This is a genomic window from Microbacterium sp. SY138, from assembly GCF_039729145.1.
Classification (GTDB): Bacteria; Actinomycetota; Actinomycetes; order Actinomycetales; family Microbacteriaceae; genus Microbacterium; species Microbacterium maritypicum_A.
This window is the reverse complement of sequence record NZ_CP155793.1, coordinates 455,562-510,426: the sequence shown is the minus strand read 5'-3', so window position 1 is coordinate 510,426 and position 54,865 is coordinate 455,562. Positions and strand designations below refer to the sequence as shown.

General features: G+C 68.7%; 54 protein-coding genes (2 of these 54 only partly in view). 21 read left to right on the top strand and 33 right to left on the bottom strand.

Going from position 1 to position 54,865, the window contains the following annotated elements; all coding sequences use genetic code 11:
• The 4 genes from ABDC25_RS02385 to ABDC25_RS02370 form a co-directional block, all read left to right on the top strand.
• Window positions 1–596, top strand: partial view of a CoA pyrophosphatase gene (locus tag ABDC25_RS02385; RefSeq protein ID WP_081859751.1) — the 3' portion only. 79 nt of this gene lie to the left of the window's left edge; the window shows 596 of its 675 coding nt (coding positions 80–675); its start codon lies beyond the left edge, outside the window; the stop codon is at window positions 594–596.
• Window positions 597–639: 43 nt separating this feature from the next.
• Window positions 640–1,917: a phosphoribosylamine--glycine ligase gene (gene purD, locus ABDC25_RS02380; protein ID WP_347124657.1), complete on the top strand. Its 1,278-nt coding sequence runs from the start codon at window positions 640–642 to the stop codon at window positions 1,915–1,917.
• Between the two features lie 262 nt (window positions 1,918–2,179).
• Window positions 2,180–2,659: a helix-turn-helix domain-containing protein gene (locus tag ABDC25_RS02375; RefSeq protein ID WP_347124655.1), complete on the top strand. Its 480-nt coding sequence runs from the start codon at window positions 2,180–2,182 to the stop codon at window positions 2,657–2,659.
• Window positions 2,656–3,984, top strand: coding sequence for an MFS transporter (locus tag ABDC25_RS02370; RefSeq protein ID WP_292764873.1), 1,329 nt, complete (start codon window positions 2,656–2,658; stop codon window positions 3,982–3,984). The genes ABDC25_RS02375 and ABDC25_RS02370 overlap by 4 nt, the downstream gene beginning before the upstream one ends.
• 155 nt (window positions 3,985–4,139) lie before the next feature.
• Here ABDC25_RS02370 and ABDC25_RS02365 read toward each other — a convergent pair whose 3' ends face one another.
• The 6 genes from ABDC25_RS02365 to ABDC25_RS02340 all read right to left on the bottom strand — a co-directional run bounded on the left by ABDC25_RS02365 (window position 4,140) and on the right by ABDC25_RS02340 (window position 9,844).
• Window positions 4,140–4,868: an amino acid ABC transporter ATP-binding protein gene (locus ABDC25_RS02365; protein WP_029258788.1), complete on the bottom strand. Its 729-nt coding sequence runs from the start codon at window positions 4,866–4,868 to the stop codon at window positions 4,140–4,142.
• Entirely contained in the window at window positions 4,865–6,343 is a 1,479-nt protein-coding gene (locus tag ABDC25_RS02360; protein WP_021199216.1) for an amino acid ABC transporter substrate-binding protein/permease, read from the bottom strand. Before ABDC25_RS02360 ends, ABDC25_RS02365 begins: the two co-directional genes overlap by 4 nt.
• Before the next feature lie 54 nt (window positions 6,344–6,397).
• On the bottom strand, window positions 6,398–6,952 hold the full coding sequence (locus ABDC25_RS02355) for a GNAT family N-acetyltransferase (protein ID WP_029266885.1): 555 nt from the start codon (window positions 6,950–6,952) through the stop codon (window positions 6,398–6,400).
• 66 nt (window positions 6,953–7,018) lie between these two features.
• Window positions 7,019–8,590: an MFS transporter gene (locus tag ABDC25_RS02350; protein WP_046398902.1), complete on the bottom strand. Its 1,572-nt coding sequence runs from the start codon at window positions 8,588–8,590 to the stop codon at window positions 7,019–7,021.
• Window positions 8,587–9,213 (bottom strand): PadR family transcriptional regulator, encoded by a 627-nt coding sequence (locus ABDC25_RS02345; RefSeq protein WP_347124651.1) that lies wholly within the window; start codon window positions 9,211–9,213, stop codon window positions 8,587–8,589. Before ABDC25_RS02345 ends, ABDC25_RS02350 begins: the two co-directional genes overlap by 4 nt.
• Before the next feature lie 82 nt (window positions 9,214–9,295).
• Window positions 9,296–9,844 carry a GNAT family N-acetyltransferase gene (locus tag ABDC25_RS02340; protein ID WP_167253683.1) on the bottom strand — a complete coding sequence of 183 codons (549 nt, stop codon included), beginning with the start codon at window positions 9,842–9,844 and terminating at the stop codon, window positions 9,296–9,298.
• Between the two features lie 90 nt (window positions 9,845–9,934).
• On the opposite strand from ABDC25_RS02340, the gene ABDC25_RS02335 reads away from it, so the two are divergent.
• Both ABDC25_RS02335 and ABDC25_RS02330 read left to right on the top strand, forming a co-directional pair.
• Complete coding sequence (locus tag ABDC25_RS02335; protein ID WP_021199221.1) at window positions 9,935–10,813, top strand: phosphoribosylaminoimidazolesuccinocarboxamide synthase; 879 nt, start codon at window positions 9,935–9,937, stop codon at window positions 10,811–10,813.
• Between the two features lie 222 nt (window positions 10,814–11,035).
• The gene (locus tag ABDC25_RS02330) at window positions 11,036–12,364 is read left to right on the top strand and encodes a solute carrier family 23 protein (protein WP_021199222.1); all 1,329 of its coding nucleotides are present in this window, start codon (window positions 11,036–11,038) and stop codon (window positions 12,362–12,364) included.
• Window positions 12,365–12,448: 84 nt separating this feature from the next.
• Here the strand turns inward: ABDC25_RS02330 and ABDC25_RS02325 are convergent, their stop codons facing one another.
• Genes ABDC25_RS02325 through ABDC25_RS02305 form a run of 5 tightly spaced genes read right to left on the bottom strand, consistent with a single transcriptional unit; the run spans window position 12,449 to window position 18,637 of the window.
• A complete protein-coding gene (locus ABDC25_RS02325; protein ID WP_347124648.1) occupies window positions 12,449–14,188 on the bottom strand; it encodes a biotin carboxylase N-terminal domain-containing protein in 1,740 nt (579 codons plus the stop codon).
• Window positions 14,185–15,789, bottom strand: a complete 1,605-nt coding sequence (locus ABDC25_RS02320) for an urea amidolyase family protein (RefSeq protein WP_021199224.1) — start codon at window positions 15,787–15,789, stop codon at window positions 14,185–14,187. The genes ABDC25_RS02325 and ABDC25_RS02320 overlap by 4 nt, the downstream gene beginning before the upstream one ends.
• Window positions 15,789–16,589 (bottom strand): putative hydro-lyase, encoded by an 801-nt coding sequence (locus ABDC25_RS02315; protein ID WP_347124646.1) that lies wholly within the window; start codon window positions 16,587–16,589, stop codon window positions 15,789–15,791. Before ABDC25_RS02315 ends, ABDC25_RS02320 begins: the two co-directional genes overlap by 1 nt.
• A 1-nt stretch (window position 16,590) precedes the next feature.
• Entirely contained in the window at window positions 16,591–17,355 is a 765-nt protein-coding gene (locus ABDC25_RS02310) for a 5-oxoprolinase subunit PxpA (RefSeq protein WP_021199226.1), read from the bottom strand.
• Window positions 17,356–17,359: 4 nt separating this feature from the next.
• The gene (locus ABDC25_RS02305; protein ID WP_021199227.1) at window positions 17,360–18,637 is read right to left on the bottom strand and encodes an NRAMP family divalent metal transporter; all 1,278 of its coding nucleotides are present in this window, start codon (window positions 18,635–18,637) and stop codon (window positions 17,360–17,362) included.
• A gap of 172 nt (window positions 18,638–18,809) precedes the next feature.
• Here ABDC25_RS02305 and ABDC25_RS02300 point away from each other — a divergent pair, with 172 nt between their 5' ends.
• Window positions 18,810–19,448, top strand: a complete 639-nt coding sequence (locus tag ABDC25_RS02300; RefSeq protein ID WP_021199228.1) for a GntR family transcriptional regulator — start codon at window positions 18,810–18,812, stop codon at window positions 19,446–19,448.
• 235 nt (window positions 19,449–19,683) lie between these two features.
• Entirely contained in the window at window positions 19,684–20,502 is an 819-nt protein-coding gene (locus ABDC25_RS02295) for a M57 family metalloprotease (protein WP_347124643.1), read from the top strand.
• Window positions 20,503–20,570: 68 nt separating this feature from the next.
• On the opposite strand, the gene ABDC25_RS02290 is transcribed toward ABDC25_RS02295, so the two are convergent.
• Window positions 20,571–21,257: a TetR family transcriptional regulator gene (locus ABDC25_RS02290; RefSeq protein WP_021199230.1), complete on the bottom strand. Its 687-nt coding sequence runs from the start codon at window positions 21,255–21,257 to the stop codon at window positions 20,571–20,573.
• 125 nt (window positions 21,258–21,382) lie between these two features.
• Between ABDC25_RS02290 and ABDC25_RS02285 the strand changes: the two genes are divergently transcribed.
• Window positions 21,383–22,255, top strand: a complete 873-nt coding sequence (locus ABDC25_RS02285) for a DUF1266 domain-containing protein (protein ID WP_029258798.1) — start codon at window positions 21,383–21,385, stop codon at window positions 22,253–22,255.
• The gene (locus ABDC25_RS02280; protein WP_347124640.1) at window positions 22,252–23,289 is read left to right on the top strand and encodes a hypothetical protein; all 1,038 of its coding nucleotides are present in this window, start codon (window positions 22,252–22,254) and stop codon (window positions 23,287–23,289) included. The genes ABDC25_RS02285 and ABDC25_RS02280 overlap by 4 nt, the downstream gene beginning before the upstream one ends.
• Window positions 23,290–23,409: 120 nt before the next feature.
• Here ABDC25_RS02280 and ABDC25_RS02275 read toward each other — a convergent pair whose 3' ends face one another.
• From ABDC25_RS02275 to ABDC25_RS02255, 5 genes are all read right to left on the bottom strand, one after another.
• On the bottom strand, window positions 23,410–24,405 hold the full coding sequence (locus ABDC25_RS02275; protein WP_347124638.1) for a LacI family DNA-binding transcriptional regulator: 996 nt from the start codon (window positions 24,403–24,405) through the stop codon (window positions 23,410–23,412).
• A 139-nt stretch (window positions 24,406–24,544) separates the two neighbouring features.
• Window positions 24,545–25,975: a GH1 family beta-glucosidase gene (locus ABDC25_RS02270; protein WP_347124636.1), complete on the bottom strand. Its 1,431-nt coding sequence runs from the start codon at window positions 25,973–25,975 to the stop codon at window positions 24,545–24,547.
• A gap of 5 nt (window positions 25,976–25,980) precedes the next feature.
• The gene (locus ABDC25_RS02265) at window positions 25,981–26,871 is read right to left on the bottom strand and encodes a carbohydrate ABC transporter permease (protein ID WP_136023649.1); all 891 of its coding nucleotides are present in this window, start codon (window positions 26,869–26,871) and stop codon (window positions 25,981–25,983) included.
• Window positions 26,868–27,956, bottom strand: coding sequence for a sugar ABC transporter permease (locus tag ABDC25_RS02260; protein ID WP_347124633.1), 1,089 nt, complete (start codon window positions 27,954–27,956; stop codon window positions 26,868–26,870). Before ABDC25_RS02260 ends, ABDC25_RS02265 begins: the two co-directional genes overlap by 4 nt.
• 98 nt (window positions 27,957–28,054) lie before the next feature.
• Window positions 28,055–29,365, bottom strand: a complete 1,311-nt coding sequence (locus tag ABDC25_RS02255; RefSeq protein WP_021199237.1) for an ABC transporter substrate-binding protein — start codon at window positions 29,363–29,365, stop codon at window positions 28,055–28,057.
• Between the two features lie 135 nt (window positions 29,366–29,500).
• Between ABDC25_RS02255 and ABDC25_RS02250 the strand changes: the two genes are divergently transcribed.
• From ABDC25_RS02250 to purQ, 3 genes are all read left to right on the top strand, one after another.
• Complete coding sequence (locus tag ABDC25_RS02250; RefSeq protein WP_347124631.1) at window positions 29,501–30,034, top strand: adenine phosphoribosyltransferase; 534 nt, start codon at window positions 29,501–29,503, stop codon at window positions 30,032–30,034.
• A gap of 216 nt (window positions 30,035–30,250) precedes the next feature.
• On the top strand, window positions 30,251–30,499 hold the full coding sequence (purS, locus tag ABDC25_RS02245) for a phosphoribosylformylglycinamidine synthase subunit PurS (protein WP_017204254.1): 249 nt from the start codon (window positions 30,251–30,253) through the stop codon (window positions 30,497–30,499).
• Window positions 30,496–31,203, top strand: coding sequence for a phosphoribosylformylglycinamidine synthase subunit PurQ (purQ, locus tag ABDC25_RS02240; RefSeq protein ID WP_029266853.1), 708 nt, complete (start codon window positions 30,496–30,498; stop codon window positions 31,201–31,203). Before purS ends, purQ begins: the two co-directional genes overlap by 4 nt.
• 39 nt (window positions 31,204–31,242) lie before the next feature.
• On the opposite strand, the gene ABDC25_RS02235 is transcribed toward purQ, so the two are convergent.
• Both ABDC25_RS02235 and ABDC25_RS02230 read right to left on the bottom strand, forming a co-directional pair.
• A complete protein-coding gene (locus ABDC25_RS02235) occupies window positions 31,243–32,508 on the bottom strand; it encodes a hypothetical protein (protein WP_347124628.1) in 1,266 nt (421 codons plus the stop codon).
• 190 nt (window positions 32,509–32,698) lie between these two features.
• Window positions 32,699–33,127: a DUF1761 domain-containing protein gene (locus tag ABDC25_RS02230; protein ID WP_021199241.1), complete on the bottom strand. Its 429-nt coding sequence runs from the start codon at window positions 33,125–33,127 to the stop codon at window positions 32,699–32,701.
• A gap of 227 nt (window positions 33,128–33,354) precedes the next feature.
• Here ABDC25_RS02230 and ABDC25_RS02225 point away from each other — a divergent pair, with 227 nt between their 5' ends.
• Both ABDC25_RS02225 and ABDC25_RS02220 read left to right on the top strand, forming a co-directional pair.
• A complete protein-coding gene (locus ABDC25_RS02225; protein WP_021199242.1) occupies window positions 33,355–35,025 on the top strand; it encodes a glycoside hydrolase family 13 protein in 1,671 nt (556 codons plus the stop codon).
• Window positions 35,026–35,111: 86 nt separating this feature from the next.
• On the top strand, window positions 35,112–36,119 hold the full coding sequence (locus ABDC25_RS02220; RefSeq protein WP_021199243.1) for a LacI family DNA-binding transcriptional regulator: 1,008 nt from the start codon (window positions 35,112–35,114) through the stop codon (window positions 36,117–36,119).
• Here ABDC25_RS02220 and ABDC25_RS02215 read toward each other — a convergent pair.
• Window positions 36,116–37,762, bottom strand: coding sequence for an FAD-dependent oxidoreductase (locus ABDC25_RS02215; RefSeq protein ID WP_347124625.1), 1,647 nt, complete (start codon window positions 37,760–37,762; stop codon window positions 36,116–36,118). The genes ABDC25_RS02220 and ABDC25_RS02215 overlap by 4 nt on opposite strands.
• Before the next feature lie 257 nt (window positions 37,763–38,019).
• Between ABDC25_RS02215 and ABDC25_RS02210 the strand changes: the two genes are divergently transcribed.
• Entirely contained in the window at window positions 38,020–38,307 is a 288-nt protein-coding gene (locus tag ABDC25_RS02210; protein ID WP_021199245.1) for a metal-sensitive transcriptional regulator, read from the top strand.
• 13 nt (window positions 38,308–38,320) lie between these two features.
• Here ABDC25_RS02210 and ABDC25_RS02205 read toward each other — a convergent pair whose 3' ends face one another.
• Genes ABDC25_RS02205 through fdxA form a run of 4 tightly spaced genes read right to left on the bottom strand, consistent with a single transcriptional unit; the run spans window position 38,321 to window position 41,150 of the window.
• Entirely contained in the window at window positions 38,321–38,950 is a 630-nt protein-coding gene (locus ABDC25_RS02205) for a superoxide dismutase (protein WP_021199246.1), read from the bottom strand.
• 12 nt (window positions 38,951–38,962) lie between these two features.
• Window positions 38,963–39,472: a flavin reductase family protein gene (locus tag ABDC25_RS02200; RefSeq protein WP_021199247.1), complete on the bottom strand. Its 510-nt coding sequence runs from the start codon at window positions 39,470–39,472 to the stop codon at window positions 38,963–38,965.
• A complete protein-coding gene (locus ABDC25_RS02195) occupies window positions 39,469–40,827 on the bottom strand; it encodes an FAD-dependent oxidoreductase (protein ID WP_347124622.1) in 1,359 nt (452 codons plus the stop codon). Before ABDC25_RS02195 ends, ABDC25_RS02200 begins: the two co-directional genes overlap by 4 nt.
• Window positions 40,824–41,150, bottom strand: a complete 327-nt coding sequence (gene fdxA, locus ABDC25_RS02190; protein WP_021199249.1) for a ferredoxin — start codon at window positions 41,148–41,150, stop codon at window positions 40,824–40,826. The genes ABDC25_RS02195 and fdxA overlap by 4 nt, the downstream gene beginning before the upstream one ends.
• Before the next feature lie 134 nt (window positions 41,151–41,284).
• Here fdxA and soxR point away from each other — a divergent pair, with 134 nt between their 5' ends.
• Together soxR and ABDC25_RS02180 are read left to right on the top strand one after the other, a co-directional pair.
• The gene (soxR, locus tag ABDC25_RS02185) at window positions 41,285–41,734 is read left to right on the top strand and encodes a redox-sensitive transcriptional activator SoxR (RefSeq protein WP_021199250.1); all 450 of its coding nucleotides are present in this window, start codon (window positions 41,285–41,287) and stop codon (window positions 41,732–41,734) included.
• Between the two features lie 64 nt (window positions 41,735–41,798).
• Window positions 41,799–43,148 (top strand): DUF1254 domain-containing protein, encoded by a 1,350-nt coding sequence (locus tag ABDC25_RS02180; RefSeq protein WP_029260040.1) that lies wholly within the window; start codon window positions 41,799–41,801, stop codon window positions 43,146–43,148.
• A 49-nt stretch (window positions 43,149–43,197) separates the two neighbouring features.
• Here ABDC25_RS02180 and ABDC25_RS02175 read toward each other — a convergent pair whose 3' ends face one another.
• The 6 genes from ABDC25_RS02175 to ABDC25_RS02150 form a co-directional block, all read right to left on the bottom strand.
• Window positions 43,198–45,444, bottom strand: a complete 2,247-nt coding sequence (locus tag ABDC25_RS02175; RefSeq protein WP_347124619.1) for a glycoside hydrolase family 3 N-terminal domain-containing protein — start codon at window positions 45,442–45,444, stop codon at window positions 43,198–43,200.
• Window positions 45,444–46,583: an ABC transporter permease gene (locus tag ABDC25_RS02170; RefSeq protein ID WP_347124617.1), complete on the bottom strand. Its 1,140-nt coding sequence runs from the start codon at window positions 46,581–46,583 to the stop codon at window positions 45,444–45,446. The genes ABDC25_RS02175 and ABDC25_RS02170 overlap by 1 nt, the downstream gene beginning before the upstream one ends.
• 1 nt (window position 46,584) lies before the next feature.
• Complete coding sequence (locus tag ABDC25_RS02165; RefSeq protein WP_347124615.1) at window positions 46,585–47,673, bottom strand: ABC transporter permease; 1,089 nt, start codon at window positions 47,671–47,673, stop codon at window positions 46,585–46,587.
• Window positions 47,670–48,476 carry an ATP-binding cassette domain-containing protein gene (locus ABDC25_RS02160; protein WP_029260044.1) on the bottom strand — a complete coding sequence of 269 codons (807 nt, stop codon included), beginning with the start codon at window positions 48,474–48,476 and terminating at the stop codon, window positions 47,670–47,672. The genes ABDC25_RS02165 and ABDC25_RS02160 overlap by 4 nt, the downstream gene beginning before the upstream one ends.
• Complete coding sequence (locus ABDC25_RS02155) at window positions 48,473–49,297, bottom strand: ABC transporter ATP-binding protein (protein WP_021199256.1); 825 nt, start codon at window positions 49,295–49,297, stop codon at window positions 48,473–48,475. Before ABDC25_RS02155 ends, ABDC25_RS02160 begins: the two co-directional genes overlap by 4 nt.
• A 73-nt stretch (window positions 49,298–49,370) precedes the next feature.
• Window positions 49,371–51,029: an ABC transporter substrate-binding protein gene (locus tag ABDC25_RS02150; RefSeq protein WP_029265087.1), complete on the bottom strand. Its 1,659-nt coding sequence runs from the start codon at window positions 51,027–51,029 to the stop codon at window positions 49,371–49,373.
• 158 nt (window positions 51,030–51,187) lie between these two features.
• Between ABDC25_RS02150 and ABDC25_RS02145 the strand changes: the two genes are divergently transcribed.
• Both ABDC25_RS02145 and ABDC25_RS02140 read left to right on the top strand, forming a co-directional pair.
• Window positions 51,188–51,835, top strand: a complete 648-nt coding sequence (locus ABDC25_RS02145) for a TetR/AcrR family transcriptional regulator (RefSeq protein WP_021199258.1) — start codon at window positions 51,188–51,190, stop codon at window positions 51,833–51,835.
• 53 nt (window positions 51,836–51,888) lie between these two features.
• A complete protein-coding gene (locus ABDC25_RS02140; RefSeq protein WP_021199259.1) occupies window positions 51,889–53,103 on the top strand; it encodes an amidohydrolase in 1,215 nt (404 codons plus the stop codon).
• Window positions 53,104–53,207: 104 nt separating this feature from the next.
• Here the strand turns inward: ABDC25_RS02140 and ABDC25_RS02135 are convergent, their stop codons facing one another.
• Window positions 53,208–53,477 carry a ribbon-helix-helix protein, CopG family gene (locus tag ABDC25_RS02135; protein ID WP_021199260.1) on the bottom strand — a complete coding sequence of 90 codons (270 nt, stop codon included), beginning with the start codon at window positions 53,475–53,477 and terminating at the stop codon, window positions 53,208–53,210.
• 116 nt (window positions 53,478–53,593) lie between these two features.
• On the opposite strand from ABDC25_RS02135, the gene ABDC25_RS02130 reads away from it, so the two are divergent.
• Window positions 53,594–54,061, top strand: a complete 468-nt coding sequence (locus ABDC25_RS02130; RefSeq protein WP_021199261.1) for a GNAT family N-acetyltransferase — start codon at window positions 53,594–53,596, stop codon at window positions 54,059–54,061.
• Here the strand turns inward: ABDC25_RS02130 and ABDC25_RS02125 are convergent.
• A complete protein-coding gene (locus ABDC25_RS02125; protein WP_021199262.1) occupies window positions 54,058–54,744 on the bottom strand; it encodes a hypothetical protein in 687 nt (228 codons plus the stop codon). The genes ABDC25_RS02130 and ABDC25_RS02125 overlap by 4 nt on opposite strands.
• A gap of 8 nt (window positions 54,745–54,752) precedes the next feature.
• Window positions 54,753–54,865: the 3' end of a GTP 3',8-cyclase MoaA gene (gene moaA / locus ABDC25_RS02120; RefSeq protein ID WP_347124611.1), read on the bottom strand. It continues 982 nt past the right edge of the window; 113 of the gene's 1,095 nt are visible here — the last part of the coding sequence; its start codon lies off the right edge, out of view — the gene reads right to left on this strand; it ends in the stop codon at window positions 54,753–54,755.

Genomic DNA, 54,865 nt, shown 5'->3' with positions numbered 1-54,865 from the left:
CACTCGCCGACCCGCAGAGCGCGCACGACGCGGCTGTGCTCATCCTGTTCGGCGTGCTCGATCGCATCCCCGCCCCCACGACCGACGCGGCCGTCGCCCGTGACCTCGACGTGCTGCTGCAGCGACGCGCGCCCACCCTCTCGTCCCACCCCGGTCAGGTCTCATTCCCCGGTGGACGCGTGGAGCCGGACGATGCCGACGTCGTCGCCACGGCGCTGCGCGAAGCCGAGGAGGAGACCGGGCTCGATCCGGCGGGAGTCGAGATCCTGGCCACGCTGCCGGAGATCCCGCTCGCCGCGAGCAACCATCTCGTCACGCCCGTCCTGGCATGGTGGCAGTCGCCGTCGCGGGTCGTGGCGGTCGATCACGCCGAGACGGTCGAGGTGTTCCGGGTTCCCGTCGCGCAACTGCTCGCCCCCGAGACCCGGTTCACCTCGACGATCACCCGCATGGGGCACACGTTCCGGGGCCCGGCGTTCGACGTCGACGGCACGATCGTCTGGGGCTTCACCGCGATGGTGCTCGATGCGCTCTTCGACGCGGCCGGCTGGACCGTGACCTGGGATGCTGCCGTCGAACGGACCGTCGACCTCTGAGCCCCACCGAAACCCGGAGCGCGACCCTCGGTAGTCTGGACGGGTGAAGATTCTCGTCCTCGGTTCCGGTGCCCGTGAGCACGCGATCATCCTCGCCCTGCGGGCCGAGCAGACGGAGCACGAGATCTTCGTGGCTCCCGGCAACGCCGGCATGGCACTGGATGCGAGCCCCGTCTCGCTCGATCCGCTCGACGGCGGCGCAGTCACCGCGTTCGCGCACGAGCACGCGATCGACCTCGTCGTGGTGGGCCCCGAAGCTCCGCTCGTCGCCGGAGTCGCGGATGCCCTGCGCGTCCGCGGCATCCCGGTGTTCGGACCGGGCAAGGCCGCAGCGCAGCTGGAGGGCTCGAAGTCGTTCGCGAAGCGGGTCATGGATGCCGCCGGCGTGCCCACCGGCCGTGCCGTGCGCGCCGCCACCACGGCAGAGGTCGAGAACGCGTTCGACGATCTCGGCGCTCCCTACGTCGTGAAGGCCGACGGTCTGGCTGCGGGCAAGGGCGTCATCGTCACGTCCAACCGCGCCGAGGCGCTCGCGCACGCCGAGCAGTATCTTCCCGCCGGCCCGGTGCTGATCGAGGAGTTCCTGTCCGGCCCCGAGGTCTCCCTGTTCTTCCTGAGCGACGGCGACACCGTGCGCGCGCTCAGCCCCGCCCAAGACTTCAAGCGCGCACTCGACGGCGACGCCGGCCCCAACACCGGTGGCATGGGCGCCTACTCGCCGCTGCCCTGGCTCACCGAGCAGTTCGGCAGCGAGCAGGCCTTCGTCGACGAGGTCACGCGCGACGTGGCACTTCCCGTGGTGCGCCAGCTCGACGCAGAGGGCACGCCGTTCATCGGACTCCTCTACGCGGGCCTGATCCTCACTCCCGCCGGCGTGCGCGTGATCGAGTTCAACGCGCGCTTCGGAGATCCGGAGACGCAGATCGTGCTGCCGCGACTGGTCACCCCACTGTCGGACCTGCTGTTCGCCGCGGCCTCGGGAACCCTCGAGGACCAGCCGGATCCCGTGTTCAGCGACGATGTCGCCATCACGGTCGTGCTGGCCAGCGAGGGATACCCCGAGGCACCGCAGACCGGCCGCCCGATCGAGGGCCTCGCGGAAGCCGCGGCCGTCGAGGGCGTCCGCATCGTGCACGCCGCGACCGCGAGCCCGGATGCTCCCGGCGGATCGCTCATCGCGACGGGAGGCCGTGTACTGAACGTGGTGGCGGTGGCTTCCGACTTCCGCACCGCGCGCGACCGCGCGTACGAGGCGATCGCCCGCATTCATCTCGACGGCTCCCACTACCGCACCGACATCGCCGCTCGCGTCGCCGAGTAGCCCTCCGCGCCCCGCCCCTGCCCCGCCGGCCCGTCCCGCCCCCTCTGTGTGCCCCCTCCGCCGAGCGCACGGGGTCTCGACGAGTGCACGGCTTCCCGACGCGGATACCCCGTTCGCTCGGCGAGTTCCCGTGCACTCGGGAGCACCACGAGCGGGGGTACGTGAGGTGCGGTCGCGCGAATTCGGGCGAATGCGGGCAGGAATCCTGCCAACGTGCGGATCCGCGATTGACACGGGGGACTTTCTTCAAGAAAGTTAGCGGATGCCGCTCCGCTCCGACTGGTCCTCTGCGACCTGCCCCATCGCCCGCACCGCCGACGTGCTCGCCGACCCCTGGGTGCTGCTCATCCTGCGCGAGCTCTTCTCCGGCCGCACGCGTTTCGATCAGCTTCGTGACGCCACCGGCGCCGCCGACTCGGTGCTCTCCCGTCGCCTGACCGCGATGGGCGAGGCCGACCTCATCGCCCGCGAAGACCCCGACGATGCGCGCAGCGGCTATCGACTCACGACCGCCGGACGCGAGACGCTTCCGATCCTGCACGCCTACGCGCGGTTCGCTCGCATCACCGACCCCGACGGGCCGTGGGGACTGACCGTGAGCTGCGGCCGCTGCGGCGATGTCTCGGACTCCGTCAACTGGTGCGCGACCTGCGCGGCACCGCTCGACGCCGGCAGCACCCGGTGGGCACGGCGCAGCATGGGCGGGGAGCCCTTCGCCCTTCTCGCCGGAGACGCGGCATGACCGCCGAATCGCTCGACGGTCCGATCGAAGAACCCCTGACCGGACGGCAGCGCCGCTTCCACCCTGCCTGGACCGTGGCCCTGGTGGCCCTCATCGCGCTCATCGGCGCCGCCGGGTTCCGCGCCGCGCCCGGTGTGCTCATGGTGCCGCTCGAGGAGGAGTTCGGATGGAGCACGGCGGAGCTCTCGCTCGCGGTCTCGATCAACCTGCTGCTGTACGGCCTCATCGCCCCGTTCGCGGCCGCCCTCATGCAGCGCTTCGGCATCCGCGCGGTCACGGTGGTCGCACTCTTCGTCATCGGAGCGGGCGCGGCGCTGAGCGTCTTCGTGGCGACTCCCGGCCAGCTCATCCTGACCTGGGGTGTGCTGATCGGGCTCGGCACCGGATCGATGGCCCTGGTGTTCGCCGCGACCATCACCGACACCTGGTTCGCGACCCGGCGCGGGCTCGTCTCCGGCGTGCTCACCGCCGGCAGTGCGACCGGGCAGCTGATCTTCCTCCCCGTGATCGCGGCTGCCGCAGAAGACGTCGGATGGCGCGGGGCGTCGCTCATCATCGCAGGCGGCGCCCTCGCCGTCGCGCCCCTCGTCTGGATCTTCCTGCGCAACAGACCGAGCGACCTCGGGGTCGCCCGGTACGGCGAGACCACGCCCGTCATGGCGGCGGATCCCGTTCCGCGGGGCACGGCGGCTCCTCGGGGCACGGCGTGGGGTGCGGCGAAACTCGCGATCTCCACCCTGAGGGAGGCCGCTCGCACCAAGACCTTCTGGGCACTGGCGATCGGCTTCGCGATCTGCGGAGCGACGACCAACGGACTGATCGGCACGCACTTCATCCCGAGCGCGCACGACCATGGGATGGCGACGACGACCGCGGCCGGGCTGCTGGCCGTGGTGGGCGTCTTCGACATCGTCGGCACCGTGTTCTCCGGCTGGCTCACCGACCGGGTGAACCCGCGCATCCTGCTCGCCGCCTACTACGCGCTGCGCGGAGTGAGCCTGCTGTTCCTGCCGAGCCTGCTCTCGGCCGAAGTGCAACCCAGCATCATCGTGTTCATCGTGATCTACGGGCTCGACTGGGTCGCGACCGTGCCACCGACGATCGCGCTCTGCCGTGAGGTCTTCGGAGACAAGGGCCCGCTCGTGTTCGGCTGGGTGTTCGCGGCCCACCAGATCGGCGCCGGCATCGCCTCGGTCCTCGCCGGGATCGTGCGCGACCACACTGGCCAGTACACGTTCGCCTGGTTCGCCGCCGCCGGACTGTGCGCGGTCGCCGCCCTCGTCAGCGCGACCATCCGCCGCCACCCCGTATCCGTTCGCGAGTAGCTCACCCAATCCCGCACCGCACCGCACCGCACCGCACCGCACCCGAGTGCACGGGAAGCTGCCGAATGCACGGCTTCTGAACGCAAACTTCCCGTGCACTCGGCGAGTACACGGGAAGTCGACGCGGATGTGCGCGACGCGGATGTGCGCCGCGCTCAGAGCACCTTGGAGAGGAAGTCCTTCAGGCGTTCGTTCTTGGGCGAGCCGAAGAGCTCGGCGGGCGGTGCCTCCTCGACCACGACACCGCCGTCCATGAAGACCGTGCGGCCGGAGACCTCGCGCGCGAAGCCCATCTCGTGCGTCACCAGCACCATGGTCATGCCGCCGGAGGCCAGGTCGCGGATGACCTGCAGCACCTCACCGACCATCTCGGGATCGAGCGCGCTCGTGGCCTCATCGAACAGCATGATCTCGGGGTCCATCGCGAGCGCACGCGCGATCGCGACGCGCTGCTTCTGACCACCGGACAGGGATGCGGGCTTCGCGTCGGCCTTCTCCGAGAGACCGACCCGCTCCAGAAGCGACAGCGCCCGCTCGCGGGCCTCGGCCTTCGTCATCTTCCCGCACTCGACCGGCGCGAGGGTGATGTTCTCGAGCACCGTCATGTGCGGGAACAGGTTGAAGTGCTGGAACACCATGCCGATGCGCTGGCGCACCTCGTCGAGCTTCACGCTCTTGTCGGTCAGGTCGACGCCGTCGATGATGACGTGCCCCGACGTGGGCTCCTCGAGCTTGTTGAGGCAGCGCAGCAGCGTGGACTTGCCCGACCCCGACGGACCGATGACCGCGACGACCTCGCCGTCTTCCACCGAGAGGTTGATGCCCTTGAGCACCTCGTTGTCTCCGAACGACTTGTGCAGGTCCTGCACCACGATCTTGCTCATGCGTTGAACGTCCTCTCCAGGCGGTTCGCGAGCAGCGTCAGCAGCGTGATCACGACGAAGTAGATGATGGCGACGATCGTCAGCACCTGTGCCGACAGGTACGTCGAGGCGATGATCTGGCGAGAGACGAACGTCAGTTCCGCCAGGCCGATCACACTGATCAGCGAGGTGTCCTTCAGCGTGATGATGCCCTGGTTGACGAACGACGGGATCATGATGCGGAACGCCTGCGGGAGCACGACCTTCTGCATGGTCTTCCAGTGGCCGAGACCCAGCGAGCGCGAGGCCTCGTTCTGTCCGGGATCGACCGCCTGGATGCCTCCGCGGATGATCTCGGTCATGTACGCGCCCGTGTTGAGCGAGAGCGTGATCGCTCCGGCGACGAACGGGTTGAACGTGAGGCCAGGGAACAGCTGCGGGATCGCGAAGAACACGAAGAACGCCTGGATGAGGATCGGCGTCCCGCGGAACACATAGACGTAGGCCGTCGCGATCCAGCGGAACGGTGCGAACTTCGAGACCCGGCCGAAGCCGAAGATGAGCCCGAGGATGAAGGCGGCCACGATGGCGACGATCGTCGCGAGGATCGTCAGCCACAGGCCTTCCATGAGCGCGGGCCAGTACTGCACCGCGACCGAGATGATGTCGGTCGGCTGCGACGATTCCTCGCCGCCCGCCAGGTACGTGTCGACGATCTTGTCGTACTCGCCCGAAGACTTGAGGTTCGCGAGTCCGGCGTTGAACATCTCGATCAGTTCGGGGTTCTGCCCCTTGTTCACCGCGAAGCCGTACTCGCCGCCGAGCTCGGGCTCACCGATCAGGCGGAAGCCGGAACCCTGCTGGATGCCGTAGGCCAGCACCGGGAAGTCCTCGAAGTAGCCGACCGCCTGGCCGGCCTTCACAGCGTCGACCATGTCGGTCGTGTCCTGGTACGGGGTGACCTTGAAGCCGTACTCGTCCTTGTTCTCGTCGGCGAAGGTCTGCCCCTGCGTGCCGGTCTTCACGGCCACGGCCTTGCCGTCGAGGTCGTCGAGCGACTGGATGTCGCTCGACTCGAGAACGCCCAGCTGGATGCCGCTGGTGAAGTAGGGCTCACTGAAGTCGAAGGTCTTCTGTCGCTCCTCGGTGATCGACATGCCGGCCATGACCGCATCGACCTGGTTCGACTGCAGCGCCTGCACCGCGGCGTCGAATCCGAGCTGGCGGATCTCGACCTCGAAGCCCTGATCCTTCGCGATCGCGCGGAGCAGGTCCATGTCGATGCCGACGAGGTTGCCGTCCTTGTCGGTGAACTCGAACGGCGCGAAGGTCGTGTCGGTGCCGATGACGTACTTGTCGCCGTCGCTCGCGGCGGTGGCGGGGGCGGCTCCGGCGAGGAGCGCTCCGACGGCGACGAAGGCGACGAGCGCGGCCGCACCGGCGGTGCGCATCGATCGGCGCAGGCGGCCCGCCGCGGCGGATGGATTTCGGATCACGACGTGTGCTCCTCGGGTCGACAGCAGCGACCGGACGACCGCCGAGGATCTACCCTAGCTCGCGGCGAGTCGGGTCCCCGAAATATCGATCCAGTACCGCCGCACGCGGGGCCGCCCGGCCTCCGGCGCATCGATCACGTCTTCGAGCTCGCCACCGGCGCCCTCGATGGTGCGGATGGACCCGATGTTGTCGTCATCGCAGGTGAGCATCACGCGTTCGTACCCCTCCACCTTCGCCTGGCGGAGAATCTGCCGCATCGCCTCGCGCACGATCCCTTCGCGGCGACGGGAAGGGATCACCGAATAGCCGATGTGGCCACCGAAGCGACGCAGGTAGTCGTTGAGCTCGCGGCGGAAGGAGAGGAAGCCGACCACCTGGTCCCCCTCGGTGATCCAGTAGTAATCGCAGGGCACGTGGCCCTCCGGGAGAACCGCACCGGGTGTGGCGTACAGCTCTGCGCGCTCGACGAACTCCTCGAAAGCGGCCCGGTCGGGCACGAAACCCTTCTCGAGACCGCCCCCGTCGACGTGTCCGCCCTCGAACTCGCCCACTGCGGCGGCCCAGGATTCGAAGAGGTCGGTGGTCGGTCGAGAGAGTGCGATCGTCATCGCCCGATGACACCAGAAAGGGGCCGTGTCCGCAAACCGACGGACACGACCCCTTCCCGGGTTCGACTACTCGGCCCGCACGGCCGCGGGTGCCGCCGCCTCCGTTTTGTCGTAACGACCGAGGAACAGCGAGGCGATCAGGGCGACCGCCATGACGCACGCCGGCAGCAGGATCGACTGCGACATCCCCGCCGCAAACCCTTCGGCCACCTGGGGCGGCAGCGATCCGCCGGTCGAGATGCCCGCCGGGGCGTCGGCGAGGCCCGGGAGGTTCGCCTCGAGACGCGACTGCATGAACGCGGCGATGGATGCCGAGCCGATCACCGACCCGATGGTCCTGGTCGTGTTGTAGATGCCGGCGCCCGCCCCCGCCTGACGCGGCGGCAGCTTGCGCGTCGCCGTGGTGGCGAGCGGACCCCACATGCCGGCGTTGCCGATGCCCATCAGCGCAGAGGGAAGCAGGAACATCCAGATCGGGGTGTCCATGTTGATCAGTGCCGAGTACCAGACCAGCGCTCCGGCGACGCAGAGCAGGCCGGGGATGAGGATGATGCGCGGATCGACCCGGTCGAGGAGCTTCCCCGCGGCCGGGGCGAGCACCCCCGAGAGCACCGCCATCGGGATCAGGAGCAGTGCCGCTTCGGTGGGCGTGAGTCCGCGTGCGGTCTGCAGGAAGAACATCATCGGCAGCGACATGCTCGTCACCGTGAAGCCGACGGCGGCGATCGCCACGTTCGCGCCCGAGAAGTTGCGGTCGCGGAACAGGTCGAGCGGCACCAGCGGCTCGCTGCGGGTCTTGGCCTGCTGGAAGATGAACAGCCCGAGCACCACGAGGCCGACGATGATCAGGCTCCATACCGAGATCGGCCCCCAGATCACACCCCAGTCGTACTTCTCGCCCTCCTGGAGTCCGAACACGATGAGGAACAGCGCCACGGCGCTCAGCACCACACCCACGATGTCGAACCGGTGCGGATGCGTCGCGAGCTTGGGCACCAGACGCCAGGCGAGCACGAAGGCGACGATACCGACCGGGATGTTCACGAAGAAGATCCACTCCCAGCCGAAGCCGTCGACGAGCAGACCGCCCACGAGGGGGCCGACGAGAGTCGCGACACCAGCGGTCGCCCCCCAGAGACCCATCGCGGCGCCGCGGCGCTCGGGCGGGAAGGTGCGGGTGATCACGGCCATGGTCTGCGGTGTCATGAACGCCGCTCCGAGACCCTGCACCGCGCGGGCGACGATCAGGCCCTCGAGTGTGGTCGACAGTCCGCACCACAGCGACGCGAGGGTGAAGACCGCGAGGCCGATCAGGTAGATGTTCTTCGGGCCGAATCGGTCACCGAGGCGTCCGGTGATCAGCAGCGGCACCGCATAGGCGAGCAGGTAGGCGCTTGTGACCCACACGACGTTGTCGAGATTGTTCGTGTTCGGGTCGAGCGCCGCCTTGATGGCCGGGTTCGCGACCGACACGATCGTGGTGTCGACGAGGATCATGAAGAAGCCGATGACCAGCGCCCAGAGGGCGGGCCAGGGGCTCGTGGGCTTGTGCCCCACGGAATAGGTGCCGGTCGACGGACCGGAGGTCGAGGGCGCGGACACCGGGGGGCGGTCTCCGTCGCGAGGGGTATCTGTCATTGCTGTGCGGCCTTTCGCTGAGCGCGGTAGCGGTCTGAGTTCTGGAATGCCGTGGGACCCCACGGCAGGACTTCGGTCTGGAGGCGGTCCAGGAGGGTGTCGAGCCAGCGCAGCTCGGCGTCCAGCAGTGCCTCCTGACGCTCGATCTCGACGAGCACCTGCTCGGGCACGCTCTTCTCCCTGGCCGTCCGCAGGCCGTCGCGGTGCCGCGCGTGATCGCCGACGAGCGCCACCCGCCGCGCCTGCAGGAGGTCGATTACCTCCGGCCTCTCAAGGTTGTGGGCCTCGGCGAGCGCGATGCGGAAGTCGGCGGGTCGGTCGATGCGGGGCAGCTCGCGCCGCACCCACGTGACGACCGCGTCACGTCCGGCATCCGTCAGGGAGTAGGTCGTGCGCTCCGGACGATTGCCCTCGCGGTCGATGCCGAGCTCATCGATCAGCCCGGCACGATGCAGCCGGGACACCGTGTGGTAGAGCGTCCCGTTGGTGATCGTGATCAGGCGATCATCGTGGCGGGCCCGCATGAGCCGCACCATCTCGTAGGGGTGCATGTCGCCCTCGCGCAGCAGCGCGAGCACCATCACCCCCATGGGGGTGAGTCGGTCGACGGCATCCTTCTTCATGTCCCCACCTCAAATAGTCCATGTGGACTATACGCCCCCCAACGGACACCGACAAGACCGACATCCGCGGTCCCTCAGCTGATCAGCCCAGAGCGGCCGCGAGCTGCGTCGCGGTGAGGGGTCGGTCCGCGTAGACGAGCCGCATCACCGCAGGATCGGGGTTGCCGACATCCGGCGCGCGATGTACGAGGTGGAGGCCCAGCTTCTCCGCGACGTGCGCCGACGCGCGGTTGTGCTCCACGAGATAGGCGATGACCGGGCGATCGGGGTCGATGAGCCGCGCCTGCTCGATCCCGGCGCGCGCCAGCTCGGTCGCATACCCGTGCCCGTGCTGGTCGGCCGCGATGCGGTAGCCGACGTTCCACACCTCGCCGCGAAGCAGCGTGCAGCCGCCGTTCCCGATGATCTCGCCCGTGTCGCGCAGACGTGCCACCCATGATCCGAGTCCCGCCTGCTCCCAGCTGCGGTCCCAACGCCTCATCATGTCGAGAGTCGCGGCAGGGTCGGTGTGTCGAAGGCTCGGGAAGTGCGTCCACACCCGCGGATCATTCTGGATCGCGAAGATCGCATCGAGGTCGGCGGCCACCGCCCGCGACAGACGGAGCCGGTCGGTGAAGATGTCGTCAGCCACGCCTCCACGCTAGACACCGGCTCCGACACCCGTCGGCGCGACCCACGGACGCGGGCGATCGCGGTCGCACGGAACCGGGATAATAGGCGGGTGAGCACACCTTCAGAAGGCACGGCACAGAGCATTCCCGGCTGGCGGCACATCTACTCGGGCAAGGTCCGCGACCTGTATGCCTCGGAAGACCCGGCGGACACCCGCATCCTCGTCGTGGCCTCCGACCGCGTGAGCGCCTTCGACTTCGTGCTCTCCCCCGGCATCACCGACAAGGGCGCCCTGCTGACACAGCTGAGCCGCTGGTGGTTCGCCCAGCTCTCCGACTTCCCCAACCACATCGCCGCGGGCGAGCTGCCCGAGGCCGTCGCCGATCGCGCCATGCTCGCGCAGTCGCTCGAGATGCTGCCGATCGAGTGCGTCGTGCGCGGCTACATCACCGGTTCCGGCTGGGTCGAGTACCAGGAGAGCGGCACCGTGTGCGGCATTCCGCTCCCGGCCGGCCTGCAGAACGGCGATCGGCTGCCCGAGCCGCTGTTCACCCCGGCGTACAAGGCGCCGATGGGCGAGCACGACGAGAACATCACGTTCGAGCGCGCCGTCGAGCTCGTCGGCGCCGAGCGGGCGGCCGAACTACGCGACACCTCCCTGGCGATCTACACGGCTGCGGCCGCCATCGCTGAGGAGAAGGGCCTGATCCTCGCCGACACCAAGTTCGAGTTCGGGACGGATGCCGACGGCACCCTGCGCCTGGCCGACGAGGTGCTCACGAGCGACTCCTCCCGGTACTGGGACGCCGAGGCCTGGCGCACCGGCACGACGCCGAGCGCGCGCATGGCCAGCTTCGACAAGCAGATCGTGCGCGACTGGCTGGCCGCGAACTGGGACCAGCAGGGCGAGCCGCCGCTGCTTCCGGACGACGTGGTCGCGCGCACCGCCGACCGCTACCGCGAGCTGATCGAGCGCCTCGGCGCCTGACTCGCGACCGTCGAGGCCACTCGTCACGCAGGTCCACGGACCGGTCCGCGGACGGATGCATGACGACCGGACAGATGCATGACCATCGGCTGCGCGCCCCTCATGCATCCTTCATCCGCTCCTGCACCTGAGCGCAGGTCGGCGCCAGCGCTCAGGAAAAACTCAGGGATCGGTAGTGTTGCTCCAGCACTCCTGCCATCCCCCGAACCTTGAGGAGCCCGCATGGCCCTGTGGAAGCTGCACGGAAACGGCCGCACGGTCGAGCCCGGTGCCGTCGTCCGTCCCGACGAGCGCCTGAACTGGCCCGCGACGATCGCGATCGGTCTCCAGCACGTCGTGGCGATGTTCGGCGCGACGTTCCTGGTGCCGATCATCACCGGGTTCCCGGTCGCCACCACGTTGCTCTTCAGCGGTGTGGGCACGATCCTGTTCCTGCTGGTCACCCGCAACAAGCTGCCCAGCTACCTCGGTTCGTCGTTCGCGTTCATCGCGCCGGTGACCGCAGCGACCGCGTCCGCGAACATGGGCACCGCCCTGGCCGGGATCGTCGCCGTCGGCGTGCTGCTGGCGATCATCGGCGTCGTGGTGCACACGGTCGGGGTGAAGTGGGTGGACCGCTTCCTGCCGCCGGTACTCGCCGGAACGATCGTCGCCCTCATCGGTTTCAACCTCGCGGGCGCAGCGCACAACAACTACGCCGCAGCGCCGGTGACCGCGACCTTCACCCTCGCCATCACAATTCTCTTCGCCGTCGTCTTCCGCGGCTTCCTCGGCCGCATCTCGATCTTCCTCGGCGTCATCGCGGGGTACATCTTCGCGGCGTTCCGCGGTGAGCTCGACTTCGCAGCAGTCGAGAAGGCGGACTGGGTCGGCCTTCCGACCTTCACCTTCCCGAACTTCACCGAGCCCGGCACGCTCACGGCGCTTGCGATGTTCCTCCCGGTCGTTCTCGTTCTGATCGCCGAGAACGTCGGCCACGTCCGCGGCGTCGCGACCATGACCGGAGACGCGACGGTGAACCAGCAGACAGGCAAGGCGCTGATCGCGGACGGCGTCTCGACGACCCTCGCCGGCTTCTTCGGCGGTTCCGGCACGACGACCTACGGCGAGAACATCGGCGTGATGGCGTCCACCCGCGTCTACTCCACCGCCGCCTACTGGGTGGCGGGCACGGCCGCGATCCTGCTCAGCCTCTCCCCGAAGTTCGGCGAAGTCATCAACTCGGTGCCCGCCGGTGTGCTCGGCGGCGTGACGACGGCGCTCTACGGTCTGATCGGGGTCATCGGCATCAAGATCTGGGTCGACAACCGCGTCGACTTCTCGCGCCCGGTCAACCAGTACACGGCGGCCGTCGCGCTGATCATGGCGGTCGGCGGCTTCATGATCAAGGACGAGGCTTCCGGCTTCGAACTCGGCGGCATCGTCATCGCCACGGTGGCTGCGATCCTCATCTACCACCTCGGCAACCTGATCGCGCGCCTGCGCAAGACCGGTGCCGACGACCCGAAGCCGCTCGAGGCGGTCGGTCCGCTCGGCGGCGACCCCGAGTAGGCCGCGCCGCGCACAGACGGAGATCCCGGATGCCTCTCGTGAGGCATCCGGGATCTCTGCGTTTCGGGTGGTGCACCAGAACGCTCAGTCGATGACCGCGAGCACCCCATCGGCGGCGACCATCGCGGACAGCTCGACCCGCTGAGACAGCGATCCGGATCTGTGGGCGGTCACCGTGGTCTCCATCTTCATGGCGTCGAGGACCGCGACCGGCTCTCCCTCCGCGACCTCGGTGCCGTCGTCGACGAGCCAGCGCACCAGAGTGCCCGGCACCGGTGCACGCAGTTCGGTCGGGTCGGACGTGGGCGCTGCGGGCGCGGGGGCAGCCGGACGACCGAGGCCCGACAGCAGCCCGGCCGGGAGACCCAGCATCACGCGTCGGCCGTCGATCTCGACAGGGAAGCGCTGCAGTGCGGAGTCCGACACGGCCGCCGGCCGCGACTGCGTCTCCAGCTTCGGCAGCAGGGAGCTCTCGATCCACTGCGTGTGCACCGCGAAGGTCGCCGTGCCGAACGCCTCCTCGTCGAGCGCCATCACGTCGAACGGGATCACCGTCGCCGGCCCCTCGACGGTCAGCTCACGCAGAGCCCGCCGCGCCCGCACGATGGCCGCATCGCGGGACTCGGCGTGCACGATCAGCTTGGCGATCATCGAGTCGAAGGCCGGCTGCACGACGTCGCCCTCTTCGATGCCACTGTCCCAGCGCACGCCGGGTCCGCCGGGGATCCGCAGTCTCTCGACACGACCGGGGCTCGGCAGGAAGCCCCGCCCGGGGTCCTCGGCATTGATGCGGAACTCGAACGCGTGCCCGATGGGTGCCGGCGTCTCGACGAAGGACGGACCTTCCCCGAACGCGATGCGGAACTGCTCGCGCACCAGGTCGGTTCCGGTGACCTCCTCGGTGACCGGATGCTCCACCTGGAGCCTTGTGTTCACCTCGAGGAACGAGATGGTGCCGTCGGCCGCGAGCAGGAACTCCACGGTGCCGGCCCCGCGGTACTCCACCTCGCCGCAGATCGACCGTGCCGCGTCGTGGAAACGCGTCCGCTGTTCGACGGAGAGTCCCGGAGCCGGCGCCTCCTCGATGAGCTTCTGGTTCCGACGCTGCATCGAGCAGTCGCGGTCGCCGACCACCACGACACCGCCGCGCCCGTCGCCGAGCACCTGCACCTCGATGTGCCGCGGGCTCTCGAGGAAGCGCTCCACGAAGCACTCTCCGCGACCGAATGCCGCGATCGCCTCGCGAGTGGCCGCGTCGAAAGCCGCCGCGACCTCGGACAGCTCGCGCACCACCTTGAGCCCGCGGCCGCCACCGCCGAACGCCGCCTTGATCGCGATGGGGAGTCCGTGCTCCTCGGCGAACGCCACCGCCTCCTCAGGCCCGGCCAGCGGCTGGTCGGTACCGGCGGCGAGCGGCGCTCCGACCCGCTGCGCGATACGGCGAGCGGTCATCTTGTCGCCGAGTGCGTCGATGCTCTCGGGCGACGGCCCGATCCAGACCAGCCCCGCCTCCTCGACGGCCCGTGCGAATGCGGCGCTCTCCGAGAGGAAGCCGTATCCGGGGTGCACGGCGGTCGCGTCCGCCCGGCGCGCGGCGGCGAGCAGCGCCTCGACGGAAAGATACGTGTCGGCCCCCGTTGCTCCCCCCAGGCCCACGGCCTCATCGGCCAGGCGCACGTGCAGGGCGTCGGCATCCTGATCCGCATAGACCGCGACCGAGGTGTATCCGGCCTCGGCGCAGGCGCGGACGACGCGCACCGCGATCTCCCCGCGGTTGGCGATCAGGACCCTCTGCGTGGTCGGCGCGGTCGACACGGTGGTCATGAGGACTCCTTGACGGTGAAACGAAGACGCACTCCCGGAGCCAGTTGACCGGCGAGGTCGAGGCTGCGGTCCGTGAGGGCGCCGATGATGGGGTATCCCCCGGTGAGCGGATGATCCGGCAGGAACAGGACGGGCTGCCCATCGGGCGGCACCTGGACGGCCCCCGTGACAGCACCTTCGCTCGGCAGTTCGCCACCGACCGCGCGCTCCAGGGGCACCTCCCCCTGGAGCCTGATGCCGACGCGATCCGAACGCGGCGTGACGGTCCACTCCTGTCCGGTGAGGGTCGCGAGCGCGTGCCCCGTGAACCAGTCGTCCCGAGGGCCGAGCGTGATCTCGAGGTCGACGAGCTCTCCCGCGGCAGGGAGCTCGCGCGGCAGCGCATCGGGCTCGACGGGATGCGGCGCCGCGCCGCCCACCGGGACGACGGCACCCGCCACGAGCGCTTCCGGGCCGAGCCCGGCGAGGGTGTCCGCCGCACGGCTGCCCAGCGCGGGCACCGCATCCAGGCCTCCTCGCACGGCGACGACGTAGCGCAGCCCGCGCTCGGGGTGACCGAGGGTCAGTTCGTCGCCGTCGACGGTGGCGAAGGGCTCACCGTGCGCCACGGAACGAACGGTGCCGCCGACCTCGGTCAGGCGGAGCGCGCCGATCGCGCCGGCGACCGCGGCGACGCCGGCTCCCCGGAATCGCAGGACGGCTCCACCGACGCTCTCGAGCACCGCGGCGTCGCGTGCATTGCCCACGGCACGGTTCGCGTCGTGCATGGCCCGGCGGTCCGCAGCCCCGGATGCCGAGACGCCGAGTGCCGCATAGCTCGGGCGCCCGGCGTCCTGCACGAGCAGCTGCAGCGACGGGCGGACCACCTCGACGGCAGCTCCCGCGCCGAAACCCAGACCATCCGCATCCGTCGCGGAGTGTTGCGCCGCGACGCGCGGTGCGTGCGTCGGGTCGTCTCCGTTTCGGCCCGGGTGACCGCCCTCCAGCCGAGCGGCCTCCCGCACCTGCGCGAACCGCACCGCCGTCCCGGGCGACAGCAGCGCGGGCGGGTTCCGCTCGATGTCCCACATCACGGCATCCGTGCGTCCGATGAGCTGCCATCCCCCCGGGCTCTCCCGGGGGTAGACGCCGGTGAACTGCCCGGCGAGCGCGACCGAGCCGGCGGGCACGCGTGTGCGCGGCGACGATCGGCGCGGCACGTCGAACAGGGGATCGCTGCTCACGACGTATCCGAAGCCGGGGGCGAAACCGGAGAACGCCACCCGCCAGTCCGCGGCGAGGTGCCGGTTGACGAGTTCCTCCGCCGAGACGCCCAACAGCGATGCCGCCTCGTCGAGGTCTTCGCCGTCGTACCGCACCGGTACGGTGACCTCGCCGGTGCCCGGCGGATGCGCGGTGTCGATCTCGGTCGCGGCCAGCACCGCTGAAAGATCGGCGGCCGAGACCCGGACCGGATCGAAGCGCACGAGCACGGTGCGGGCGCCGGGGATGCGCTCGACGATGCCGGGCACGCCCTCCCACGCGAGGTTCAGGCGCATCGCCTCGTCGAGGTCGGATGCCTCGACGAGGAGAGCGTGATCGGATGCCGTGAGGATACGCATCAGACGAGGTACTCCGCATCCGGAACATCGGTGATGAACATGTACCCGGGCGCGTGCGTGATCGCGAACGGCGGCCTCGAGGCCATGATCGCGGCCTGCGGGGTGACACCGCAGGCCCAGAAGACGGGCACTTCGCCGTCGCGCACCTCGGGAGCATCCCCGAAGTCGGGATGCGCCAGGTCGTGGATGCCGAGCGATGCCGGGTCGCCGATGTGCACCGGAGCACCGTGCACCGCGGGAGTGCGGCCGGAGATCTGCACGGCATCCGCGACGCGAGCCGCGGGGATCGGACGCATCGAGACGACCATCTCTCCGCGCAGTCGTCCGGCGGGCGCGCACGACACGGAGGTGCGGTACATGGGCACGTTCCGGCCGAGCTCCTGATGGCGGATCGGGATCCCTGCCTGTGCGAGTCCGGATTCGAAGGTGAAGCTGCATCCGATGAGGAAAGCCACGAGGTCGGGATGCTCCGCCCAGGCCGCGGTCGCGTCGCCGACCTCCTCAACCAGCTCCCCCTCGCGCCAGATGCGGTACCGGCCGATGTCGGTGCGGATGTCGCTGCCGGGCGCGAGCCGTGACTCCACCGCGCCCTGCTCGATCACCTCGAGCACCGGGCACGGCTTCGGGTTCCGCTGCGCGAAGAGCAGCGTCTCGAAGGCCCAGTCGGCCGGTACCGCGATGAGGTTCGCCTGGGTCAGCCCGACCGCGACTCCGCTGGTCGGCTCGGCGTGACCGGTCCGGATCGCGGCGCGAGCAGCGCGTGCGTCGGCGAGTTGGTCGGCGGTGGCGAGAACGGTCATGTCAGGCGCCCGCGAACGGGGCGATCGTGATTCCCGCCTCCTGCAGCATCCGCTTGGTCTCTGCGGCCATGGCCACCGAGCCGGGGCTGTCGCCGTGCACGCAGATCGACTGCGCGACCACGGGCACATCGGTGCCGTCGATCGCACGGATCACGCCGTCGGCGGCGAGGCGCACCATGCGCTCGGCGACCGCTGCCGGGTCGTGCAGCACCGCGCCCTCCTCGGTGCGCGAGACGAGCTGCCCGTCGGGCTGATACGCGCGGTCCGCGAACGCCTCGGCGGCGACGGCGAGCCCTGCCCGCTCGGCCACGTCGAGCACGACGCCTCCGGAGAGCCCGAGCAGCACCAGGCCAGGGTCGATCGCGCGGATCGCGGCCACGACGTCCTTCGACTGCCGCTCGTCGCGGGCGATCGTGTTGTAGAGAGCGCCGTGCGGCTTGACGTACGAGACCCGGCCGCCCACCGCGGAGGCGAGCCCGATGAGCGCACCGAGCTGGTACTCGACGTGCGCCTGCAGCGTGGCCGAGTCGATGTCGACCTTCGTGCGTCCGAAGTTCTCGTAGTCGCGGTAACCGGGGTGCGCGCCGATCACCACGCCGTCCGCCACGGCAGCCGCGAGCGTCTCGCGGATCCCCTCGGGGCTGCCGGCATGGAAACCGCACGACACGTTCGCGCTCGTGACGAGGCGGAGCATGCTCGCGTCGTCGCTGACGATCCGGTCGGCGACGTTCTCGCCGAGGTCCGAGTTCAGGTCGATCGATGTCATGCGATCACGCTCCGATTCCGAGGAAGGCGAAGATGGGGCCGACCGAGACGATACCCATGTACCAGGTGAGCAGCGTCACGAGCGTACCGGCGACGAGCAGCCACATCGGGTACTTCTTCGAGCCGAGCAGGTCGCGACGGAACCAGCCGATGTACATGAACACCGTGAGTCCGATCGGCAGGATCAGGCCGTTGAAGCCGCCGACGAACACGAGGATCGCCGCAGGAGCGGTACCGATCGAGAGGTACACCGCCAGCGACACCACGATGAACGCGACGGTCGCGAGCTGCAGCGGCCACCCGCCCTTGAGCTTCGTGGTGAAGGTGGAGAGGAAGGTGGCGGAGGTGTAGGCCGCACCGATGACCGAGCTGATCGCCGCGGCCCAGAAGATCGCACCGAAGATGCGGAGGCCGGCGTCGCCGAGCACCGCGCCGAACGCCTGACCCGCGGGGTTCGCGCCCTGCCCGGAGAGGTCGAGCGTGACGCCGGAGGCCACGACGCCGAGGATCGCGAGGAACAGGACGTAGCGCATCACGCCGGTGACGAGGATGCCGTTGGTCGCCGCACGCATGACGGGGCCGGCGTGCTCCGGTCCGGTGTGTCCCGAGTCGAGGTAGCGGTGGGCGCCGGAGTACGTGATGTATCCGCCGACGGTGCCGCCGACGATGGTGGTGATGGTGGCGAAGTTCAGCTCGTCGGGCACGAAGGTCTGGCGCAGCGCCTCGCCGATCGGCGGCTGGGCGATCACGGCCACGACCACGGTCATGACGATCATGGCGATTCCCAGCACGACCAGCACGATGTCCATCACGGGGCCCGCCTTCTTCACCAGGAAGATGATGATCGCGAGGGCCGCGGTGACCATGCCGCCGAGCTTGGGGTCGATGCCGAGCAGGGCGTTGAGTCCCAGTCCGCCACCGGCGATGTTCCCGATGTTGAAGGCCAGCCCGCCGATCACGACGAGCACGGCGATCAGGTGTCCGGAGAAGGGGATGGCGCTGTTCGCGAGTTCGCCGGCGCGCTTGCCGGACGAGGTGATCATGCGCCAGACGTTCAGCTGCACCGCGATGTCGACGAGGATCGAGATGAGGATCGCGAACGCGAAGGCGGCCCCCATCGTCGCTGTGAACGTGGCGGTCTGCGTGATGAAGCCGGGGCCGATGGCGCTGGTGGCCATGAGGAAGATCGCGCCGATGACGGCACTACGGCCCGCGCGCTTCTTGGCGGACGAGAGGCGGGCTTCGTCCTCCGGGGAGAGGGAGGCGGTGGTCTGCTCTGACATGCGGGGGGTTCCCATCGTCGTTGGTGGGTGTCGGGTGACCCCCAGTGTAGAACGGATAGGCATTGATTGTTCAACAATCGTGTTACGGCCGTGCTACAGAACGGTTGCTTTCGTGTGATTTCCCTCCTGCGACCGCAGACGATGCCGCGGCTCCGCCGCCTACGATGAAGGCATGAACCAGCAGGGCCCGCTCGCCGACGTCCTCCGTCAGCGCATCATCGACGGCGACTTCGCGCCGGGGTCACGACTCTCGGAATCAGCCCTCGCCGAGCAGTTCGACGTCTCGCGCAACACGCTTCGCGAAGCCTTCCGTGTGCTCGCCGAGCAGGGCCTCGTCGAGCACATCCCCCACCGCGGGGTCTCGGTGGCGTCACCGACCATCGCCGACGTGATCGACATCTATCGGGCCCGCCGCGTGATCGAATGCACCGCACTGCGCCAGTCCGAGCCCGAGCACCCCGCCGTGCAGCTCATGCGCGAAGCCCTGGCCGAGGCCGAGGAGCAGCTGCCGCACGAGGATTGGCGACGTATCGGCAGCGCGAACATGGCCTTCCACGACGCGATCGTCGCCCTCGCCGACAGCGCACGGCTCGCCCGCACCTACCGCGATGTCGCCGCCGAGCTGCGTCTCGTCTTCCTCGAGATCGACGAGCCGAGGTCGCTGCACGAGCCGTACGTCCGTCGAAACCGCGCGGTGCTCACGGCTCTGCTGGAACAGGGACCCGAAGCCGCTGCGGAAGAACTCGAGCGCTACCTCACCGCATCGGAGCGCAGTGTCCTGGGGGCTTTCGCCCGCATGGGCCACGCCTGACCCCCGACGTCTCGCCGGGACGCACACCACCTTCGACCAGAACGACGTTCGGTATTTTTGACCTGAGTGCATAAATCTGTGAACGTGCCGGGAGATGCCTTGCCATCGCGTGAGAGCCATGCTTACCGTGAGCGCACTTCGACAGGATCGGCTGCGCAGAGTTGCTCACCTTTCCGCCGGGGGCCGCGTGCCGAGGGGGCGCGCGGAATCGTTCAGATCGAAAAGGACTACTACTTTGCGACTCACGAGAAAACTGGCGTTCGCCGCTACCGCGGCTGCTGCGCTCTGCCTCGGCACGGTCATCCCCGCTGCCGCGAATTCCGCACCCGACGCCGATGACATCCCCACCTTCCAGGAGTTCGAGGCGTCGACTTACCGAGACGTCGACGGTGCCTACGTCGTCAACGGAGACGAGGTGATCTCCAACCAGGGCGAACTGCGTTCGTTCTACGAGCAGCTCCTCGGCGCCGACCCCGTGACCAACGGTCTCATCGTCAACACCGTCAACAGCATCGACGACAAGTGGTCCGACGCGCAGGTGGCGAACCTCACCTATTGCGTCAGCACCGCCTTCGGTACACGTCACGCCGACGTCGTGAACGCGATGGAAAGCGGTGCTGCCCTCTGGGAAGCCGCATCCTCGAAGATCGACTTCATCTACGACAGCAGCGCCGATGCCAACTGCACGACGCGCAACAACGCCGTCCTGTTCTCGGTGGAGCCGGTGCAGACGACGCAGTACATCGCCAGGGCCTTCTTCCCGAGCACCGCACCGCGTCTGCAGAACGTCCTCATCGATGACTCGATCTGGACCCCCGGCTCGTCCTGGACCCCGACGAACGTGCTCGGCCATGAACTGGGCCACGTGCTCGGCTTCCGCCACGAGCACACCCGCCCGGAGGCCGGCACCTGCTTCGAGGACAACAACTGGCGTCCTCTGACGCCGTACGACTCCTCGTCGATCATGCACTACCCGCAGTGCAACGGATCGTCCGACGACCTGTCGATGACGAGCGTCGACACCGCCGGAGTCGTCTCCCTCTACGGGAACTGACACCGGTCAGCACGTCGGAATCAGCGGGGCCCGGTCGTTCGCGACCGGGCCCCGCGTTCGTCCGTCGTTCAGGCGGAGTCACCCGGCAGTTGCTCGCGCCCTCGCAGAGCCGCCGTGGCCCGCGGCCGCGGCTCACCGTCACGCAGGGGAGCCGGTGGCGCGATGGACGCCGTGGGCTCGGGGAGTCCGTACCGTCGGAACATCCAGCGGCGGGCCTCCTCGAGCGGATACGTATCGCCGAAGACGGCGGATTTCACGAAGACACCCTCGATCGTGCTGCGCAGCATCACCTCTTCGAGCGCCGGGTCCTCGGCCCCCCGCGCGCGGAAGAGGTCACGGACCGCGTCCTCCGCCGCGGTGGCGCCCGCCTCGTGCCGGGCCTCCGACTCCGCGAAGAGTCGATGCGTGGCCGGCTGCTGCTGCATCGCGAGCACCGCGCGCTGCAGCGGTATCGCATAGGCGGTGGCCGTGAGAGCACCGTCGATCACCGCGGCGAGCATCTCGTCGGGCGTGCCCTCGACGCGGGCGAAGCCGAGCACGGTCTCGAACCAGCGATCGATCACGGCGGCGACGAGTTGCTCCTTGCCACCGAAGTGATAGTTCACGAGCCCCTGGGCGACGCCGGCACGCTTCGTGATCTCGGCGATGCTCGCCCCTGCGACGCCCCGTTCGCTGAACGTCTCGATCGCCGCCTGCAGGATGTTCTCCCTGGCACGCTCTCGGGCCAACCGGTTCTGCTCGTCGGAGCGCGCCACGTGGCATCCACCTCCTGAGCCCCGCCGGTCCGTCTTTCGAAATCGCCCCCCTGCCGTATAGATTACTCACTGAATGTTCGTTCAATCTATGAACCGACACGGATTCACCCTTCCCAGGAGCACCCATGCACTCTTTCGCGAGCGTCGACTTCAACAGCGTCACCTCGATCTTCGAATGGCTCGTGAGCCAGTGGTGGGCGTGGACGATCGTCGGGGTCGTCGTGCTGTTCTTCCTCGTGATCTGGATCCTCCCGGCCGCCAAGGTCAAGGCCTCGCCCGAGCACCCCACCACCGGGGTCGAGGCCGATGAGATCGCGCTCGGCTTCCTGCAGATCGTGAACCTGCCCTCGGGCTTCTGGAACGATCCGACCGCTTCGCTCCTCGACGACCGCGAGAAGAAGGTCCTCGTCGACCAGTGGGGCGTGCACACACGAGACGAATGGCTCGCCAACATCGAGCGCCTGAGCACCGTCCGCCGCCGTCGCGAGGTATGGATGCTGTACCTCGCCGTGCGCACCGAACTCGCCCAGCGCCTCGGTCGCACGCCGAAGGCCAAGGAATGGCTCGCCGCCATCGTGCAGGAAGGCGGCGACAAGCGCGATGCACGCGCTTTCGTCACCTCGATCGAGTACGCCGAGACCGAGGTGCGCAAGCGCGTGGGCAAGGACATCGTCACCCCCGGGCTCTTCGTGAAGACCCTCGATGGCTACGGCCTGGGTCAGGCCGTGGCCATGACGACCTGGGGTGTCGCGCTCGGACACGGCGACGTGGCTGAGGCGCGCGCGATCATCCACCGCATCAACGTCGAAGGGCGCCCGGCGTTCGAATCATGGGCCGACTTCGGCCTGAGCTACATCGTGGGACGTGTCATGCACTGGACGGACGGCAACGTCGATGAGAAGTCGTTCGAGAAGTTCGGCGACGGCTGGTCCGATTTCCAGGCCGCAGCGTCCGAGAAGCGCAACGGCCCGTGGGCGACGCTGTCATGGAGCCTGTGACCGTAGACCTGGACCCGCTGCGACGAAGCGCAGGACTCCGCGACATCCTCAACTACGAACGCATCTGCGGGATTCCGCCGCATCGGCGGTTCCTGGTGATCCTGGTGGTCGTGCTGCTGTTCGCCGCCGCGATGCTCACCGGGCTCTGGTTCCTCGGCCGCAGCGACATCCTCACGGTCGCCCCGATCCTCGGGGTGTTCGTGATCGGGTACACCGTGCTCGCCGCCGTCGGCTTCGTCTGGTGGGCGGTCGGCCTGAGTCGCCGGGTGAAGGTCGCCGCCTTCGCCTGGGCGAACGGATGGGCGTACGCCGACACCCTCGAGCGCACCCGCCGTCCCGGGGCCGCGTTCACGCGGGTCGCGCACGGACGCGAACGTGCGGTCATCGCCTGCGACGACGACCGGATGCCGTTCGAGCTGGGCATGCATCACTCTGTCGCCCACGGACAGGAGCGCGCCACGATCCAGCGCCCCTTCGCCTTCATCGAACTGCCGCTGCCGGCATCCGTCCCGCACATCGTGCTCGCCAACCGGAAGCGCAGCATCGTCCCCACGCTCGGCCTCGGGCGTGGCGCCGCGCGCATGGATCTGGAAGGCGAGTTCGCGAAGACGTTCCGCCTCATCGTGCCGGAGGGCTATCAGCAGGACGCTCTCTACATCTTCACGCCGGATCTGATGGCCCGCGTGCTGGACCTCTGCTCCGGCGCCGAGATCGAGCTCGTGTCCGACCGTCTCTACGTGTACCTGCCGTCCGGCACACGGTTCGACCATGCCGAGACCATGACGGCGGTGCTCACCTTGGCCGAGGAGTTCCATCGGCGCTTCGCGGTGCGCACCGAGCTGTACCGCGATGACGAGGCGGGAGGCCTCGCCGCCAGAGCAGGCGTGTCGGTCGGCCTGCGCGGCCAACGGCTGGGCGGTCGCGGGATCTCGGTGTTCGCGGTCGCCGGCACGGCCGCGGTGCTCCTGCTCTCCGCCGGCCTCACCGCCTTCTCGCTCTTCGGCGGTGACATCCTCAGCTCGCTCGTCGGCTGAGCCTCAAGACCCACGGCTGTGGGCCTGGCCCGGAGGGGGCGCCAGGGCCACAGCCGTGTTCATCCCCTCCGCGGACGCTCGCGCACCCCGACGCGGTTCGTCAGGACCGGACGTGGTCGGTCAGGCCGAGGCCCGGATCACCAGCTCGGTCGGCAGGATCGTCGTGGTCGGCGGGTCCTCCCCCGCGAGCCGCGACAACAGGATCCGGGCCATGGCCTCACCCTGCGCGTACATCGGCTGGCGCATCGTGGTCAGCTGCGGGTCGGTGGTGACGGCGACCGAGGAGTCGTCGAAGCCGACCAGGGCGATGTCCTCCGGCACACGCACACCCGCCGAGCGGAGGGCGGTCAGGGCGCCACGGGCCATCAGGTCGCTCGCGACGAAGATCGCATCCGGACGCCCGCCGTCGAGCAGACGCCTGGCGGCCTCCGCACCGCTCGCCTCGCTGTAGTCGCCCTCCTCCTCGGCGTACGGGGCGAGGCCGGCATCCGCCAGAGCGGCGCGGAACCCCTGCACACGATCTTCCGAGGCGACCATCGTGAGCGGACCGGAGATCGTCGCGATGCGTGTGCGGCCGATGTCGATCAACCGCTGAGTGGCGTGCTTCGCTCCGGCCACGTTGTCGACGTCGACGACGTAGTCCCCATCGTGACGGCGCACGGGGCGGCCGCCGAAGACGACCGGTACGGCATCCGCGATCCGATCGACGAAGGCGTCGCTCGTGTGGTGCGAGACGATCAGCGCACCGTCCACGCCGCCGTTGCGCACGAAGCTGGTCATCTTGTCGCCGGGGTCATCGCTCGCGATGAGCAGGTTGAGCAGGTAGTCCGATCCGCCGAGCGCCCCGGTGATGCCCGCGACGATGGCCGCGAAGAACGGGTCGCCGAAGAAACGGGTGGTGTCCTCCGGCACGATGAGGGCGATGGCATGCGTCTGCCGTGAGGCGAGCGAGCGTGCGGCCCGATTGGGCACGTAGTTCAGCTCGTCGATCGCCGCGCGCACCGCGGCGAGGGCCTCCGGGCTCACGGCCGTCGACCCGTTCACGACCCTCGACACTGTCGACCGGGAGACACCCGCAGCGGATGCCACTTCTTCGATGGTCGCTCGGGGCGACATCAGCGTACGCACTCTTCCATCGCCCTATTCTCACCGGTTCACGGGTGCGACGACGACCGTCCCGCTTCGAGTCGCGCAAATGGTCGCTTCTCGGCCGCAGATACGACCCTTCGCGCGACTCGAGGGGCGGGCAGCGGGGTCAGAGCGCCCGGGCCGCGATGATGCGGGCGTACTCCCGACCCGAGTCCTTGAGCGTGCGCTCCTGGGTGTCGTAGTCGACGCGTACGATGCCGAACCGCTTGTCGTATCCCCACGCCCATTCGAAGTTGTCGAACAGCGACCAGTAGAAGTAGCCGCGCACATCGACACCCGCCTCGGCGGCATCGAGCACCGCGCCCAGGTGCAGGCGAAGGAACTCGGTGCGCTCGGCGTCGTGCACGCGCGTGTCGCCGTCTTCGACCGCCACGGCATCGTCGTAGGCCGCCCCGTTCTCGGTCATGTAGAGCACGGTGCCCGCGGGCTCGGCGTACTCGTTCCAGATCCGCTGCAGCACACGGGTGAGACCCTCGGGCTGCACCTCCCAGTTCTGCGCGGTGCGGGGCAACCCCCGCTCGACCGCGTGGATGCCGTCGCTCGACGGGTAGGGGCTGCGCCGCACGCGCTCGGTCTCGGGCTCCGCGGAGACCGGCCCCTCAGCCGGAGCAGTGCCCGATACGAGGTCGCCGTGGTAGTAGTTCACCCCCTGCGTGTCGATGTGCTGCGAGATCAGCTGGAGGTCGTCGTCCTGCACGGCCGCCTCGAACTGCGCGACCGCGTCGGCATCGACCGCGCGGATGTCTTCGACGATGTCGGCGGGGTAGCTGCCGCGGTAGATCGGGTCGAGGAACCAGCGGTTGAACTGTCCGTCCACGCGACGAGCCGCATCGACATCGGCCGGATTCTGCGGGTCGGCGGGGTCGGCGACAGTGTGGTTCAGGGTGATGCCGAGGTTGAGCGAGGCGTCGCGTCTGCGGAACTCCTGCACGGTCGTGCCGTGTGCGAGAAGCAGGTGGTGCGAGGCGAGGAGCCCCTCCGCGATGCTGGTGTGCCCGGGCGCATGCTCGCCGGCAGTGTACGAGAGGAACGACGAGCACCACGGCTCGTTCAACGTGGTCCACACGTTCACCCGGTCGCCGAGCGCGTCGTGCATGGTGCCGGCGTACTCCAGGAAGCGATCGACCGTGTCGCGGTTCGTCCAGCCACCGGCCTCCTGCAGGGCCTGCGGCATGTCCCAGTGGTACAGCGTCAACCAGGGCAGGATGTCGGCGGCGAGCAGCTCGTCGACCAGGCGCTCGTAGAAGTCCACTCCCGCCGCGTTGACGGCTCCACCGTCCGGACGCACCCGTGACCACGAGGTCGAGAAGCGGTACGTCTGCAGCCCGAGCTGCGTCATGAGCGCGACGTCCTGCGGGTAGCGGTGGTAGTGGTCGCAGGCGACGTCGCCGTTCTCGGCACCGATCACCGCGCCCGGCTCGCGCGAGAACGCGTCCCAGATCGAGGCCGTGCGCCCGTCCTCGAACGCCGCCCCCTCGATCTGGTACGCCGCGGTCGCGGCGCCGAAGAGGAAGTTCTCGGGGAAGGAGCGGGTCATAGGGGTCATCCTTTCACCGCGCCAGCCATGATGCCACTGACCAGCTGACGCCCGGCGACCACGAAGAGCACGAGCAGCGGGAGGGTCGCGAGCACCGCGCCGGCGAGCACGATCGAGTAGTCGATGTAGTAGCCCGACTGCAGCTGGCTGAGCGCCGTCTGCAGGGTCGGATTCTGCGGAGAGAGCACGATCAGCGGCCACAGGTAGTCGGTCCACGCCGTCATGAAGGTGAAGAGTCCGAGGATAGCCATGGCCGGCCGAGCCGCGGGGAGTCCGACGGTCAGGAAGGTGCGGAACTGGTTGGCGCCGTCCATACGGGCGGCCTCGATCAGCTCGTCCGGGATCACATCGACCAGGTACTGCCGCATGAAGAAGACGCCGAACGCGGTGACGAGTGTCGGCACGATGACCGCACCGATCGAACCGGTCCAGCCGAGCTCGCGCATCAGCATGAACAGGGGGATGATGCCCAGCTGCGTCGGGATCGCCATCGTCGCGATCACGAAGATCATCAGCCCGTCGCGGCCCTGGAACCGGAGCTTGGCGAAGGCGTAGCCCGCGAGCGTGGAGAAGGTGACGACCGAGAGCGTGATGATGCCGGAGATGAGGAACGAGTTGCCCAGCGCCAGCCAGAACGGGATCGCGTCGAAGACCTTGGCCGCGTTCGTGAAGAAGTTGCCCCCGGGGATCAGCGGCAGCGTCTCACCGCGGGTGGCGTTCGTGCCGCTCGCGACGACGACCGACCACCACAGCGGATACACGCTGCCGATGATGAACGCGGCCAGGAGCCCGTATGTGAGGAAGCCGGGGCGGCTGCCGATCCCGGCGGTGCCGGATGATGCACTCCGGCGACGGCGGATCTTCTCGGGGACGCTCAGCGCCTGCGTGGCGGTCATCGCGCGTTCTCCTCGGTCGTGGTGGCGATCGTCGTTCCAGCAGCCGCCGCGGTCGCGGCCGCGTCGGTGGTGTGCGCGCGGCGGCGGGCCGCACGATTCTTCGGGCCGTCTCCGGTGGAGATCCGTCGGGAGATGAGGAAGTTGATCACGCCGATCCCGACGATCAGCAGGAACAGCAGGATGGCGACGGCCGATGCCTCTCCGAGGTTGCGACGGAAGAACGCCAGTTCCCAGAGGAACAGCACGGTGGTCTGGAACTGCCGGTCGCTGCCGCCGATGCCGCCGGCGGTCGACACGTCGAACAGGCGCGGCTCGGCGAAGATCTGCAACCCGCCGATCGTCGCCGTGATGATGACGAAGATCAGAGTGGGACGGATCGTGGGGATGGTGATCGAGAAGAAGCGGCGCGCGGCGCCGGCCCCGTCGAGGGCCGCCGACTCGTAGAGGTCACGCGGCACGGCCTGCATCGCGGCCAGCAGGATGAGGGCGTTGTAGCCCGTCCAGCGGAAGTTCACCATGACGGCGATCGCGATGTGCGACAGCGCGGTGTTGTGCTTCCACTCCTGGTCCGCGATGCCGATGAGGTTGAGCAGGTTGTTGGCCAGACCGTCGGCCTCGTTGAAGATGCTCGAGAAGATGATGGCGACCGCGACCGGGGTGACCACGAACGGGATCAGCACGCTCATGCGCCAGAACGTCGGGGCGCGCAGGCCCCGGTCGAGGAGGTAGGCGATCACGAGGGCCACGGCCAGCTGCGGGATCGCGGAGAGCAGGAAGATGCTCAGGGTGTTGCCGATCGAGTTCCAGAACATCGCGTCGCCGAGGATCTCGACGAAGTTGCCGACCCCGACGAACTCGCCTTCGCCCTTGAGTAGGTCCCACTCGTGCACCGCCACCCAGACCGTGTAGAGCAGCGGGAACAGGCCGACCAGCCCGAACAGCAGGAAGAACGGCGAGATGTAGAAGTACGGCGAGGCGTTCTGGTCGAACCGTGAGACGCGGTGGCGCCAGGAGCGTTTCGGTGCGGCATCCTTCGCGGGGGATGCCGCGCGCTGCTGTTCCGCGGGCGGGGCGGTGAGTGTCATGGGGTGTCCTTGTCCCGGGGTTCCGAGGAGTTCCGGTCGCAGTTCCTGCCGCCGGCCGTGGGGTGGCGCCGGCGGGAACTGCGACCGGAAGGGGGATGTCAGCCGACGAGGTCGTTCAGCAGACCGATGGCCTGGTCCCAGGCGCCCTGGGTGTCGGTGTCGCCGCGGTCGAGGCTGCTGAGCGCCGGACCGAAGACGTTCTCCTGGATCACCGAGTCATCGGCACCCTTGAACTGGGCGACGACACCCTTGGCGCGCTCGGCGAGGATCGCCCCGGTCGGCGCGTCGTTGAAGAACGCGTTCGGCGTCGCATCCGCGGCGAGCGTCTCCTGCGCCTTGATCGTCGAGGGGAAGTTGCCCGCGGCGGCGGACTGCTTGACCTGCTGCTCGGGCTGCGTCAGCCAGTCGGCCAGCTCGGCAGCCGCCTTCTTGTGCTGCGAGGTCTCCGGGATCGACAGGAACGCGCCACCCCAGTTGGCCGCGCCGCCGGGGAACACATCGGCGAAGTCCCATCCGGTGGACGCATCGCCGCCGCCGGCCTCGACCTGGCCCTGCACGACGCCGAGCATCCAGCCCGGGCACACGAAGGTCGCGAAGGTGCCGTCGACGAACGACTTGCCGCCGTTCCAGTCCCAGGCCGTCTGTGCGGCGGACTGGCCGCCCTCGGTCGCGGCACCCAGCAGCTCGAAGCGCTCCTTGAGCTCGGCGTTGTCCTCGACGTTCAGCTTGCCGTCGGTCGTGTAGTAGCCCTCGTCGAGCTGGTTCACCATGGCGTTCCAGACGAAGCCGGAGTGGTCGTACCAGGCCTTGCCGGTCTTCGCGGTGTAGTCGGCACCGACCTGGAAGTAGTTCTCCCAGTCGCCGTTGAGGAGCTCGGCCACCGACTCGCGGTCGCTCGGGAGCCCGGCCGCCTCGAACGCAGCGCCGTTGTAGCAGATACCGCTCGGGCCGATGTCGGTGCCGTAGCCGATGACGCGGCCTTCGGCGTCGGTCGCCTGGCCGTACTTCCAGTCGACCCAGTCGTCCTTGCGGTCTTCGATGCCGTAGTCGCGCAGGTCGACGAAGGTGTCGGAGACGTCCATGATCGCGCCGAGCCAGCCCTCTTCGACTGCGACGATGTCGCTGAGGCCGGAGCCGGCGGCGATCTTGGTGAACGCATCCGTGCGGGCGTTGCCGCCGGTGTCGATGTTGGTCGCCTCGATCGTGACGTTCGGGTGGGCCTTCTCGTACTCCTTGTAGAGATCTTCGTAGCCGAAGGTGCCGAACGTGGTGACGGTCAATGTGACCTCTTCATCGGCGCTCCCCTCCGTGGAATCGCCGGTGCTGCCGGAGCAGCCGGCGAGGGCGAGAGCGGAGACGGATGCCACGGCGGCAGTCACGAGGATCCGGTTGCGGGCACGTGTGTTCACAGTTCACTCCTTTGTGGTGGTCGTGCGGTGAGTGGTGCGTCGGGACGTCGTGGGAGCGCTCCCACGAACTGAGCAGTCACTCTATGGGAGCGCTCCCACGGTGTCAACCCAGCCGCCGCGGGGTACCCTTGGGCAGTGCCCGAAGCCACGCTCTCCCCTGCCCTCGTCCGCGCCGAAGCCCTGATCCGCAACGTGCCGGACTACCCGCAACCGGGCATCATCTTCCGCGACATCACGCCACTCCTCGCCGACGCCGAGGCCCTCCGCGTGACGACCGAGGCGATCATCGAACCCTTCGCCGGCCAGTTCGACGTGATCGCGGGCATCGAGGCGCGCGGCTTCATCCTCGCCAGCGCTGCCGCCATCGCCGCAGGCGTCGGACTCATCCCGATCCGCAAGGCCGGCAAGCTGCCGCGCCCCGCGGCATCCGTCGACTACGCCCTCGAGTACGGCACCGCCACGATCGAGATGCACGACGACCTGCCCCCCGGATCCCGCGTGCTGCTGATCGACGATGTGCTCGCCACCGGAGGGACCCTCGCGGCCGGACGCGAGCTCGTCGAGCGCCTCGGCAGCCATGTCATCGGCATCTCGGTGCTGTTCGAGATCGACAGTCTCGGCGGCCGCGAGGCGGTCGGCGACCTGCACACCGTCTTCCACTCCGCATAACCCCCACCCCCCCACTCCCTCACGCCCCCACGCACTGCTCGTCGGGTGCACGGGTACTCGGCGAGCGCACGGCATCCCCCCGCACACCGGCCGTGCACTCGGCGAGATGTCGTGCACTCGGCACCGAGGGGGCGGAGGAGCGAGGGGGCGAGTGGGCGAGTGAGCCGAGGGCAGTAGACTGGATGCGCCCGTCCGCCCGCGACTCTTGGAGCCGTCATGCCCACCATCGTCGTCGACGTCATGCCCAAGCCCGAACTGCTCGACCCGCAGGGGAAGGCCGTCTCCGGCGCCTTCGCCCGCCTCGGCGTCGAGGGCTTCACCGACGTCCGCATCGGCAAGCGCTTCGAGCTCACCGTCGAAGGCGAGGTCACCGACGAGGTTCTCGCCGAGGCCCGGCGCATCGCCGACGAGGTGCTCTCCAACTCCGTGATCGAGGACGTCGTCGGCATCGAGGTCGCGGAGTGACCGTTCGGATCGGCGTCATCACCTTCCCCGGCTCGCTCGACGACCGCGACGCCCAGCGCGCCGTGCGCATCGCCGGCGCAGAGCCGGTCGCCCTGTGGCACGGCTCGCACGACCTCGAGGGCGTCGACGCGCTCGTCCTCCCCGGTGGCTTCAGCTACGGCGATTACCTGCGCGCCGGCGCGATCGCCGCGCTCTCGCCGATCATGAGCGAGGTCAAGGATGCCGCCGCGAAGGGAATGCCCGTGCTCGGCATCTGCAACGGCTTCCAGATGCTCGTCGAGGCGCACCTGCTGCCCGGCGGCCTGATCCGCAACAACCACCAGCACTTCGTGCGTCGCGACCAGAAGCTCACGGTCGAGAACTCCGACACCGCGTGGACCAATGCGTTCCGCACCGGCCAGGAGATCGTGATCCCACTCAAGAACGCCGACGGCGGCTACATCGCCGACGAGCAGACCCTCGACCGTATCGAGGGCGAGGGGCTCGTGGCCTTCCGCTACGCCGGAGTCAACCCGAACGGATCGCTCCGCGACATCGCCGGTCTCACCAACGAGGCGGGCAACGTGGTCGGGCTCATGCCGCACCCCGAGCACGCCACCGAGGCGGGCTTCGGCCCCGACACCGCTGTCGCCATGCGCAGCGGCATCGACGGACTCGACTTCTTCACGAGCGCCATCGCCGCGGTCGCCCGCGTCGCCGCATAACCTCAGGCCGGTCCGCCGTCAGGCGGGTCCGCCGTCAGGTCAGTCGGCAGGCAGGGTGAACGGATTGTCCCCCGCCGCCGCGAGCAGGTACCAGGCCGTCGCGCCCGTGTGCAGGCTGGCGTAGTAGAGGTCGCCGAAACCCGAGTCGAGACCGTCGTTCGAGGTCGCGACGATCCCCTTGCCGTCACCGTTCGGAGCATCGCGCTGCGCCAGACGGATGCTGCTCAGCAACGTCTCGGCCCGGTCGGCGTCTCCCGGGCCGTCGCGGAGCGTGAGAGCGAGCGCGAGGTGTCCGCTCCCCTCGAACCAGGCCTTCGACACATCGACCTCGCTGATCGAGGGGCCCGTGTACGGGCCGTCGGTGGCGATCAGGTTCGCGAGCGTCCAGTCCAGCGCGGCGCCGTAGCGCGGGTCGCCGGTGGCGAGTGAACCCCACGTCTGCGCATCCAGCGGAATGGGACGGGTGTTGATGGTCGAACCGTCGAGGCCCGTGCCGGTGTCGACGTGGCCGTCCGCACTCTGCATGGCCGCGACGAAATCGGCGGCGACCGCTGCCCGCTCGGACCACACGGGGTCGCCGGTGAGCTGAGCCAATTGCGCGAAGAACCCCGAGACGTCGCTGTTGTGCTCGGTGGACTTCCAGGTCAGCGACGTGCCGTCCTCGAGCTGACCCCCGGTGTACCCGTACGGGGCTCGGACCATGTCGGCCGTGTTGTCCTGGATCCACTGGCCCACCCGCAGCGCGCCGTCGAGGTACCGCGAATCTCCGGTGGCGTGCGCGAGACGCGCGAGAGCCAATCCGACCCACGCCTGGTTCCCGGTGAAGCTGCCGGGGCCGGTGATCTCCACCCGCCCCTCGCGGATGCCGTGCGGTTCGTACGACGCCCGTGTGCGGCCGTCGCCGATCGGGTCGTTCTCCTGCACGAAGAGCAGGGTGTCGCCGATCGCCCGCGCGCGACGGAGGTCGTCCGGAAGCCCCCTGGCGGTGTACGCGATGATCACGAGCGCATCGTCGTAGACGAACGAGGGGGTGAAGTCCCAGCTCGGAGTGGTGAAGAATCCGCCCTCGTAGCTGCGCGGCAGACAGTGTCCGGCTCCATCGCAGAACTGGTCGACGCGCGTATCCAGGAACTCGTAGGCCAGCGCGACGGACTGCGAGGGATCCAGGCCACTCGCACCGGATGCCTGATCATCCGACGGGCGCATGGCTCCCCCCGCGGCAGGAGCCGCGCCCACCAGCACAACTGCGGCGACGAGCGCGGCGGCGACCGCCCACGGCGCCGATCGGCGCGAAGATCCGGACATCGAGACCCCTCGGTCTGAACCGCGCGCGGGTCCGCAGCACGCGGGTGACCGGCAGGTCACCCAGCGAGCCTCGCACCCCGCATGCGCTCGCAGAAGCGGCGAAGGTCTAGAGATGGCTCTCCGATCGGCGAGTCCTCCGAACCGACCCGGCTACCGGTTCGCCGGTCCCCCCGGGAGGCGGAGCGGTACCTCAGGCGAGCGCCGGCGGCCAGACGCCGATGATGATCGCCATGACGACGACCGTGACCAGCTCGTGCGCGATGTTCAGCGTGGTGAGTCGGGTCGAGCGCCCCTCGAACGCGTCGTGCGTGATGAAACGGGCGGCCGTGAACCCCGCCCACAGCGTGACAGCGGTGACGACGGCGCCCCAGAAGTACGATCCGCCGTAGAAGTGCCACGCGATCGACGAGGCGCCGGCGAGCACCCAGGCCGTGATGAAGCTCACGATGACCGTGGTGATGATCGGCCAGGCCGCTGTGGCCGCAGGACGATCCATGTCGACGTTCGCGAGCTTCGACCAGCGCGTGCCGAACACCTTCGGGGCGTACCAGACCGAGCCGACGAGCATGCTCGACGCGGTGGCCAGCAGGACCGCCCAGTAGTTGATCTCGGGAACCATGACAGCCTCCACTCATCGGATGCCTCACCCTACTCCCCGCCTGCGATCGCACCGCCGGCGACACCGGCATGAGACCGCGACGGATGCCTGACCACGGACGCTCGACGATCATGCAAATGGCCGACCGTCATGCAAGTGGCGCGGCCTCGGCCGGCGGAATCCGCGGCACCGAACCGATTCGATCCCCGCTCTGGCATGAATGTAAGCGTTTGCACTAGCCTGTTCCCATGGCACAGCTTGAGCAGATCGCAGCCCCCGGTTCCGAGTGGTGGCGCAGCGCCGTCATCTACCAGATCTACCCCCGATCCTTCGCGGACGCCTCGGGTGACGGCATCGGCGACCTGCCGGGCATCACCAGCCGACTCGATGCGCTGCAGGAGCTCGGCGTCGACGCGATCTGGCTGAGCCCGTTCATGACCAGCCCGCAGCGCGACGCGGGTTACGACGTGGCCGACTACCGCGACGTCGACCCGCTGTTCGGCACGCTGGCCGACTTCGACGACATGCTCGAGGCCGCCCATGCCCGCAACATCCGCGTGGTGGTCGACCTGGTGCCGAACCACTCGTCCGACCAGCACGTCTGGTTCCAGCAGGCGTTGAAGGCCGGCCCGGGCAGCCCCGAGCGCGCGCGCTACATCTTCCGCGACGGCAAGGGCGAGAACGGCGAGCTCCCGCCGAACAACTGGGAATCCGTGTTCGGCGGCGGCATGTGGGAGCGCGTCGTCGAGGCCGACGGCACGCCGGGCCAGTGGTACCTGCACATCTTCGACGCCACCCAGCCCGACTTCGACTGGACCAACGAAGAGGTGCGCGAGGAGTTCCGCTCCATCCTGCGCTTCTGGCTCGACCGCGGTGTCGACGGGTTCCGCGTCGACGTGGCCCACGGCATGATCAAGGCCGAAGGCCTGCCCGACTACACGCCCCCGAGCGATGCCGACTCCATGGGCGGCGGCGAGTCGAACGTGCCGTACTGGGGCCAGGACGGCGTGCACGACATCTACCGCGACTGGCACAAGGTGCTCGCCGAGTACGACGGCGACCGCGCCCTGTGCGGCGAGGCCTGGATGCCGACGCTCAAGCAGACGGCCCTGTGGGTGCGTCCGGACGAGATGCACCAGACGTTCAACTTCCCGTACCTGATGACGCCGTGGAACGCGAAGGCCCTCGGCGACGTCATCCGGGAGTCGCTCGACGACTTCGGCGCGGTCGGCGCCCCGAGCACCTGGGTGCTCTCGAACCACGATGTGGTGCGCCACGCCTCGCGCCTCGCGCTGACGGCGGACAACCCCCAGGGCGAGGGCATCGGCCCGAACACCCCGAGCAAGCCCGACACCGCGATCGGCCTGGCCCGCGCCCGCGCCGCGACCACGCTGATGCTGGCACTGCCCGGTTCGTCGTACCTGTACCAGGGCGAAGAGCTCGGCCTGCCCGAGGCCATGGAGATCCCGGACGAGTACCGTCAGGACCCGACCTGGTTCCGCACGAACGGCGAGCGCTACGGTCGTGACGGATGCCGCGTGCCCCTGCCCTGGGAGGCCGAGGCTCCGGCCTTCGGATTCAACGACACCGGTCTCTCGTGGCTCCCGCAGCCCGCAGACTGGGCGGCCTACGCCCGCGACGTCGAAGAGGTCGATCCCGCATCGACGCTCGCGCTGTACAAGCGTCTGCTGGCCGCGCGCCGCGAGCACGGCTTCGGCAGCGGCTCGCTGGTCTGGGAAGACGCCGGTCCCGACGCGGTCGCCTTCCGACGTGGTGACGTGCACGTCGTCGCGAACCTCGGCACGGCGCCGATCGAGCTGCCGGCCGACGCCTTCGTGATGCTGCAGAGCCAGCCGTTCGAAGGCGCGTCGATCCCGGTCGACACCGCCGTCTGGTACACCACAGCGACGCAGGCCTGACACGCCCTTCCGGTCGCGATTCCTGTCGCTCACGCCCGCGTGAACCGGCAGGAATCGCGACCGGAGCACTTTCGACAGAGGAACACATGGCCAGCATCGATGAGGTCGCCCGGCTCGCCGGAGTCTCCACCGCGACCGTCTCCCGCGCACTGAGCGGACGCGGTCACGTATCGGAGTCCGCGAAGGAGAGGGTGCAGGCCGCGGCGCAGTCGCTCGGCTATGTCGTCTCGTCGCGGGCGTCGAGCCTGGCCTCGGGTCGCACCCGCAACGTCGGGGTGATCGTGCCCTTCCTCGACCGGTGGTTCTTCAGCACGGTGCTCTCCGGCGTCTCCGCCGCGCTCATGCGCGAGGGCTATGACATCACGCTGTACAACATCACTGCCGACAAGGACGTACGTCGGCACGTGTTCGACACCTTCCTGCGCCGACAGCGCGTCGACGCCGTGATCGCGGTGTCGATCGAGCTCGACGAGGACGAGACGCAGTATCTGCTCGACCTCGGACTTCCTGTGATCGCGATCGGCGGTCCGAACCCGAAGCTCGACACCCTCACCGTCGACGATGTCGCGGTCGCGCAACTTGCCACCGAGCATCTGATCAGCCTGGGCCACACCGATATCGCGCACATCGGGGCGAACCCGGAGTTCGACATCGACTTCCACATCCCGACCAACCGCCGCCTGGGGTTCGAGAAGGCGCTGGCGAAGGCGGGCATCCCCCTCAACCATGCCTTCCTCGAGCCCGCCGACTTCACGGTCGAGGGCGGCTACCGGGCGGCGAAGCAGCTGCTCGGCCGCCCGGGCCCCCGCCCGACCGCCGTGTTCGCGGCCTCGGACGAGATGGCCATCGGCGCACTTCTCGCGGCCCGAGACCTGGGCTTCAGCGTTCCCGAGGAGCTGTCGATCGTCGGCATCGACGGGCATGAACTCGGCGAGTTCTTCCGCCTGACCACGGTCGATCAGTTCCCGCTCGGACAGGGCGAGCGGGCAGCCGATGCCGTGCTGGCGAAGCTCGCCACCCCCGACGCCGTGCACATCCCGTCGGCGCTGCCCTACGAGCTGAACGTGCGCGGGACCACCTCCCGCCTGCTCTAGCGTTCACATAGGGTGGCGTCGCGCCAGGTGCGATAGCCGCCGTCGAGGTTGCGCGCGTCCACGCCTCGCTGCCGGAGGATCCGCGTGGCGATGTGCCCACGCAATCCGACCTGGCAGTGCACGATGACGGGTCCATCGGACACCTCGTCGAGCCGTTCTCTGAGCTCGTCGAGTGGCACGTTGACGGCGCCGGGAATCGCGCCGGCAGCATGCTCGGCCGTCGAGCGCACGTCGATAAGTGTCGCTCCCCCACGCTGCTCGTCAGCGAGTTCATGCCATTGGATGGTCGGAGTCGTGCCGGAGCGGGTGTTCTCGGCGACGTAGCCGAGGATGTTGACCGCGTCCTTCGCCGAGCCGAACTGCGGGGCGTAGGCGAGTTCGAGATTCGCGAGCCCGGCGGCCGTGATACCGGCCTGCATGGCGGTCGCCACCACGTCGATCCGCTTGTCGACACCGTCTCGCCCCACCACCTGCACACCGAGGATCACGTCGGAGGCCGGGTCGGCGAGCATCTTCATGGACAGCGTCTCGGCGCCGGGGTAGTAGCCGGCGTGGGATCCGGGATGCACATGCACGACGTAGAAGTCACGTCCTGCGGCCCGGAGCTGCCGTTCACTCCAGCCCACCTTCGCTGCGTCGACCCCGAACACGCGGACGATCCCGGTGCCGAGCGCGGGGCGCGCCGTCTCCGTCCTCCCCGCGATGAGGTCGGCCACCATGCGTCCATGTCGGTTCGCGAGGCCGGCCATCGTGATGAGAGCCGTGTCGCCGCCCACGAGGTCGAGCTTCTCGACGCCGTCGCCCACCGCGAACACGTCGGGGGCGCTCGTGCGGCACATCGAATCGACCGCGATGCCGCCGGTCTCACCGAGCCGGATGCCGGCACCTTCGGCGAGCGCCGTCTCCGGTACAACTCCGGAGGCATCGATCACGAGTTCGGCGGGGACGGATGCCCCATCACTCAGCGTGACCCGCCCGGATACGGCACGCACGACCTCGACGCCGAGGCGCACATCGACGCCGTGCGCGCGGACCTCGGCGGTGATCGGTGCGGCCATCTCCGCATCGAGCGGGGAGAGGAGGTGGGATCCCCGCTGCACCAGCGTCACGGATGCGCCGCGAGCGACGAGGTTCTCGACCGCTTCCAGGCCCGTGTAGCCTCCGCCGACCACCACCACCGGAACGCCCGCCCGCGAGAGCGCGGCGTCGATCGCATCCGCGTCTTCGACCGTCCGCAGACTGCGCGTGCGGATGCCCGAGGAGGGCTCGTTCAGACGGGGGCGCGCGCCGGTGGCGAGGATCAGCCTGTCGTAGCTCTGTGTGAAGCGGCGCCCCGAGTCGATGTCCATGACCTCGACGAGCTTCTGCGCAGTGTCGATTCGCGTGACATCGTGACGCACACGCACATCGAGTCGGAAGCGGCTGCGCAGAGATTCCGGCGTCTGCAAGAGCAGCGATTCGCGTTCTGCGATCACCCCTCCGACGTAATAGGGCAAGCCGCAGTTCGCGTACGAGACCTCGGGCCCTCGTTCGAACACCATGATCTGCGCGTGCTCGTCGAGGCGGCGCAGGCGCGCGGCGGCGGACATGCCCCCGGCGACCCCACCGACGATGACCACGGTGAGCGGTTGCACGGTGGTCATCGCCGGAACATCCGCGAGAAGAAGCCGCCCTGCGCCTGCTCCTTCGGGTGTCCGGAACACCACTGCGCGGCAGGCACCGTTCGCCGCACGGCGTCGACGTGCTGACCGCACCCCGCCCAGGTCGTCTTGCCGCAGGTCTTGCAACGGACCGCTCGGCACATTTTCATCGTCTCCTCACCGATACCCCCGTGGGTATCGGTCCCCACTATACCCCCGGGGGTATAGTGGGGAGTCCAGCCGACACCCAGGGAGCGACCATGTCATCCGCAGACGCCGACACCCAGCGCAGGATCGCCAACCGTCTCAAGCGAGCCCGAGGACAGCTCGGCGCCGTCATCGCCGCGGTCGAAGAGGGTGGCGACTGCCGGGCGGTGGTCACACAGCTCGCCGCCGTCACCTCGGCTCTCGACAAGGCGGGTTTCCAGATCATCGCCTCCGCCATGAAGGACTGCATGACCGAGCCCGAGGCGGAGACGCAAGCGGCCACCGACACCCGTGGAGTGTCGATGGCCGAACTGGAGAAGCTGTTCCTCTCCCTCGCGTGACCGGCGGCGCGGGTCAGCTCGCGACGATGAGACCCTTCGTCGCCGTGCGGGCGGCCTCGAAGCGGCGCTGCACATCGGGCCAGTTCACGAGGTTCCAGAACGCCTTGACGTAGTCGGCGCGCACGTTGAGGTAGTCGAGGTAGTAGGCGTGCTCCCAGACGTCGAGCTGCAGCAGCGGGGTGACGCCGAGCGGCGCGTTGCCCTGCTGGTCGAACAGCTGGAAGATCACGGGACGCGCGCCCACGCTGTCCCAGGCGAGCACGGCCCAACCGGATCCCTGCACACCGAGTGCGGTCGCGGTGAAGTGGGCGCGGAAGGCGTCGATCGATCCGAAGGCGTCGACCAGTGCGGCCTCGAGCTCACCCTCGGGTGCTCCGCCGCCCTCGGGCGAGAGGTTCTGCCAGAACACCGAGTGGTTGATGTGGCCGCCGAGGTTGAAGGCGAGGTCCTTCTCGAGCTTGTTCACGTTCGCGAGGTCACCCGCGCTGCGGGCGGCGGTGAGCTGCTCGAGTGCGGTGTTCGCCCCCGTGACGTAGGCCTGGTGGTGCTTGGAGTGGTGCAGCTCCATGATCTTGCCCGAGATGTGCGGCTCGAGGGCCGAGTAGTCGTACGGCAGCTCGGGGAGTGTGTAGAGCGTGGTCATGACGTCTTCCTTTCAGTGGTTGTTGTCGTGTGGAAGTGCGTGGAAACGGCGATCGATGTACACCAGAGGGCGCCCGGAGAGACCAGGCAGCACCTCGATGACCTCGGCGATGACCACGGTCGACGAACCGACGGCGACCGTCTGGATCGGACGACAGCGCAGGGCCACCCTGGCCTCGGGGAGGTGCGGTTCGCCGGTCGGCAGCGTGGCCCATCCCTGCTCGGGCGTGAACCGCTCGGACCCGCTGACCGCGAAGCTCTGGGCGAGATCGGAGTGCTCGTCGTCGATGAGGTGCACCACGAAGGTGTCGGCACCGAGGATCGCTCCTGCAGAACCGGTGGCACGGGTCACCGAGAACACGATCGCCGCGGGATCGACCGCCACCGAGGCGACGCTGGACGCGGTGAGACCGACCGGCCCTTCCGGGGTGCTCGCGGTGATGATCGCGACTCCCGCCGGGTGGGTGCGGAAGGCGGCTTTGAGCGCCTCGCCGATCGGCGTGGGTACGGGTGTCGCGGTCATCGACCTGCCTCCATCATCTGCTGCTGCTTCGCATGTGCCAGCATCTCATCACGTTCGACGAGCTTCGTCCGCTCGCGACCGCGCTCCGCTCCGGCCCCGCGCTCGGCGGCGTCGATGCGCAGCCAGCCGTCGAGGTCGACCGCCTGCGAGAGATGGGCGATCGGATCGATGTCGCGCGCCTCGCGCTCGATCGCATCGAGGTCGTCGACGACGTGGCCGATCGTCTGCGCGGCATCCGACTTGGTCGACCCGATCAGCCCGACCGGGCCGCGCTTGATCCAACCGGTCGCGTACAGTCGCGGGATCGGCGCTCCGTCCGCATCGACGACGCGACCCTCGACGTGCGGCACGACGCCGCGAGCGGCGTCGAACGGCACCCCGGGAACAGGTGTCGAGCGGTAGCCCACTGCGCGGTAGACGGCTCCGACGTCATAGCGCAGCAGCTCCCCCGTGCCGACCATGCGGCCCAGCTCGTCGGATGCGGTGCGTTCCATCTCGATACCGGTGACCGCGTCCGTGCCGAGCACGCGCACCGGACGCTGCCGCAGGTGCAGGTGGATGCGGCGCGAGGCGGTGCGGCTCGCGGGATCGAGGGCTGCCCATTCGGTCATGGTGCGCACGACGATACGGCGCTGCGAGAACTGCGCCACCATCCGCTCGGCGTGCTCGTCGAGGGCGAGCTCGTGCGGGTCGACGATCACATCGACGTCGTCCTGCTCGGCGAGCTCGCGCAGCTCCATGGCCGAGAAACGCACGTCGGCCGGGCCCCGACGGGCGAACAGGTGCACGTCCCGCAGCGGGCTGGCAGCGAGCTGGTCGAGCACGGCATCCGGGGTGTCGGTGTGGGTCAGCGCCGACGCATGCTTGGCGAGGATCCTCGTCACGTCGAGCGCCACATTGCCGGCGCCGAGCACCGCGACCGCCTCGGCGGCGAGCGGCCAGGTGCGCGGCGCATCGGGGTGCCCGTCGTACCAGGCGACGAAGTCGGCCGCGCCGAACGAACCGGGCAGGTCGATGCCCGGGATGTCGAGAGCGACATCGAGGTCGGCCCCCGTGGCCACGATCACTCCGTCGTACGCGGCACGCAGCTCGTCGATCCCGATGTCCACGCCGACCTCGACGTTGCACCGCAGCCGGATGCGCGGGTTCACGAGCACCTCGTGCAGGGCATCCGTGATCTTGCGGATGCGGGGATGGTCGGGCGCGACGCCGTAGCGGACCAGACCATACGGTGCCGGGAGCTTCTCGAACAGGTCGATCGATGCGGTCGGCACCCGGTCGAGCAGGATGTCGGCCGCGTAGATGCCCGCGGGCCCCGCGCCGACGACGGCGATGCGCGGTTCGGCGTTGGTCATGCGTGTTCCCCCTGTGGTGCGAGCGCGGCGATGATCGGGTGATCGAAGGCGAGCATCCCCGTCTTCGCGGCGCCTCCCGGCGACCCGAGCTCGTCGAAGAACTCGACGTTGGCCTTGTAGTAGTCCTGCCACTCGTCGGGCAGGTCGTCTTCATAGAAGATCGCCTCGACCGGGCACACCGGCTCGCAGGCACCGCAGTCCACGCATTCGTCCGGGTGGATGTAGAGCGAGCGTTCGCCTTCGTAGATGCAGTCGACAGGGCATTCGTCGATGCAGGCCTTGTCCTTCACATCGACGCACGGCAGGGCGATCACATAGGTCATCGCGGGGTCTTCGTCCGGGTCACGCTGTCCTCATTCGTTCGTTCGGCCCGTCTCCGAGCCACCCCTCAACCGTAAAACCTCAAGTACACTTGAGGTCAAATCGAGGGACGGCAGACGGAGGGAGAGCACGCCGGATGAGTCCGCACGCACCAGACGAGCCGCTGACGATCGGCGAGATGACCCGACGCACCGGGGTCGCCGCCTCCGCCCTGCACTTCTACGAGACGCTCGGCCTGATCGCCTCGACCCGCACGCCCGGCAACCAGCGCCGCTACGCCCGGCACATGCTGCGTCGTGTCTCGCTCATCACGGTCGCGAAGCGCCTCGGCATCCCGCTGTCGGACGTGCAGACCGCGTTCGCCGACGTGCCCCTGACCGAGACTCCGAGCCACGCCGATTGGCAACGAGCGTCGAGGCGCTGGAAGCGCGAGCTCGAGAAGCGTCGCGAGGGCATCGAGCGCCTCGAGCGCGAACTGACCGGATGCATCGGCTGCGGGTGCCTGTCGATGAAGGCGTGCGGCCTGCTCAACCCCGACGACGCCCTGGGCACCCAGGGCGCCGGCCCCCAGCGCCTGCGGGACTGACGCCTCTTTCCCGCGCGGACGGTCTCTGACATGATCGCGGAAACGCCATGAAGGGACACCGCCGATGAAGAAGCTCCCCACCACCGAAGAGATCGTCAGGATCCGCCGCGACGCGCTGCTCAACCGCGCCGTCGAGGCGTACAAGTTCTTCTACCCGACGGTGTCGATGGTGCTGAACTTCGAGTCCATCGAAGAGCTCGGGGCGCCCGCCAACCGCGGTCTCCTGATCCAGCTCACCACGCCGGACCTCGTCACCCTCACCCAGAACTCGGACACCCCCTACGGACTCGGGTTGGGCGACACGACCGACGGCCCCGTCGTCGTCGAGCTCCCCGCCGGTCCGCTGATCGGCGTGATCGATGACACGAACTTCCAGTTCGTCACCAACATGGGCGTCGTCGGCGAGGACGAGGGCAAGGGCGCCAAGTACCTGTTCGTCCCCCCGGGGTACGACGGACCCCTGCCCGAGTCCGGTTACATCGTCAAGCACCCCCCGACGAACAGGTTCCTGATCTGCGCGCGCGCACCGTTCCCCGACCCGGAGAAGGGGAAGGCACTGCTGCGCACGCTGAAGGTCTACCCCTGGGCCGATGCGGAGAACCCGGCACCGAACGTGTTCGTGGACATGTCCGACCGCAAGGCCGTCGCGAACCCCTGCGTGGTCGACGGAACCATCGACTATTGGCATGCCCTCAAGCGCGCACTCGACATCGATGTGCCGTCCCCCGCGCTCTACAACCAGTACGGCATGCTCGCCGACCTCGGCCTGCGGGCAGACCGCCCCTTCGCGCCCGACGCGGAACTCGTCTCGATCCTGTCCGAGGCAGCCGAGAAGGGGAACGAGCAGCTCGTGGTGGCGGCGTTCGCCGACGACGCACCGGAACGGCTCGTCTGGCCTGACCGCAATTGGGAGTGGGTGGTCTACTCCGAGGGAGATTTCGGGTACTACGAGAAGAACTTCCTCAACCTCTCGGTGCGGGAGCGCTGGTTCTACCAGGCCACCCTCGAAACCGACAAGATGTTCATGCACAAGGAGGGCGCCGGCTCGCTCTACTGGCTCGCCGCGGTCGATGCGGACGGGGCCGCACTGGATGGGGCCACGTCGTACACGTTGACCGTTCCCGCACCCGTGCCCGCCGCTCAGTTCTGGTCTGTCACCCTCTATGACCTCGACACCCGCTCGGAGATCAACACCCCGCAGTTCAAGCCCGTGCTGACAAGCCTGCGCGACGACCTCGCGCCCGACGGATCCGGCGGGATCACCCTTCATTTCGGTCCCGATCGACCCCGGGATGAGGTGCCATGGCTGCAGACCACCCCCGGTTCGCAGTGGTTCGCCTACTTCCGGATCTACGGCCCAGGCGCCCCCGCGTTCGACGGCACCTGGAAGCCCTCCGACTTCCAGAAGGCCTGAACCGAGCAGACCGGGTCGATCGCGAGGTGCGCTCGCCCGCCGCGGCGGGTCAGCGCACCTCGAAGTCGGCGGAGAGGAGCACCTCTTCGCGGGAGCTCGGGCCGACCAGCAGCTCGAACGCGCCGGCCTCGACGATGCGGTTGCCCGCGGCGTCGACGATGGTGCAGTCGGCGACCGGCAGCTCCAGGCGTACCCGCACGGATGCGCCGGGGGTGACGTCGACCTGGCGGAAGGTCTTCAGCTCCTTGTCGGTCCAGCTCACGCTCGTCACGGAGTCGCGCACGTACACCTGCACGGTCTCGCGCACCGGCCGAGTGCCCGTGTTCGACACCGTGACGTGACCGACGATCGTGTCGGACTTCCCCAGCGTCGTCGCCTCGAGCGTCAGGTCGGAGTACTCGACCGTCGTATACGACAGCCCCTCGCCGAACGCCCAGGCCGGTGACTGCGTGAGGTCGGCGTAGCGGTCACCGTGCTGTCCGCGGATCTGGTTGTAGTACGTCGGCTGCTGACCGACGTGGCGCGCGAACGAGATCGGCAGGCGCCCGGACGGCTCGGCCGCGCCGGAGATGATGTCGGCGAGCGCACGGCCACCCTGCATGCCGGGGTTCGCCGCCCAGATCACGGCGGCAGCCTTCGAGGCCGATGCCGGGAGCACGAGCGGCTTCGAGGCCAGCAGCACGACGACCACGGGCGTGCCGGTCGCGATGAGCGCATCGATCAGGGCGTTCTGCCCGCCGATGAGTTCGAGCGTCGCGGTGGAGCGCCCCTCGCCGACCAGCTCGATCCGATCACCCACGACCGCGACGACGACGTCGGACTCGGATGCCGCGGCGACGGCTTCCGCGATCATCGCGGCATCCGGCTCGCAAGCCTTCACGACCGGCGGACGCGGCTGCTTGTCGGGGAAGAACGGCCCCTGCGGGTCTTCTTCGAGAGTGAGGATGTCGGCGCCGCGGGCGTGCGTGACGGTCCAACCGTCGATCGCCTGCAGCCCGTCGAGCACGGTGGTGATCATCTCGCGCGGCTGACCGTCGAGCCAGCCCGCCTGCCCGGAGCCGCCGGCCCAGTCGCCGAGCTGCGTCTGCGCGTCGTCGGCGAGCGGACCGGTGACCGCGACCTTCAGCGCGGAGGTGGGATCGAGCGGCAGCACGCCGTCGTTCTCGAGCAGCACGAGCGAACGGCGGGCGACCTCGAGGTTCAGCTCGGCGTGCACGGCACTGCCCACCACGGCGTCGAGTTCCGTGCCCGGCAGGCGCGGGTTCTCGAACAGGCCCAGCTCGAACTTCAGGGTCAGGATGCGGGCGGCCGCCGCATCGAAGGCGTCCTCGGCGAGCATGCCCCGAGCGACGGCGTCGAGCGCACCCTCGAAGAAGGCCGGCGTGGTCATGATCATGTCGTTGCCCGCCCGCACGGCCGCAGCAGCCGCGTGCGTGATGTCGGGCTGGATCCGCTGCTCCCACACCATGCGCCCGACGTTGTCCCAGTCGGTGATGAGCGTGCCGATGTAGCCCCACTCGCCGCGCAGCACATCGCTGAGCAGCCAGTCGTTGGTCGTGATCGGCACTCCGTCGGTGGTCTGGTAGCCGAGCATGAACGTGCGGCACCCCTCGCGGGCGACGCGCTCGAACGGCGGCAGGAACCAGGAGATCAGCTTGCGCCGTGAGATGTCGGCCTCACTCGCGTCGCGCCCGCCCTGGGTCTCGGAGTACCCGGCGAAGTGCTTGGCGGTCGCGAGGATCGCGGTCGGGTCGTCGAGTCCGTCGCCCTGGTAGCCGCGCACCATCGCCGAGGCCAGCTCGCCGATCAGGAACGGGTCTTCGCCGAAGGTCTCGTCGATGCGGCCCCAGCGCAGATCGCGGGCGATGCACAGCACCGGCGAGAAGGTCCAGTGGATGCCGGTCACCGCGACCTCTTCGGCCGTCGCGCGGGCGACGCGTTCGACGAGGTCGGAATCCCACGATGCGGCCATGCCGAGCTGCGTCGGGTAGATCGTCGCACCGGGCCAGAACGAGTGGCCGTGGATGCAGTCCTCTCCCACCAGCAGCGGGATGCGGAGCCGGGTCTGCGCGGTGAGCTCGTTCGCCCGCAGGATGCGCTCGGGCGAGGTGTGCAGGATCGATCCGGCGTGACGGCGGGCGATGTGGTCGTCGATGTCGTCGCGGGCATCGAGCTGGAGCATCTGCCCGACCTTCTCCTCCAGCGTCATGCGGCTGAGGAGGTCGGCCACCCGCTCGGGGATCGAGAGTGCGGGGTCCTGGTACGGGAGCTGGGTGGTCAGGGTCTGAGAGGTCATCACTTCGTGTTCTGGGTCGAGTTCGGGGTCGAGGTCTTCGAGGAATCGGAGGTGTCCGGCGAGGTCGCCGACGTTACGGGATCGGAGGTCGTCTTCGGCAGGGGCACGCTGCGGACGGCCGTGACGGCGTCGTTCACGTTCAGCCCCTTCTTCTTCATCGCCCTGGCCCGCTCGCCGGCCGAGCGCAGGCGCGGGTTGACGTACTCGTCGATGCCGAAGTTGATGAGAGAGAGGGCCACACCGATGATCGCGATGCAGAGCCCTGCGGGCACGTACCACCACCACAGACGCGGGAAGGCGCCGTTCTGCTGCGCCCAGAACAGGATCGTGCCCCAGTTCAGATTGCTCACCGGGATCACCCCGATGAACGCCAGCGTGGTGAGGCCGAGGATCGCGGCGGTCACGGTGCCGACGAAGCTCGAGGCGATGAGCGCCATCAGGTTCGGCAGCATCTCGACCGTGATGATCCGGCGCAGCGGTTCGCCGTTCGCACGCGCGGCCTGGATGAAGTCGCGGTTGCGCAGCGACATGGTCTGCGCGCGCAGCACGCGAGCGCCCCAGGCCCACCCGGTGATGCCGAGCACCGCGGCGATCACGATCAGCGGCGGGTTCTCGAACTGCGAAGCGATGATGATGATGAGCGGGATGCCGGGGATCACCAGGAACACGTTCGTCAGCGCCGAGAGCGACTCGCTCTTCCAGCCGCGCACGTAGCCGGCGATTACACCGATGGTGATCGCGATGATCGTGGCGATGAAGGCGGCGAGGAAGCCGACGACGATCACACCGCGGGTGCCGTAGATGATTTGACTCAACACGTCCTCCCCCATGTGCGTCGTGCCCAGCCAGTGCTCCCAGGAGGGCGGTTGCCGCAATGCCGTGCGATCCTTCTGCGTCGGCCCGTAGGGTGAGATCCACGGCGCGAGGATCGCGATGAGCACGAACACCCCGAGGATGATGAGCCCGGCGATCGACTTGGGGTTGCGGAACATCGCGAACGCCTGGGCGAGCTGCGACCAGAACGTCTTGCGAGGCGGAGCGCCCGCCGGTGGGGTGCGCAGGGTCGCGGTCTCCGGCATGCCGGAGACGACGGCCGACCCGTCGGGCGCGGTGCTCGCGGCGGTGGTGGGAACGGTCATGTCAGGACTCCATCTGGCGCGTGCGCGGGTCGAGGTAGGCGTAGACGACATCCGCGAGGATGTTGGCCAGGAGCACCGACAGCGTGATCACGAGGAACACGCCCTGCATGAGAGCGAAGTCCTTGGCGTTGGTCGCGTCGAGCAGCAGCTTGCCGACGCCCGGATAGCTGAACACCATCTCCATCACGATCGTGCCGCCGACGATGAAGCCGATCGACAGCGCGAAGCTCTGGATCTGCGGCAGCACGGCGTTGCGAGCGGCATAGCCCCAGAGGACGCGCTTGTTGGGCATGCCCTTGGCCTGAGCCACGGTGATGTAGTCGTCGTCGAGCACGGTCAGCATCATGTTGCGCATGCCGAGCACCCATCCGCCCAGCGAGGCGACCACGATCGTCAGCGCCGGCAGCGTGCCGTGCATGATCACCTGGCCGATGAAGTCGAGACTCCACTCCGGGGATTGGCCCTTGTCGTACGCGTGCGATGAGGGGAACCACTTCAGGGTCGAGGAGAAGATCGCGATCGCGATGAGTCCGAGCCAGAAGTACGGGATCGTGTTGAAGAAGGTCGTCACCGGGATGATCGCGTCGAGCTTGCTGCCGCGCTTCCAGCCGACGACGGCCCCGGCGATCGTGCCGATCGTGAAGGAGATGATGGTCGCGATGCCGACGAGACCCAGCGTCCACGGGAGGGCGGCGGCGAGCACCTCCGCCACGGGCCGCAGACCGTGCAGGGTCGAGATGCCGAGGTCTCCGCGCAGCAGCATCCCCCAGTACTCGAGGTACTGCTGCCAGATCGACTTGTCGGTGTCGATGCCGAGCAGGATGCGCAGCGCATCGGCGGCCTCGGGGCTCACGTTGCGGTTGCGCGCGAGGTAGGAGCTGACCGCGTCGCCCTTCATGAGGCGCGGAAGGAAGAAGTTGATGGTGATGGCCGCCCACAGGGTGAACAGGTAGAAGGCGGCTCGGCCGGCGAAGAAGCGCCACGGCACACGTCGGCGTCCGCGTTCCGCCGCGGTGGCGGTGGTGCCGACCTCGAGGGCGTCGCGGGCGACCAGGTCGTTGTCGTCGAGCTGGGGGAATGCGGTGCTCACAGGGTGCCTCCGTTCGATGCGGCCTGCGCGAAGAACGTGTCCGGGTCGGGGGAAGCGGATCGCAGTTCCCGCGTGTACGGGTCCTGCGGGTTGAGGATCACGTCGTCGGCGGCGCCGTACTCCACGACGCGGCCCTGGTTGAGGACCATGATCTCGTCGCTGAAGTGGCGGGCGGTCGCGAGGTCGTGCGTGATGTAGAGCACGCCGAGTCCCTCTTCGCGCTGCAGATCGGCGAGCAGGTTCAGCACGCCGAGGCGGATCGACACGTCGAGCATCGAGACGGGCTCGTCGGCGACGAGGAGCGAAGGGCGGGAGGCCAGGGCGCGGGCGATGGCCACGCGCTGCCGCTGGCCACCGGACAGCTCGTGCGGGCGTCGATCGATCACCGCGTCCGCGTCCAGGCGCACGCGCGCGAGGAGCCGGCGCACCTCGTCCTCCGTCTGCTTCTTCGGCACGACGTCGTCGAGACGGATCGGCCGCTCCAGGTGATAGCGGATCGAGTGGTACGGGTTGAGCGAGGCGAACGGATCCTGGAACACCATGCGCAGCTGCTGCCGGTACTTCCGGAGCCCCTTGCCGCGACGAGGGATGGGCGTGCCGTCGAGCAGCACCTCTCCGCTGGTCGGGGTCTCGAGCTGGGTGAGGATCTTCGCGATCGTCGACTTGCCGCTCCCGGACTGGCCGACCAGCCCGATCGTGCGCCCGGAGGTCAGGGTGAAGCTCACGTCGTCGAGGGCCTTGATCTGGCCCGCCCCGCGCACGTTGTAGGCCTTGGTGACACCACGGAATTCGAGGGTGGTCATCGCACCAGCACCCCTCTCTCCCCGGTGAGCCGGGGGAACGACGACAGCAGTGTCTTCGTGTACTCGTGCTCGGGCTGCGTCCAGATGCGTTCCGCGGTCGCGAGCTCGATGATCTCGCCCTCCCGCATGATCGCGATCCGGTCGCTGATCTCCAGGAGCAGCGGAAGGTCGTGGGTGATGAAGATCACCGAGAAGCCGAATTCGTGCCGCAGCTGCGAGATCTGCTTGAGGATCTCCCGCTGGACCAGCACATCGAGGGCGGTCGTCGGCTCGTCCATGACCATCAGCTGCGGACGCAGCGCGAGGGCCATCGCGATCATCACGCGCTGGCGCATGCCGCCGGACAGTTCGTGCGGGAAGGAGCGCACGCGCTGGCGTCCGACCTTCACGATCTCCAGCAGCTCCTCGGCTTCGGCGCGCCGCTGCTTGCGGTTCATGTCCGGGCGGTGGATCTCGAAGACGTCCTCCAGCTGCGAACCGATCGTCGCCACCGGGTTGAGGGCGTTCATCGCCCCCTGGAACACCATCGAGACCTTGTCCCAGCGGAACCGCTGCATGGCATCCACGCCGAGGGCGTTGATGTCGATGTCGACCCCGGTCACATCGTGGAAGGTCACACTGCCGCCGGTGATGACCGCGGGTGCCCGGAGCAGGCGCTGCACACCGTAGGCGAGCGTGGTCTTGCCGCATCCGCTCTCACCGGCGAGACCGAGGATCTCGCCGCGCTGCAGTTCGAGGGTGACGTTCTTCACCGCCTCGACGGGCGGATCGACGTCGTACACGACCGAGAAGTCGCGCACGCTGAGCAGGGGGTCTGGCATGAGGGTGTCCTTCGTCGACCTGATCAGGGGAGCCCGCACCGTCGTCGAGGCGGGCTCCCCGGCAGGATGCTGCTTACTCGGCGGGCTTCAGCTTCGTGAGGATCTGCACGATGTTCTGCTGAGTCGGGTCGGCAGACGCGTACGGGTCCTCTTCCGAAGGCCATCCGACGTAGTTGCGGGTGTTGAACTCGCCCAGCAGCGGGTGCGCGCCCAGCGGGATGGCCGGCACCTGCTCGGAGAAGATCGTCTGCAGCGTGTCGACCGCGGCGGTGCGCTCCTCGTCCGACGAGGCGTTGGCGTAGGAGTTCAGCGCGGCCGTCGCCGTCGGGTCGTCGAAGCGACCGAAGTTGAAGCCGGCCTTCCCGTCCGAGATCCATCGCGGGTCCATGGTCGAGGTGTACAGGCCGTAGGCCGTGCCACTGTCCTCGAGCCAATGGATGATCGCGGAGAACGTGCCGTTGTCTCGGGGATCGGCCCAGCCGCCCCAGTCGGGCATGTCGATCTTGACCTCGGCGCCGATGGCCTCCGTGACGTCTTCGGCGATCAGCTCCTGCGCGGTGTTCCAGTCGCTCCAGCCGGAGGGGACGGAGAGCGTGAACGAGACGGGTGCGCCGTCGGGGTCGATCAGCGCGTCGTCCTTCCAGGTGTACCCGGCGGTGGTGAGCAGGTCACGGGCCTTCTCGGCGTCGACCGCGTACTCCTTGCCCTGGAACTCGGGCTGGATCTCGTCGTCGAGGATCGAGGAGAGTCCCGTCACCGACCAGACGGCCTCGCTGGCGCCCTCGCGGGCGATGTCGACGTAGGCGTCGCGGTCGATCACCCAGGCGAGCGCCTGACGGAAGGCCGGGTCGTCGAACGGCTTCTGCTGCAGGTTCATGAACAGCGTCGCGGAACCGGTGGTGGGAGCCGCCCAGAACTTGTTGTGCTCGGGATCGGCCGAGAGGAACTGCTCCTCGATCTGCGGGATGAACGCCTGCGCCCAGTCGGCGTCGCCGTTCGCGAGGGCCGTGGTGAGAGCCGTGTTGTCGCCGTACGAGACGTAGTGCAGCTCGGGCACAGCCAGGTCGCCGCCCCAGTAGTCGTCGCGGGCGTCGAGCGTGACCGACTCGGTCGACCAGTTCGAGAGGACGTAGGGTCCGGTGCCCACCAGGTCGTCGCCCTTGACGGGGTCGGTGGCCGGGTCGTCGAGGTTCTCCCAGATGTGCTTCGGGACGATCGGCACGTGCAGGGCGCGGGCCTGGTTGACGTACTTCGACGCGGCGAAGGTCAGCACGACCTTGTCGCCGTCGACGGCAGCGCTGTCGAGCTGGAGGCCCGCGGTGTCGAGGGCGGGGGTGGAGGCGAGCTCGTAGGAGTAGACGATGTCTTCGGCGGTGAAGGGCTCGCCGTCGCTCCAGGTGACGTCGGCGCGAGGAACGACAGTGAGCACCGTGTAGTCGTCGTTCCATTCCAGGCTGTCGGCGAGCCACGGAGTGACGCCGCGGTCGCCGGTCTGGTTCACGAGGGCGAGGGTCTCGAAGATCACCTTGCCGTAGCCGTATTTCGAGGCGGACGAGTCGCCGACGAAGGGGTTGTTGGATTCGGTGGTGATCGCGCCGTCGGGCTTCGCGATGGTGAGAGATGCGGAACCGGCGCCATCGTCGGATCCACCGCCTGCCGAGCATCCGGCGAGGGCCGATACGCCGAGGGCGGTGATCGCGGTCGCGGCGATCAGAGACTTTCTGAGCTTCATTGCTTCTCCTAGGGCACGGGTCTTTGTGCTGCGTCGCCGGAGGACGGGAGTCCACCGACTGTCGTGATTTGCTTACTGTCGAGAAAGTAAGCTCTCGTGAGGTTACCGAGTAGTAAGTTTGATCGCAAGCACGGCTCGACGATGGAGAGGAGGCCGCGGTGGTAGACAGCGACCAGACAGTGCGCGTGCGCCCGGCGACCCTCGCGAAACGCGAGCAGATCCTCAAAGCAGCCGTCGAGATCTTCGGCAACAAGGGCTCGACCAACGGCACTCTGGCCGACGTGGCCGAGCAGGTCGGCATCACCCACGCCGGCGTCCTGCACCACTTCGGCTCGAAGCAGAAGCTGCTGCTCGAGGTTCTCGCCTATCGCGACCAGGCCGACGTCGCCGAGCTCGCCGAGAAGCACATCCCGGACGGACCTGAGCTGTTCCTGCATCTGGTGCGCACGGCGTTCGCGAACGAGAAGCGGCCCGGCATCGTGCAGGCCTATACGGTGCTGTCCGCCGAGTCGGTGACCGACGACCACCCGGCGCGGCACTTCTTCGAGGACCGCTACACGACCCTGCGTCGCGAGGTCACGGCGGCGTTCCACGAGCTGTGCGCCCAGGAGGGTGTGCGCGATCCCGACACGATCGCCGCAGCCGCCGCCGCGATCCTCGCGGTGATGGACGGTCTGCAGCTGCAGTGGCTCCTGCACCCCGACGTCGTCGAGCTCGGCGGAGCCAGCGAATTCGCGATCCAGGCGATCGTGAACGCCGTGCTGCACCCCGGGCCGGCGCTGCCGACGTACGTGCACCCCGCCTGATCCGTCGATCGCGGGCCCTCGGCAACGACCGCCGGCCGGGCTAGGCTCGGGCCATGACGATCGATCTCGAAGCGCTCTACATCGACCTGCACCAGCATCCTGAGCTCTCGTTCCAGGAGACGCGCACCGCCGGCATCGCCGCCCAGCACCTGCGCGATCTGGGGCTCGAGGTCGAGGAGGGCGTCGGGGTGACCGGCGTGGTCGGAGTGCTGCGCAACGGCGAAGGCCCGGTCGTCTGGGTGCGAGCCGACATGGACGCACTGCCCGTCGAGGAGCAGACCGGTCTGTCCTACGCGAGCACGGCGAAGGGCGTCGACCCCGCGGGCACCACCGTTCCCGTCATGCACGCCTGCGGTCACGACATGCACGTCACCGCCATGATCGGTGCGGTCGAGAAGCTCGTCGCCGAGCGATCCGACTGGTCGGGCACCCTCGTCGTGCTGATCCAGCCTGCCGAGGAGTACGGCGCCGGAGCGCGAGCGATGCTCGACGACGGGATCCTCGACCGCTACCCGAAGCCCGACGTGGTGCTCGGCCAGCACGTGACCCCGTTGCCCGCCGGCGTGATCGGCGTGCGCAGCGGCACGCAGATGGCCGCCTCCGACGGACTCACCGTCACCCTGCACGGCCGCGGCGGACACGGCTCGCGCCCGCATGCCACGATCGACCCCGTCGTCATGGCCGCCGCCACCGTGATGCGCCTGCAGACCATCGCCTCGCGCGAGATCGACCCGCAGGGCGTCGCCGTCGTGACCGTGGGATCGATCCACGCGGGCCTCAAGAACAACATCATCCCCGCCGAGGCGAAGCTCGAGCTCAGCCTGCGCTATCCGAACGAGGAGACGCGCGACAAGGTGCTCGCGAGCGTCGAGCGCATCGTGCGGGCAGAGGCCACCGCCTCGGGCGCCGAGCGGGAGCCCGAGATCCGCACCGACCACACGCTCCCCGCCACCATCAACGACGAGGACGCCACCGTCCGGGTGACCGCGGCCCTGCAGCGCGCCCTGGGCGAGGCGGCCGTCATCGACCCCGGAATGTTCACCGGCAGCGAAGACGTCTCGTGGTTCGCCCGCGACGCCGGGGCACCCCTCGTGTTCTGGTTCTGGGGCGGCATCGACCCCGCCCGGTTCGCCGAAGCAGTCGCCGCGGGCCGCCTGGGCGAGGACATCCCCACCAACCACTCGCCGTTCTTCGCACCGGAGATCCACCCGACGATCGAGGTCGGCGTCACCGCGCTGTCGGCCGCGGCCCGGGAGTTCCTCGCGTAGAGGGCCGGGGCGATGCGCTCACCCCGGACATGACGATGGCGGGGACGACTTGGAGTTCGTCGAGTTGGTCACGTCGGTAGTGCTTGCGGGCTGATCCGTGCAGTTCAGGCAACGTGTGCCCACTCGCGCACCGCGGCGCGAATCGCCTCAGAGCGCGTGGCGATGCCCTCGGCCTCAGCGCGCGCCGTCAGGGCAGCGATGGTGGTTGCGTCGAGCCGGACCGGAATTACCACGCCGGGCCCATCGCCCACGGTCGGTCGACCTCGACGCGGCTTGGGAAGTGTCGACAGGTCATAGCCGGCCTCGGCCTCATCTGCCCACGCCTGGATCTGCTCGTCGGTCACGGGCCTGCCGTTCAACAGGTGCTCGCTCATGCCATTGGCGTATACGAAAATCACCGATTTGTGTATACGAATAAGAAGCCGTCGCGGCCCCGCACCGCGGATCAGCCTCCGAAGTCCCGAAAGCCGTCGGTCGATAGGCTTCGGCCATGTTGGTTCGAAGAGCGACAACAGCAGACATCGATCGGCTCAGCGCCCTCAACGCCGGGGTCCAACTGCTACACGCGGAGGGGAGACCCGATCTTTTCAGAGAGCCAGAACCGGAGGCGCTGCGTGCGTTCCTCGCCGAGCAGCTAGCTGAGGGTGCGATCGTCCTCATCGCGGACGTGGACGGCGCGGTCGGCGGCTACATACTCGCCGAGGTCAACGCGCGACCTGCGAATCCGTTCCGTCACGCGTCCAAGAGCCTGTATGTGCACCACATCGCTGTCGACCCCGGCCAACGGCGACAAGGCGTCGGTCAGCAACTGATGGACGCTGCCGTCGCCATCGGGCGCGCAGAGGACGTAGATGCGGTGAGACTCGATTCGTGGTCGTTCAACCACGACGCGCACACGTTCTTCGAGGCAATGGGGTTCACTCCGATCAACGTGGTCTTCGAGCGGCGTCTTCGCTAGTCGGCCGAAGCCGAAGGATCCCCGTTCCGCCGCACTGTCGGCCGGTCGAGGACCGTGTTGTCCCAGACCCAGGTCGCCCGCTCCTGCGGTCGGGCCTCCGCGACGTACAGACGCTGCCCACCGACGTACCGGCGGTTGGACGGCGCCTCCGGATCGGGGTCGTGGCTCCCCGGGAATCGGGCGTTGCCCCGGGGGACGCTGACCTCGAACGGCGCATGGACCCAGACCGTGGCATCCCACACGGCGGCGATTTCGGGGCGCTGGAGAAAGATCCCGTCGACGAGGACGACCCCCGTCGGAGGGACGGCGATCGGTGCAGGGTCGACGGGTTCGTCACGACCGACGTCCCAGACAGCCGGCGTGATCGCCCCGTGCGCGCGCAGGGAATCGACGACACAGGCGCGGAACGCGTCGTATCGGTAGGAACCGGAGTAGAAGCCCTCCGGTCCTGTGCCCGCTGCGATGCGCTCGGCCTTCGGGCGATGGAATCCGTCGATGCTCACGCCGACGACCGGCCGGCCTTCGCGTCGTCGAGCCTGTGCTGAGAGTTCGTGAGAGAGATGCGTCTTCCCTGCGCCGTCGAAGCCGTCGAGCGCCACCAGGATCCGATCGTCTGGACGGAGACTCTCGATCTCGTCCCAGAGCTGCGACAGCACTGCCGAGCGTGATTGCGTGGTGCGCACGGGCCCGGTCAGCCGCCGATCGCGTTCATCCCGCGGGCCGGCTGCAGGAAGGAGGGGTCGTCGATCGCGTGCCCCGGCAGCTTGCCGTGCACGCACGAGCGCAGCAGTGCGGCGATCTCAT

What these genes read in the sequence shown, in the direction of transcription:
- ABDC25_RS02375 (WP_347124655.1), top strand. Translation starts at nt 2,180, where the DNA reads ATGCCGCTCCGCTCCGACTGGTCCTCTGCGACCTGCCCCATCGCCCGC.
- ABDC25_RS02370 (WP_292764873.1), top strand. Translation starts at nt 2,656, where the DNA reads ATGACCGCCGAATCGCTCGACGGTCCGATCGAAGAACCCCTGACCGGA.
- ABDC25_RS02365 (WP_029258788.1), bottom strand. Translation starts at nt 4,868, where the DNA reads ATGAGCAAGATCGTGGTGCAGGACCTGCACAAGTCGTTCGGAGACAAC.
- ABDC25_RS02355 (WP_029266885.1), bottom strand. Translation starts at nt 6,952, where the DNA reads ATGACGATCGCACTCTCTCGACCGACCACCGACCTCTTCGAATCCTGG.
- ABDC25_RS02350 (WP_046398902.1), bottom strand. Translation starts at nt 8,590, where the DNA reads ATGACAGATACCCCTCGCGACGGAGACCGCCCCCCGGTGTCCGCGCCC.
- ABDC25_RS02345 (WP_347124651.1), bottom strand. Translation starts at nt 9,213, where the DNA reads ATGAAGAAGGATGCCGTCGACCGACTCACCCCCATGGGGGTGATGGTG.
- ABDC25_RS02330 (WP_021199222.1), top strand. Translation starts at nt 11,036, where the DNA reads ATGGCCCTGTGGAAGCTGCACGGAAACGGCCGCACGGTCGAGCCCGGT.
- ABDC25_RS02325 (WP_347124648.1), bottom strand. Translation starts at nt 14,188, where the DNA reads ATGACCACCGTGTCGACCGCGCCGACCACGCAGAGGGTCCTGATCGCC.
- ABDC25_RS02320 (WP_021199224.1), bottom strand. Translation starts at nt 15,789, where the DNA reads ATGCGTATCCTCACGGCATCCGATCACGCTCTCCTCGTCGAGGCATCC.
- ABDC25_RS02315 (WP_347124646.1), bottom strand. Translation starts at nt 16,589, where the DNA reads ATGACCGTTCTCGCCACCGCCGACCAACTCGCCGACGCACGCGCTGCT.
- ABDC25_RS02310 (WP_021199226.1), bottom strand. Translation starts at nt 17,355, where the DNA reads ATGACATCGATCGACCTGAACTCGGACCTCGGCGAGAACGTCGCCGAC.
- ABDC25_RS02305 (WP_021199227.1), bottom strand. Translation starts at nt 18,637, where the DNA reads ATGTCAGAGCAGACCACCGCCTCCCTCTCCCCGGAGGACGAAGCCCGC.
- ABDC25_RS02300 (WP_021199228.1), top strand. Translation starts at nt 18,810, where the DNA reads ATGAACCAGCAGGGCCCGCTCGCCGACGTCCTCCGTCAGCGCATCATC.
- ABDC25_RS02285 (WP_029258798.1), top strand. Translation starts at nt 21,383, where the DNA reads ATGCACTCTTTCGCGAGCGTCGACTTCAACAGCGTCACCTCGATCTTC.
- ABDC25_RS02275 (WP_347124638.1), bottom strand. Translation starts at nt 24,405, where the DNA reads ATGTCGCCCCGAGCGACCATCGAAGAAGTGGCATCCGCTGCGGGTGTC.
- ABDC25_RS02270 (WP_347124636.1), bottom strand. Translation starts at nt 25,975, where the DNA reads ATGACCCGCTCCTTCCCCGAGAACTTCCTCTTCGGCGCCGCGACCGCG.
- ABDC25_RS02265 (WP_136023649.1), bottom strand. Translation starts at nt 26,871, where the DNA reads ATGACCGCCACGCAGGCGCTGAGCGTCCCCGAGAAGATCCGCCGTCGC.
- ABDC25_RS02260 (WP_347124633.1), bottom strand. Translation starts at nt 27,956, where the DNA reads ATGACACTCACCGCCCCGCCCGCGGAACAGCAGCGCGCGGCATCCCCC.
- purS (WP_017204254.1), top strand. Translation starts at nt 30,251, where the DNA reads ATGCCCACCATCGTCGTCGACGTCATGCCCAAGCCCGAACTGCTCGAC.
- ABDC25_RS02235 (WP_347124628.1), bottom strand. Translation starts at nt 32,508, where the DNA reads ATGTCCGGATCTTCGCGCCGATCGGCGCCGTGGGCGGTCGCCGCCGCG.
- ABDC25_RS02230 (WP_021199241.1), bottom strand. Translation starts at nt 33,127, where the DNA reads ATGGTTCCCGAGATCAACTACTGGGCGGTCCTGCTGGCCACCGCGTCG.
- ABDC25_RS02225 (WP_021199242.1), top strand. Translation starts at nt 33,355, where the DNA reads ATGGCACAGCTTGAGCAGATCGCAGCCCCCGGTTCCGAGTGGTGGCGC.
- ABDC25_RS02220 (WP_021199243.1), top strand. Translation starts at nt 35,112, where the DNA reads ATGGCCAGCATCGATGAGGTCGCCCGGCTCGCCGGAGTCTCCACCGCG.
- ABDC25_RS02215 (WP_347124625.1), bottom strand. Translation starts at nt 37,762, where the DNA reads ATGACCACCGTGCAACCGCTCACCGTGGTCATCGTCGGTGGGGTCGCC.
- ABDC25_RS02210 (WP_021199245.1), top strand. Translation starts at nt 38,020, where the DNA reads ATGTCATCCGCAGACGCCGACACCCAGCGCAGGATCGCCAACCGTCTC.
- ABDC25_RS02205 (WP_021199246.1), bottom strand. Translation starts at nt 38,950, where the DNA reads ATGACCACGCTCTACACACTCCCCGAGCTGCCGTACGACTACTCGGCC.
- ABDC25_RS02200 (WP_021199247.1), bottom strand. Translation starts at nt 39,472, where the DNA reads ATGACCGCGACACCCGTACCCACGCCGATCGGCGAGGCGCTCAAAGCC.
- ABDC25_RS02195 (WP_347124622.1), bottom strand. Translation starts at nt 40,827, where the DNA reads ATGACCAACGCCGAACCGCGCATCGCCGTCGTCGGCGCGGGGCCCGCG.
- fdxA (WP_021199249.1), bottom strand. Translation starts at nt 41,150, where the DNA reads ATGACCTATGTGATCGCCCTGCCGTGCGTCGATGTGAAGGACAAGGCC.
- soxR (WP_021199250.1), top strand. Translation starts at nt 41,285, where the DNA reads ATGAGTCCGCACGCACCAGACGAGCCGCTGACGATCGGCGAGATGACC.
- ABDC25_RS02180 (WP_029260040.1), top strand. Translation starts at nt 41,799, where the DNA reads ATGAAGAAGCTCCCCACCACCGAAGAGATCGTCAGGATCCGCCGCGAC.
- ABDC25_RS02175 (WP_347124619.1), bottom strand. Translation starts at nt 45,444, where the DNA reads ATGACCTCTCAGACCCTGACCACCCAGCTCCCGTACCAGGACCCCGCA.
- ABDC25_RS02170 (WP_347124617.1), bottom strand. Translation starts at nt 46,583, where the DNA reads ATGACCGTTCCCACCACCGCCGCGAGCACCGCGCCCGACGGGTCGGCC.
- ABDC25_RS02160 (WP_029260044.1), bottom strand. Translation starts at nt 48,476, where the DNA reads ATGACCACCCTCGAATTCCGTGGTGTCACCAAGGCCTACAACGTGCGC.
- ABDC25_RS02155 (WP_021199256.1), bottom strand. Translation starts at nt 49,297, where the DNA reads ATGCCAGACCCCCTGCTCAGCGTGCGCGACTTCTCGGTCGTGTACGAC.
- ABDC25_RS02150 (WP_029265087.1), bottom strand. Translation starts at nt 51,029, where the DNA reads ATGAAGCTCAGAAAGTCTCTGATCGCCGCGACCGCGATCACCGCCCTC.
- ABDC25_RS02140 (WP_021199259.1), top strand. Translation starts at nt 51,889, where the DNA reads ATGACGATCGATCTCGAAGCGCTCTACATCGACCTGCACCAGCATCCT.
- ABDC25_RS02135 (WP_021199260.1), bottom strand. Translation starts at nt 53,477, where the DNA reads ATGAGCGAGCACCTGTTGAACGGCAGGCCCGTGACCGACGAGCAGATC.
- ABDC25_RS02130 (WP_021199261.1), top strand. Translation starts at nt 53,594, where the DNA reads ATGTTGGTTCGAAGAGCGACAACAGCAGACATCGATCGGCTCAGCGCC.